Origin of the sequence: Flavobacterium sp., from assembly GCF_017744675.1 — a bacterium.
Classification (GTDB): Bacteria; Bacteroidota; Bacteroidia; order Flavobacteriales; family Flavobacteriaceae; genus Flavobacterium.
In genome coordinates, this window is the sequence record NZ_JAGIAV010000002.1 from 1 (window position 1) to 57671 (window position 57671).

At 33.8% G+C, this 57671-nt stretch carries 48 protein-coding genes (1 of these 48 running past the window's edge); 21 read left to right on the top strand and 27 right to left on the bottom strand.

The features are described 5' to 3' along the window. The 3 genes from J7574_RS05525 to J7574_RS05535 form a co-directional block, all read right to left on the bottom strand. The coding region (locus tag J7574_RS05525) for a non-ribosomal peptide synthetase (protein ID WP_290965435.1) at window positions 1–5002 on the bottom strand (5002 nt) is incomplete at its 3' end. Window positions 5003–5557: 555 nt separating this feature from the next. Next, entirely contained in the window at window positions 5558–7504 is a 1947-nt protein-coding gene (locus J7574_RS05530; RefSeq protein ID WP_290965436.1) for a tetratricopeptide repeat-containing sensor histidine kinase, read from the bottom strand. Window positions 7505–7722: 218 nt separating this feature from the next. Further along, window positions 7723–7977 (bottom strand): hypothetical protein, encoded by a 255-nt coding sequence (locus J7574_RS05535; RefSeq protein WP_290965438.1) that lies wholly within the window; start codon window positions 7975–7977, stop codon window positions 7723–7725. A 264-nt stretch (window positions 7978–8241) separates the two neighbouring features. On the opposite strand from J7574_RS05535, the gene J7574_RS05540 reads away from it, so the two are divergent. After that, window positions 8242–8910 (top strand): response regulator, encoded by a 669-nt coding sequence (locus J7574_RS05540; RefSeq protein ID WP_290965440.1) that lies wholly within the window; start codon window positions 8242–8244, stop codon window positions 8908–8910. A 1377-nt stretch (window positions 8911–10287) separates the two neighbouring features. Here the strand turns inward: J7574_RS05540 and J7574_RS05545 are convergent. The 3 genes from J7574_RS05545 to J7574_RS05555 form a co-directional block, all read right to left on the bottom strand. After that, window positions 10288–13797, bottom strand: a complete 3510-nt coding sequence (locus J7574_RS05545; RefSeq protein WP_290965443.1) for an N-acetylmuramoyl-L-alanine amidase — start codon at window positions 13795–13797, stop codon at window positions 10288–10290. 134 nt (window positions 13798–13931) lie between these two features. Then, complete coding sequence (locus J7574_RS05550; RefSeq protein ID WP_290965446.1) at window positions 13932–17636, bottom strand: family 10 glycosylhydrolase; 3705 nt, start codon at window positions 17634–17636, stop codon at window positions 13932–13934. Between the two features lie 345 nt (window positions 17637–17981). Then, a complete protein-coding gene (locus J7574_RS05555; RefSeq protein WP_290965449.1) occupies window positions 17982–19112 on the bottom strand; it encodes a serine hydrolase in 1131 nt (376 codons plus the stop codon). Window positions 19113–19340: 228 nt separating this feature from the next. On the opposite strand from J7574_RS05555, the gene J7574_RS05560 reads away from it, so the two are divergent. The 4 genes from J7574_RS05560 to J7574_RS05575 all read left to right on the top strand — a co-directional run bounded on the left by J7574_RS05560 (window position 19341) and on the right by J7574_RS05575 (window position 23548). Continuing rightward, window positions 19341–20177, top strand: coding sequence for an SDR family NAD(P)-dependent oxidoreductase (locus J7574_RS05560; RefSeq protein ID WP_290965451.1), 837 nt, complete (start codon window positions 19341–19343; stop codon window positions 20175–20177). 95 nt (window positions 20178–20272) lie between these two features. After that, the gene (locus J7574_RS05565; RefSeq protein WP_290965454.1) at window positions 20273–21223 is read left to right on the top strand and encodes an AraC family transcriptional regulator; all 951 of its coding nucleotides are present in this window, start codon (window positions 20273–20275) and stop codon (window positions 21221–21223) included. A 465-nt stretch (window positions 21224–21688) separates the two neighbouring features. Continuing rightward, entirely contained in the window at window positions 21689–22684 is a 996-nt protein-coding gene (locus J7574_RS05570) for an SDR family NAD(P)-dependent oxidoreductase (RefSeq protein WP_290965457.1), read from the top strand. Window positions 22685–22714: 30 nt separating this feature from the next. After that, window positions 22715–23548: an AraC family transcriptional regulator gene (locus J7574_RS05575; RefSeq protein WP_290965460.1), complete on the top strand. Its 834-nt coding sequence runs from the start codon at window positions 22715–22717 to the stop codon at window positions 23546–23548. A 139-nt stretch (window positions 23549–23687) separates the two neighbouring features. Here the strand turns inward: J7574_RS05575 and J7574_RS05580 are convergent, their stop codons facing one another. The 4 genes from J7574_RS05580 to J7574_RS05595 all read right to left on the bottom strand — a co-directional run bounded on the left by J7574_RS05580 (window position 23688) and on the right by J7574_RS05595 (window position 27537). Continuing rightward, window positions 23688–24182 carry a hypothetical protein gene (locus J7574_RS05580; protein WP_290965461.1) on the bottom strand — a complete coding sequence of 165 codons (495 nt, stop codon included), beginning with the start codon at window positions 24180–24182 and terminating at the stop codon, window positions 23688–23690. A gap of 172 nt (window positions 24183–24354) precedes the next feature. Beyond that, the gene (locus tag J7574_RS05585; RefSeq protein ID WP_290965463.1) at window positions 24355–25203 is read right to left on the bottom strand and encodes an AraC family transcriptional regulator; all 849 of its coding nucleotides are present in this window, start codon (window positions 25201–25203) and stop codon (window positions 24355–24357) included. Between the two features lie 299 nt (window positions 25204–25502). Then, window positions 25503–26570, bottom strand: a complete 1068-nt coding sequence (locus tag J7574_RS05590; RefSeq protein WP_290965465.1) for a proline racemase family protein — start codon at window positions 26568–26570, stop codon at window positions 25503–25505. Then, a complete protein-coding gene (locus tag J7574_RS05595; RefSeq protein ID WP_290965468.1) occupies window positions 26563–27537 on the bottom strand; it encodes an ornithine cyclodeaminase family protein in 975 nt (324 codons plus the stop codon). The genes J7574_RS05590 and J7574_RS05595 overlap by 8 nt, the downstream gene beginning before the upstream one ends. Before the next feature lie 322 nt (window positions 27538–27859). On the opposite strand from J7574_RS05595, the gene J7574_RS05600 reads away from it, so the two are divergent. The 5 genes from J7574_RS05600 to J7574_RS05615 all read left to right on the top strand — a co-directional run bounded on the left by J7574_RS05600 (window position 27860) and on the right by J7574_RS05615 (window position 30377). After that, a complete protein-coding gene (locus J7574_RS05600) occupies window positions 27860–28339 on the top strand; it encodes a hypothetical protein (protein WP_290965471.1) in 480 nt (159 codons plus the stop codon). A 20-nt stretch (window positions 28340–28359) separates the two neighbouring features. Continuing rightward, window positions 28360–28659, top strand: a complete 300-nt coding sequence (locus tag J7574_RS23160; protein ID WP_367272563.1) for a helix-turn-helix domain-containing protein — start codon at window positions 28360–28362, stop codon at window positions 28657–28659. A gap of 90 nt (window positions 28660–28749) precedes the next feature. Next, entirely contained in the window at window positions 28750–29565 is an 816-nt protein-coding gene (locus J7574_RS05605; protein WP_290965474.1) for a hypothetical protein, read from the top strand. Window positions 29566–29746: 181 nt separating this feature from the next. Then, window positions 29747–29992 carry a hypothetical protein gene (locus tag J7574_RS05610; protein WP_290965476.1) on the top strand — a complete coding sequence of 82 codons (246 nt, stop codon included), beginning with the start codon at window positions 29747–29749 and terminating at the stop codon, window positions 29990–29992. Between the two features lie 34 nt (window positions 29993–30026). Continuing rightward, window positions 30027–30377 (top strand): hypothetical protein, encoded by a 351-nt coding sequence (locus J7574_RS05615; protein ID WP_290965478.1) that lies wholly within the window; start codon window positions 30027–30029, stop codon window positions 30375–30377. Window positions 30378–30456: 79 nt separating this feature from the next. Here J7574_RS05615 and J7574_RS05620 read toward each other — a convergent pair whose 3' ends face one another. The 3 genes from J7574_RS05620 to J7574_RS05630 all read right to left on the bottom strand — a co-directional run bounded on the left by J7574_RS05620 (window position 30457) and on the right by J7574_RS05630 (window position 32801). Continuing rightward, window positions 30457–30894, bottom strand: coding sequence for a hypothetical protein (locus J7574_RS05620; protein WP_290965482.1), 438 nt, complete (start codon window positions 30892–30894; stop codon window positions 30457–30459). A 118-nt stretch (window positions 30895–31012) separates the two neighbouring features. Beyond that, window positions 31013–32407: a DHA2 family efflux MFS transporter permease subunit gene (locus J7574_RS05625; protein WP_290965485.1), complete on the bottom strand. Its 1395-nt coding sequence runs from the start codon at window positions 32405–32407 to the stop codon at window positions 31013–31015. A 100-nt stretch (window positions 32408–32507) separates the two neighbouring features. Continuing rightward, the gene (locus J7574_RS05630) at window positions 32508–32801 is read right to left on the bottom strand and encodes a hypothetical protein (protein ID WP_290965487.1); all 294 of its coding nucleotides are present in this window, start codon (window positions 32799–32801) and stop codon (window positions 32508–32510) included. A gap of 234 nt (window positions 32802–33035) precedes the next feature. On the opposite strand from J7574_RS05630, the gene J7574_RS05635 reads away from it, so the two are divergent. From J7574_RS05635 to J7574_RS05650, 4 genes are all read left to right on the top strand, one after another. Continuing rightward, window positions 33036–33614: a flavodoxin family protein gene (locus J7574_RS05635; RefSeq protein ID WP_290965489.1), complete on the top strand. Its 579-nt coding sequence runs from the start codon at window positions 33036–33038 to the stop codon at window positions 33612–33614. A gap of 64 nt (window positions 33615–33678) precedes the next feature. After that, window positions 33679–34350, top strand: a complete 672-nt coding sequence (locus tag J7574_RS05640) for an SRPBCC family protein (protein ID WP_290965491.1) — start codon at window positions 33679–33681, stop codon at window positions 34348–34350. Window positions 34351–34535: 185 nt separating this feature from the next. Further along, on the top strand, window positions 34536–35192 hold the full coding sequence (locus tag J7574_RS05645; protein WP_290965493.1) for a DUF6766 family protein: 657 nt from the start codon (window positions 34536–34538) through the stop codon (window positions 35190–35192). A gap of 52 nt (window positions 35193–35244) precedes the next feature. Next, window positions 35245–37425: a hypothetical protein gene (locus tag J7574_RS05650; protein ID WP_290965494.1), complete on the top strand. Its 2181-nt coding sequence runs from the start codon at window positions 35245–35247 to the stop codon at window positions 37423–37425. Window positions 37426–37492: 67 nt separating this feature from the next. Here J7574_RS05650 and J7574_RS05655 read toward each other — a convergent pair whose 3' ends face one another. Beyond that, a complete protein-coding gene (locus J7574_RS05655) occupies window positions 37493–37750 on the bottom strand; it encodes a hypothetical protein (protein WP_290965496.1) in 258 nt (85 codons plus the stop codon). 151 nt (window positions 37751–37901) lie between these two features. On the opposite strand from J7574_RS05655, the gene J7574_RS05660 reads away from it, so the two are divergent. Together J7574_RS05660 and J7574_RS05665 are read left to right on the top strand one after the other, a co-directional pair. Continuing rightward, the gene (locus J7574_RS05660) at window positions 37902–38621 is read left to right on the top strand and encodes a DUF2071 domain-containing protein (RefSeq protein WP_290965498.1); all 720 of its coding nucleotides are present in this window, start codon (window positions 37902–37904) and stop codon (window positions 38619–38621) included. 113 nt (window positions 38622–38734) lie between these two features. Continuing rightward, a complete protein-coding gene (locus J7574_RS05665; RefSeq protein ID WP_290965500.1) occupies window positions 38735–39070 on the top strand; it encodes a hypothetical protein in 336 nt (111 codons plus the stop codon). 59 nt (window positions 39071–39129) lie between these two features. Here the strand turns inward: J7574_RS05665 and J7574_RS05670 are convergent, their stop codons facing one another. Genes J7574_RS05670 through J7574_RS05700 form a run of 7 tightly spaced genes read right to left on the bottom strand, consistent with a single transcriptional unit; the run spans window position 39130 to window position 45847 of the window. Continuing rightward, window positions 39130–40254 carry an ABC transporter permease gene (locus J7574_RS05670; RefSeq protein ID WP_290965502.1) on the bottom strand — a complete coding sequence of 375 codons (1125 nt, stop codon included), beginning with the start codon at window positions 40252–40254 and terminating at the stop codon, window positions 39130–39132. Next, window positions 40251–41357 (bottom strand): ABC transporter permease, encoded by a 1107-nt coding sequence (locus J7574_RS05675; protein WP_290967146.1) that lies wholly within the window; start codon window positions 41355–41357, stop codon window positions 40251–40253. The genes J7574_RS05670 and J7574_RS05675 overlap by 4 nt, the downstream gene beginning before the upstream one ends. 1 nt (window position 41358) lies before the next feature. Continuing rightward, window positions 41359–42102, bottom strand: a complete 744-nt coding sequence (locus J7574_RS05680; RefSeq protein ID WP_290965505.1) for an ABC transporter ATP-binding protein — start codon at window positions 42100–42102, stop codon at window positions 41359–41361. Beyond that, a complete protein-coding gene (locus J7574_RS05685) occupies window positions 42092–43042 on the bottom strand; it encodes an ABC transporter ATP-binding protein (RefSeq protein ID WP_290965507.1) in 951 nt (316 codons plus the stop codon). Before J7574_RS05685 ends, J7574_RS05680 begins: the two co-directional genes overlap by 11 nt. 8 nt (window positions 43043–43050) lie before the next feature. Next, window positions 43051–43953 (bottom strand): HlyD family efflux transporter periplasmic adaptor subunit, encoded by a 903-nt coding sequence (locus J7574_RS05690; protein ID WP_290965508.1) that lies wholly within the window; start codon window positions 43951–43953, stop codon window positions 43051–43053. Between the two features lie 11 nt (window positions 43954–43964). Continuing rightward, window positions 43965–45206, bottom strand: a complete 1242-nt coding sequence (locus tag J7574_RS05695; protein ID WP_290965511.1) for a TolC family protein — start codon at window positions 45204–45206, stop codon at window positions 43965–43967. Between the two features lie 23 nt (window positions 45207–45229). Further along, on the bottom strand, window positions 45230–45847 hold the full coding sequence (locus tag J7574_RS05700) for a TetR/AcrR family transcriptional regulator (protein ID WP_290965514.1): 618 nt from the start codon (window positions 45845–45847) through the stop codon (window positions 45230–45232). Window positions 45848–46104: 257 nt separating this feature from the next. On the opposite strand from J7574_RS05700, the gene J7574_RS05705 reads away from it, so the two are divergent. Continuing rightward, a complete protein-coding gene (locus J7574_RS05705) occupies window positions 46105–46875 on the top strand; it encodes a DUF2490 domain-containing protein (protein WP_290965517.1) in 771 nt (256 codons plus the stop codon). A gap of 188 nt (window positions 46876–47063) precedes the next feature. Here the strand turns inward: J7574_RS05705 and J7574_RS05710 are convergent, their stop codons facing one another. Continuing rightward, the gene (locus J7574_RS05710; protein ID WP_290965520.1) at window positions 47064–48059 is read right to left on the bottom strand and encodes an alpha/beta fold hydrolase; all 996 of its coding nucleotides are present in this window, start codon (window positions 48057–48059) and stop codon (window positions 47064–47066) included. Between the two features lie 314 nt (window positions 48060–48373). Between J7574_RS05710 and J7574_RS05715 the strand changes: the two genes are divergently transcribed. Continuing rightward, complete coding sequence (locus J7574_RS05715; protein WP_290965523.1) at window positions 48374–49744, top strand: sensor histidine kinase KdpD; 1371 nt, start codon at window positions 48374–48376, stop codon at window positions 49742–49744. Window positions 49745–49981: 237 nt separating this feature from the next. Here the strand turns inward: J7574_RS05715 and J7574_RS05720 are convergent, their stop codons facing one another. The 4 genes from J7574_RS05720 to J7574_RS05735 all read right to left on the bottom strand — a co-directional run bounded on the left by J7574_RS05720 (window position 49982) and on the right by J7574_RS05735 (window position 52565). Further along, window positions 49982–50371: a RidA family protein gene (locus tag J7574_RS05720; protein WP_290965526.1), complete on the bottom strand. Its 390-nt coding sequence runs from the start codon at window positions 50369–50371 to the stop codon at window positions 49982–49984. Between the two features lie 73 nt (window positions 50372–50444). Beyond that, window positions 50445–51014 (bottom strand): Crp/Fnr family transcriptional regulator, encoded by a 570-nt coding sequence (locus tag J7574_RS05725; protein ID WP_290965529.1) that lies wholly within the window; start codon window positions 51012–51014, stop codon window positions 50445–50447. Between the two features lie 168 nt (window positions 51015–51182). Continuing rightward, on the bottom strand, window positions 51183–51875 hold the full coding sequence (locus tag J7574_RS05730; RefSeq protein ID WP_290965532.1) for an SIMPL domain-containing protein: 693 nt from the start codon (window positions 51873–51875) through the stop codon (window positions 51183–51185). A 51-nt stretch (window positions 51876–51926) separates the two neighbouring features. Beyond that, entirely contained in the window at window positions 51927–52565 is a 639-nt protein-coding gene (locus J7574_RS05735; RefSeq protein ID WP_290965534.1) for a rhomboid family intramembrane serine protease, read from the bottom strand. Window positions 52566–52678: 113 nt separating this feature from the next. Between J7574_RS05735 and J7574_RS05740 the strand changes: the two genes are divergently transcribed. Beyond that, window positions 52679–53551 carry a lysophospholipid acyltransferase family protein gene (locus J7574_RS05740; protein ID WP_290965535.1) on the top strand — a complete coding sequence of 291 codons (873 nt, stop codon included), beginning with the start codon at window positions 52679–52681 and terminating at the stop codon, window positions 53549–53551. Window positions 53552–53759: 208 nt separating this feature from the next. Beyond that, the gene (locus J7574_RS05745) at window positions 53760–55244 is read left to right on the top strand and encodes a glycosyl hydrolase (RefSeq protein ID WP_290965537.1); all 1485 of its coding nucleotides are present in this window, start codon (window positions 53760–53762) and stop codon (window positions 55242–55244) included. Window positions 55245–55488: 244 nt separating this feature from the next. Here the strand turns inward: J7574_RS05745 and glmM are convergent, their stop codons facing one another. Further along, window positions 55489–56877, bottom strand: coding sequence for a phosphoglucosamine mutase (glmM, locus tag J7574_RS05750; protein ID WP_290965539.1), 1389 nt, complete (start codon window positions 56875–56877; stop codon window positions 55489–55491). A 627-nt stretch (window positions 56878–57504) separates the two neighbouring features. Between glmM and J7574_RS05755 the strand changes: the two genes are divergently transcribed. Continuing rightward, a protein-coding gene (locus tag J7574_RS05755) for an ACP phosphodiesterase (RefSeq protein WP_290965541.1) crosses the window boundary here: on the top strand, window positions 57505–57671 show its 5' portion. Its footprint extends 418 nt past the window's final position; only the first 167 of its 585 coding nucleotides appear in the window; the start codon lies at window positions 57505–57507; the stop codon falls past the right edge of the window.

Here is a 57671-nt window from a genome sequence, read left to right on the forward strand (position 1 = left end):
TTCTGTATCCTCTAAGTTTTACCTGATGATCTTTTCTGCCCTGAAACTCTATATTCCCATCTGGCAGCCAACAGCCCAAATCTCCAGTATCGTACATTCGGGTTCCCTTGATAAAAGGATTGTCGATGAACTTTTCGGCAGTAAGTTCCGGTTTATTCAAATATCCTCTGGAAACGCCTGCTCCTGATACATAAAGTTTACCGGTTACTCCTATAGATACAGGGTTTAAATAATCATCTAATATGTAAACCTGACTGTTGGAAATGGGCTTACCTATTAGAATTGATCTGTATTCCTGATTTTTAATTAAATAAGCAGTACTATAGGTCGTATCTTCTGATGGACCGTATAGGTTTCTTATTTCTATCGGTAATTTTTGAAGTTTTTTGACAATATCTACCGGCACAATTTCTCCTGCCATGTTAATAAGAGATACATTTTTTAAATCGGTCTTATTTTCCAGTAGCTGTCTGACAACCGAAGGAACTGTATTTAATAAAATTTTGTCTTCTTTGTCTACGTAATTTTTAATCTCCAGAGCATTTCTTAAAATCCTGATTTTCTTTCCTTCAGCTAAGGCGTAGAAAAATTCATAAACTGACAAATCAAAACAATAGGAAGTTACGGCATACATAATTTCGAATTTTGCTGAATCAAATTCGGTTTTTGACCAGTTAATTAATTCGACTGCATTTCTATGCTCTATCATGACCCCTTTTGGATTTCCTGTAGTGCCCGATGTATAAATTATATAGGCTAAATCCTCCGGTAGATTAATTTTTTCTAAATTCTCTTTTGAATATTTCTTTTGAACTTTGCTAAATGTTTGCAGTACCTTCTGGTCTATAACTATTTTCGAATTACTGTCTTTTTCTATATAAGCAATTCTTTCCTTAGGGTAATTTACATCTATAGGTACATAAGCTGCTCCTGATTTTAATATTCCCAGGATAACAACCAGTATATACTCACTTCTTTCTAACTTGATTCCTATTAAATCATCTGGTGCTATTGTGTAATTTTCTACTAAATAATGGGTTAATTGATTGGCGTTTTCGTTAAGTTCTTTATAAGTCAACTCGCTATCTTCAAATACTACAGCAATCTGATGAGGTGTTTTCTTTACTTGTTTTTCAAATAAATCCAGTAATGTTTCGTCTTTTGAATACGCAACATTGGTATCATTAAATTCCAAAATCAATTGTTGCTTTTCTAAAGCTCCCAAATAATCTGCTTCCTGAATTGCTTTTGTTGGTTGCAATAAAAATGTATTAAGCAGATTTTCAAAATGAACAAACATTCTCTCTATCAAAAATTTGTCATAGATATCTGTGTTATATTCAATTGACAACTCTAAACCATTGGTCTCAACAAAAGTAAAAGTGAGATCAAATTGCGACATTTTTCCAGCAAAATTGTAATTGCTGTATTCAAGTCCAACAAGTTCCTCCGTATTTAAATTATTTAATTGACTTTGGTTTTGCAGGATGACCAAAACATCAAACAAGGCAGATCGGCTTGTGTCTCTTTTCAGGTTCAGTTTTCCAATTAAAGCATCAAATGGATAGTTTTGATGATCGTACGCATTTAATAAAGTTTCTTTTTGAAGCGTAACCAAATCTAAAAAGTTGCCTTTTTCTTTGAATTGTGTACGAATTGCGAGCGTATTCAAGTACAATCCTATCTGATTTTCTAGATCAGGATGTTCTCTTCCTGCAATCGGAGTTCCCAGTATTATATCTTCCTGACCCGTATATCGGTGTAATAAGGCATTTATTCCTGCCATTACTATCATGAATAAGGTAACGTCTTGTTTTTGAGAAAAGGCTTTAATTTTTTCTAGAAACGTACCAGAAAAATGATGTTTTACCTTGTCTCCATTATACGTTTGTATTAAAGGACGTTTTTTAAACCCAGGCAATTCCAATACAGGTAAATCTCCTTTAAACTGATCTAACCAATATTGTTCTGAGGTTTGTTGTTCTTTTTGCTGAATTTGTCCGTTTAACCAAACGGCATAATCTTTATACTGTATTTTTAATTCCGGCAAACTAATTTCTTTACCTTGTGATAAACCATTATAAATCTTAACAAACTCTGATATTAATAATTCAATCGACCATCCATCTCCTACAACATGGTGAAGGGATAAGAAAAATACTTGTTCATTTTCTTTTAATTTTATTAAAGATGCCCTAACCAATGGTGCCTGCTCTAAATTGAAAGGTTCTGCATTTTTTTCATGTAAATAGTCAGCAACTGCTTCCTGCTGATTATCGACAAGACGAAAATCTTCTTCGGTTATAGCAAACGTTACTTTTTCTGACGGAAGGATATATTGTCTAATTTCTCCTTCTTCACTGGTTCTGAAGCTGGTGCGCAAAATTTCATGACGATCAATTATGGTTTTAAACGACTGCTGAAACTTATCCAAATCAACAATTCCTTTTAAATTTACTGCTGCCGGCATGTTGTAGGCTAATGAGCCTCCTTCCATCTGGCTTAAAATCCATAGACGGTTTTGTGATGCTGTTAATGGGTAAGATTCCATTGCAGCCGCTACTGGTATTAAAGCATAATCATTAGTATGCAGTTGCTGACTTAGGGCTTTTATGGTTGGATTGGCAAAAAAAACTTTAAACGAAACTGTTTTCTCCAGTTGCTTATGCATACGGTTTATAACCTGAGCCACAACAAGACTGTGTCCGCCAAGTTCAAAGAAATTATCTGTTACCCCTATTTTTTCTACTCCTAAAACTTCCTGCCACACTGCAACGAGTGTTTTCTCAATTTCGTTTTCAGGAGCTACATATTCTTTTCTGATGATATCATCTCCTGAAATATCAGGTAATGCTTTTCGGTCTATTTTTCCGTTAGGCGTTAATGGTAATTTTTCTAATGCAATATAAAATCCCGGAATCATATAGTCCGGTAAGCTGTTTTGCAGAAATTGTCGCAATGCAGATTTATCCACATCGGTAGCAGATACAAAATAAGCTACCAATACTCTTTCTTCATTCTGCCCTTTTACCTCAACAACTACTTGTTTTAACTGGTCTGAATACTGTAATACGGCGTTCTCGATTTCTCCCAGTTCAATTCTGTATCCTCTAAGTTTTACCTGATGATCTTTTCTGCCCTGAAACTCTATATTGCCATCTGGCAGCCAACAACCCAAATCTCCGGTATCGTACATTCGGGTTCCTTTAATAAAAGGATTGTCGATGAACTTTTCGGCGGTAAGTTCCGGTTTATTCAAATATCCTCTGGAAACACCTGCTCCTGATACATAAAGTTTACCAGAAACTCCTATCGATACTGGGTTTAAATAATCGTCTAATAGGTAAATCTGACTATTGGAAATGGCTTTGCCAATAGGTATCATTGCTTTACCAAAATCGTCTTTGGTTACCTGATACATAGAAGCGCAAACGGCACATTCAGTTGGTCCGTATGCATTGTAATACTCTATTCCGGATTTAACAATGGCTTCTGCATGTGTAGGATTTGCAGATTCTCCTGCTGTTATAATACATCGTAATCCTGAAATATCTTCGTTTTGCAGTAGTCCTAAATAACTAGGCGGAAATGTAACTACCGTTGATTTACTTTCAATTAAAAATTTTGCAAATTTATTTTTGTCTTTAATTGTTTCCTCTGTCGGGATACACAGCGTAGCTCCACTGTATAAACTCATCATAATTTCAGATATAGAGGCATCAAAAGCTACAGAAGCAAACCATACAATTTTATCTGCATTTGTAACTTTAAAAAAACGAATCTGATCCAATGACATATTTATATTACTACTATGCTCAACCATTACGCCCTTTGGCTGTCCGGTAGAGCCTGAAGTATAAATTAAATAGGCTAAATCCTGAGGAGAAATCAATGTATTGATATTCTCACTACTGTAATCTCCAAATTGTACATTGTTAATTTTTAACAAGTTGCAATTAGAAGTTTTAAATTCATCATCAGCTTCGATTAGTAACTTTAAGCCACTGTCTTTTATAATGTAATCGATTCTTTCCTCAGGATAATTGATATCGATTGGCAAGTAGGTCGCGCCTAGTTTTAAAATGGCTATTAATGAAATAACTCCAAGATCTGACTTTGGTAAAAAAACACCAATAATATCTCCCTTCTTTACATTTTGTTTAGAAGAAATGTAATGGGCTAACTGATTTGCTTTTTTGTTTAGTTCTGTAAATGTTATTTTCGATTCTTCGAATGCAATAGCAACATGATCTGGAGTCTCTGTTACTTGTTTTTCAAATAAATCTACAATTGTTTTATGGTTTGGATAACTGACAGTATTCGAATTAAAATCAAATAATATTTTGGATCTCTCCTTTTCCGACAGCAAAGAAAAAATTGATAAATCTGCACTCAGGTTATCTTCCAGATTAATCATAAAATTCTTAAAAGACTGATTAACTGAGTTAATTAGTGCTTTATTTGCAAAAGCTTCCAAATAAGAAATTTGTACTTCTATGTCTTCGTTATCGTTAATTTGTACATTGATCAAAATTCCTTTACAAGCTGATTGGATTTTTGAGTTAATGTTAATATTATAATGGGACCAATTATTATTATCCGTCAGTCTGTCTTTATAATCATAAGAGGCATATTGCAATGTCTCTAATACTTCATTTTTTATGTTTTGAAGATATTCTTTAAAAGACATTTCTAAATTTACCGGAAATGAAAAAAGTAATGGTTTTTCGTATTCTTCATAATTTGAAACGATAAAACCATCGAACTCACTTAGTTGTTTTTTTAGCAAAAAAGAAAAAATAGCATTTACAACAGTATACTGAGCTATTGGGTTGCCACTTGTGAGTTTATTAAAGTATTGTATTTCACGCTTTAAAATAATAACCTTTGGAAGACTGCATTCTTCATGATGTAATTCCTGAATTACTTCTCTGTTTAATATTTTTGTTTTCCAATACTTAGAAACTGTATTAATATTATTTGATTCTGAATTCGTACTCATAAAATTTACTTTACTATTTTTAATTGGATATTCTAAGTGACGGCTCTACCGATTTATTTGAAAGAGCTTTTTTAGAATATTTTTTTCTCAACTATATTAAAGTAAACACAAAGCAATTTTGTAAAATCATCAAAATCAGAATTAATGTTCTTTAAAATACAGTAGATTTTTCACGAAAATAGCAGTAAGATGTATTTAAAAATTACGGGCTTTTTATATAAAAATTACGGACTTATCTTTCAAACATAAAAGCGTTTAAAAAGTAACCTATTTATGGGGGAAGATTTTGTTTTACAATTCTTTAAAGCACTTTTTTAAGTAACTTTTTTTTTACTTAAAAAGAAAATCAGTAGCAATAATCCTATGAAGTTTTGGAATCATTTCGTGTGTTATTACACTTAATCAAAAACCTATAATTATGGTGTTAACTTCAAAAGAACTGAGTTAACATTTTGAATCAATTTTATAACGAAGTTTTAAAGACAGATTTTGAAGTTTTATATCTATCTTAAAAAAAATATAAACAATTATTTTATTGCGATGAGGTTTACGAGATTAATCGACAATCTTGTCCAGATTTGGATCTAAAAAATTAATGATTACCTCAATTTTTGTTCCTATACCAATTTTCGATTCCATGTAAAATTGGCCGTTTAGAGATTCAGTTCTTTCATTCATATTAATTAGTCCAATACCGCTTTTTAGTCCATTGATATCAAATCCCTGTCCATCATCAATAATAGACATTCTAAGAGAATCATCTCCTTCCTGTGTAATTTTCACATCACAATTTTTAGCATTTGCGTACTTATTAATATTCAAAATTGCTTCCTGAAGTATTCTGTATAAATTTATTTTATAAATATTCTGAATAGTCGTCCATTCAATTTTAGAATCATAAAGGTATCTAAACTGTGTCTCGCTTATTTCTTTCTGGTTTTCTATTAGACTTAATAATAAGGTATTAAAATCATTGTGGTCCAGAAATGATTTACGGCTTAAGTCGTGTGATATTGTTCTAATTTCATTTTCGATATTCTGCAATTCAAAAATGTATTCTTTTCTTTTTTCAATTATTTCCTTTTCTATTTTAGAATTAAAAAAACCCAAATTCATTCGAACTCCATAAATTTTATTCATTACACCATCGTGTAATTCTCTTGCTATTTTGGCTTTCTCATTATCTTTTGCGGCATTTATTTTTTCATGCTGTTCTGTTAGCAACAAATAAATTTCCTCATTGGCTTTTTGCTGTATTTTTAAGAATTTCAATTCTTTATTTTTGTATTTGAAATAACGAAAAACGACGATTACTACCAATGATAATATCAGTATAAATGAAATAATTAAAATGTAAAAGTTCTTTTTTGTCAAAATTTTATTTTCTTCCTCTATTCTCGAGGTTTCATATTCAATCCTTGCATACTTGTGGTGTGCATTTTTTTGAATAATATTTATACTATCACTAACTTTAATATATTCATTTACATAACTTAAAATGTTTTTTTTATCTATCTTCGAAAGCATCTTTAATGAGGTTAAAACTTCATTACTATTCTTAATCTTAGTCGCTAGTAAATTTGCTTCTTTAAGAATTTTGATTGCTTTTACGGTGTCTTTTTGCGTTAAAAAATATTCGCCAATGTGAATTTTTTTATATAAAATATCAGATTGTTCTCCACTATTTTCTACAATCCTTAGTGACGTAAAGAACATCTGACAAACATTATCATATTGTCCATTTTTCATTCTGGAATAAGCCAAATTACTTAGAACGTTTGCATATAATATTGGCCACTTTTTTAAATCTTCAGAAAGTATCCCTTCCAGTTTTTTTATAGATTTTGAATACTCTCCTTTTAAATCATAAAGATTACAAATGTTAATAGTAGATGTAACACTGTAATTATTTATTTCATCATTATCAATATTTATAAATTTCATTTTTTCTAAACTGTTCAAAGCCAGCTGATGATACCATAATGCTTTATCATAATTCGCCAGTTTCTCTAAACAATTACCCATCAATGTATTACAAGAATAAACTAACCGATGATCCTTAGAATTTCTTAAATACTTCAGAGCCTTTGAAATTTCAACTTCACATTCTATATAATTTCCGTCATAAAATAAAACATAAGCTTTATTGAATAACATTCTTGCTACATTGTCATAATCAGATATTTTATAATACATCTTTTCTGCTTGCAAATAATAAAAATATGCACTGTCTTTTTTATCATTTATATAGCTATCCCCAACATAATAAAATGCTTTGGCAGTTGCCTCTTTATCATCTACTTCATTAGATAATTTTAAAACCTTTAAACTGGTTTTCAGAGACTTTTTGATGTTATTATTATAGTAATATTCTGTAGATATTCTAAAATATAAGTTTCTAATTATAGAATCATTCTTTTGATATTTTAATAAAAAAAGTATTGAATCTAAGTATTTTTCTTTTTGATAAGGCGATAAATTATTTAGTTGACTCTTACTCAATAAAATAACTTTGCTACTTTCTGAATTAACTAAATTATTTCTTGTGCATGAGAAAGCAAAAAGTATAAGAAACAGAAAAAATATTTTATGAGATGTTGTCAAGTGTGCAAAATTATTATGAGTTTCAAATATAGTATTTTGAAATAAAAAGACTATGTATTTTTTAAATAAATAAGCATAGTCTTCCTACATAATAATAATGCCAATACTAATAGCAATTACTTTCTCGGTGGTCTTGGATTACTTGGATCTCCATCTGGATCAATACCCGAATCCAAAGCTGAAATTTCGTAAATTGAATCACTAGCTTTTACAATTACTTCTTCATTTACACGTTCTTTTTCTTTTATATTAGGCACAGTTTTTAAACTACCACCCGAAGTCTCTACTTGGTCATCGATACTATCAGATGTACATGAGGCGAAAAAAAAAGAAAGAAAAATAAATACGATACTATATATTCTAATTTTCATAAAAACAATTTTATTAAAGTTATTTATACAAAAAAAAGACTACAAAACGAATCTATATTACGGACTTACCGTAAAATTTAAGTTACATTTAAAATGACTTTTTACAAAATTAAAAAAATAGTTATTTCGATATTTTTAGATATTTTGTCAATAAAAAAAGAAATTCTGTGTTAAATTTAGGACTTTACTTATAATTTTTTGCAAACTCATGCTTGAAATAGCAAAATATTAATTAATATTGAGTCTAAATTTAAAATGTAATTTATGAGTTTTAATATTTTCATTGTTGATGATCATCCCATGACCGTTGATGGCTACATAAATCTTTTATCTAACATTGATTATCATTATAATGAACCAACTTTTATAAAAAGTTATAATTGTGAAGATGCTTATAATAAAATCAATTTTCATCTTAAACAGAGCATAAATATTGATTTAGCATTATTGGATATTAATCTTCCTCCATATCCGGAATTAAGAATCGAAGATGGTACTGACTTAGCATCACTTCTAAGAAAAAAAAATCCTAGTTGTAAAATAGTCCTTCTTAGTATGCATAGTGAGCCTTTAACGGTTGATAAAATCATTAAAGAAATAAATCCGGAAGGCTTTATTGCAAAGAGCGATATTAATTTTGAACTATTCCCTGTTATTTGTAAAAAGATTATAGATGGAGATATATTTCATAGTCCTACTATAATAGAATCTCAAAGAGAATTATTCAAAAAAAATATTAATTGGGATAATCACGACAATAAAATTCTAACTCTTATATGTCAGGGAGTAAAAACTGTAAATCTTCCTAATTATATTCCACTTTCTATGAGTGCAATAGAAAAAAGGAAAGCTAATATTAAAGAACAGTTATTGATGGGTAAAGGAAGTGACAGAGACCTAATAGGTAAAGTTAAAAAGCTAGGATTGTTATAGTGCATTCAATTTATATGTTTTTGTCGTAGCATCTGAGAATAACTCTTATTTTTAGATTTTTATACCTGTCAAAAAATCAATATCAAAAAGGTTATTGTTACCCAAAATTCATAATCCTTATAGGGCAATCTATTTCAAATTAAGATTTACTTTTAATAATCTGATGCTCAAGAAAATTACTTCAAATACTATTACTAATGTTTTTTTTATTATTTCCCAAATTTATTCAATAAAATCTACCAATTTATTCAAATCTTGGAGAAAATGGTTTGAAAATTGTGTCACAGAGATTTAAGGAGACAACTATATAAAGTTGTTCTTTTTCACAAATATGTAGGTTGCTCAAGCCCTTACAGCCTACCATTTTATGGATCGCTTTTTTTACAAGCAATCAATCTAAAAGTTTTTTTGTTAGGGATCTGATCGAAACTAGACGATGATTCGAAGTCTCGTTAAGGATATAGTTTTTTCTATTTTGGTCTATCGTGTTTTTTTTACATTAAATATAATAATTTCAAAGTACTTTTAGATTCCTACTCATCTACCTGAATGCCGTTTTTGAAAAGAATAGTAACGGCGTTTTCTACTGAAACATTCTTTTCAATAGAATTCATTTTTTTCAATTGGTTTTCGGTTGCTTTTTTTTAAATAAAAAACAGTCTGACTTTCAAGTTAAAAATAGTGCTTTAAGCAAATAAGAGCTTTAAAAATGTTAGTTTCAAATATAGATTAACATAACAAATGTCATGAATATTATTGCTCTGAGTTTTGTGGTAGAATCGTGGCACATTGCATTTTTGAAAAACAGAATTCAGAAAAATCAATTGCTGACGACTTTAGGTTCGAAACTTATACACCCCACAAAGATCCTAATCAAAGATTAGAACTTTTTTTTTACTCTAAATTTAGGGATCAAAAAAAACCTGCGAATCTTGAGATACGCAGATTTTTTGTTTTTACTCCATTTTTTCAAGTCTTTTAAAAATGCTCAAAATTTCTACGGCAAAATTGTGGCAAAATAGTGAAACTCATTAAAAAGGAAAAAAAACATTCTATTGTGACATATGGCAACATAAAATGTAAACGTAGAGCCTTTTCCTTCCCTGCTAGTAACTGCAATAGTTGCTTATGCTTGTAAATGATCTGTGCCGTGTATAAACACCTAATCCCTTACCAGGAAAGGTTTTCATATTGTTAGACGTCACCATGAAGAATTGTTGACTATGTTATCCAAATCACCTTCAGGAATCTCATAACTTTATCCTGAACGCTCACTGTCACACCTTTTTCATTATTACTGCTTCTAACACTAATTGTCATTCCTTTCGGGCAGTATTTGATTGCATTAGACAAAAGATTCGTAATAACCTAACCAAATCACTTGCTTAAAATGATTTTCTTCGTTGTCACTTTATCATCACTAATGACCTGAAGGAGATAAATTCCTCTTCCAAAATTGTTTAGATCAAGTTGCTGCGTTGATCCCTCAAAAGTTGTATTTAACAATTGCTGTCCTAAAGCATTATACAGACGAACATCAGATTTTGTGTTATTTTCTAAACTCAAATTCAAAATCCCGTTTGTTGGATTTGGATAAACAACCAATCCGCCATCAATTTTTACGTCTTCAACATCAGCAGCCGTATCCAGCATTTTTCTAGTTCCAGAACAACCTGAAATATAATTGTGCTGAATATCATCAATCCAAACCGTCATTGTATTTGCTGTGTTGCTTTGTTTGATTACAATAGCATCCAAAGTTACAGATGCTCCACCAACGATGCCATTTCCAGTTGTTATTGTTGTTCCTACTGCAGTTGGCAAAAACCACTCATAATAATTCCATACTCCATTGTTTATAATGGTTTGCGGAGGCAATTCTTCCAGTCCGTCAACATCATCGATCCAAGCCGTTACAGTCGCTCCAGCATTTGCCGTACTTGTTTTCAGCCAAAAACCGAAAGACCCCTGATTGCCAACAAACGCCTGATTGTTTGCAGGAGTTCCCCCACCAGAAAGCAAACGCACTAGCCAATCTGTAGTTACTGATGTATTGTCATACAAAACTGCTTTTAAGCTCGCTGTTCCATTTTTAAAACTATCTGTTGCTCTTGCCAAGGTAGAAGTGGTTGCTATTCCGACTGTAGAACCCGAAGTCGTTGGAACTTGAGTAAATCTGCCTGCAGAAGCTTCAAAGGTTTCTAAAGTAGTAGTGGTATTTGAGCCTACGCAAAATGTCATTGTGTAGGTATTGCTTCCGCAAGCATTTGAGGCTACTAAAGTAACAGTCTTTGAACCTACTGTTGTAAAACTTACTGATGGATTTACAGCTGTACTTGTTGCCGGAGATCCATTAGGGAAAGTCCAGCTATAAGCAGTTGCTCCTGTAGAAGTGTTAGTTAAAGTCACACTTTCGCCAATTGCCAATTCTGTTAAAGGAGCGGTAAAACCAGCTGTAACTGCCACTGCTGGGTTAACGGTTACCAATCCTGTTACCGTTTTGGTATCAGAACCTATACTGTTTATAGCAGTTAAGCTAGCATCGTAAGTTCCTGTAGTGTTATAAGTAACTACAGGATTTGCAAGCGGACTGGTACTTGGCGTTCCTCCCGGAAATGACCAGCTATAAGAAGTTGCATTGGTAGAAGTACTTGTATAGGCTACGGTTTGTCCTGCACATACTGTCGAAACTGCTGGCGTAAAATTAGCTACTGGCGCTGTATTTTCTGGCAGACAATCAACAAAGGTAAATTTAAAAGCATCTGCAATAACAACTCCTGTTGTACCTGTTGTACGAATCACAGCTTTGCCTGCAGAACCTGAACTAAAATTGTATGTTCCAAGTGAAACCCAGGTTCCATTATTGATTTGCTGGTTTACTGTCACAGTAGTTGTCCCACTTTCATGGATAATATCTACAGGAACATTTGTCGGTCGGTTTGTGCCAGCCGTAAAATTGATAAAAACTTCATATCTGCCTCTTTGAGCAATTGACGGAGTAAAGGTTGCCGATTTAGCTCCTTTTCCAGTATCGCCATCATGAATATAATCAGTACCGATGTAACCTGCTGTTGCAGAAGTAGAAGTCCAAGCACCAACCAAAGTTGCCGCTAAATTGTCTACCGTAATTGAGGTTATACCTGGCACAGTACAATTGGTACTTTTTGGAGTAAAACTCACTGGAGCAGAATATTTTGAAGTTCCTGTTGCAGCACTATAGCTTCTGATTGTGTAATAGTAAACTGTTCCCCCTATTGGAGATTCGGCAACTGCCGCGCTTGTAGTATTCCAAGAATAACTCTTTACAGTATTTACAACATCATTCACCACCACGGTGCTATTTGGTGTGGTTGTAGATGTAAATCCGTCTGTATCATTCCATCCTGTATTCGATTTTGAAACCTGAATACGGTAATCGGCATTTGTAACTGAAGAGTCCCAAGTAAAGTTTACAGGAGTGCTAACATATACCTGCCCTGCCGTAGGTGCTGTTGGAACTGGAACATTTGTTGAACTGCCAGCCGCAATTTTTGCCAATAAAACATTCCAGCGCGCTGTTGTAAGATTAGGGCAATCTGTTCCTGAGTTTACGTCGTTATGGCCGTAAATTCCACGGTTTCCATTAGTCACACGTCTTGTTTTTGGAACACCGCTTCTATCGCAAACATCAATTGCTAAAGCTGCCGCCGCATCCAACATTGGCTGACTGTCCCACATGGATAAATTCGTTGCTAAAACTTCGTGTTCTGTACTCACTCCTGCTCCATTCCACTGTGGATATCCTGAAACTCCTTGCGAATAAGCACGATCGGCTTCGCGAACAACCTGCGAAATCTGGCCATCAGAATTACGTATACAATAGTGTGCAGAAGTTGGAGTAGTTCGACTGCAATCATTAAAATACGAAATAGCGCCTTCATAAGTACCGGTTGCCATATAATGTACAAAATAGTAATCTATACCATAACCATTACGCCCTACTCCATAATTACAAGCCGTAATTCTTGATAAAGCTCCCGGATAATCAACTGCCATAACTGCTTCAGTTGCGCTTGCTTTTGCAGTTGAACTTTTTGAAGTTTTAGATAACGGAATTGTAACAGTACTTCCTTTAATATCAATAATTTCTTTCCAAAGCGTAACTGTTTTGGAACCCTCTTTAATTACTTTAAAGAAACGTTCTGCCAATGAAGTTTTCATTTCTTCATCCTTCAAACCAGTTAATTCTCGTGTTGCATCAAACCAATCTTCCAATCCTTTTGGATTTGTTTTTTTTTGATAACTTTTTAATAAGGCTGTTGCTGCCCTAATATTAGTTTTAGCATCCGTTTTAATTGCTTCCGGAGTAGATTTGATTAATTTAGCGGCAACGGCAATCTGGTTATTATAATCGCTTTCAATCAATCCCATTACACCCCAAGATCCATAGAAAGAAGAAGACACTTGCGCCCAATTGCTTTGCACTTGTCCTACTGCCATTAAAATTTCTACGGGAACATCAAATTCTTTACTGGCTTCAGTAAAATATTTCACCATTGTTTTAACCGAAGGATGCGGCCTGTTTAGATACTCTTTCAAAAGTTCTCCATTATGCTCGCATTCTAATTCATCATGTTTTTCTGCTAAATCTGGCTTGCTGGTTACTTCATTTTTTTTATTTGCTAATGCCAGATAATCTCCCATATCTCTTTGCAGAAAGACCTCACCATTAGGTTTGGTTTCTTTTTTAATAGAAGATTTCAAGTATTTGTCTGCCAAAGAATAGAGTTGCTCGTCACTTGGCTTTTTGTAGTCTGGCGTCGTTTGAGCCAAACCAGTTGCAACACTAAACAAAACCATAATTGAAGCAATTTGGTTTCGCAAATCGATAAGTTTGTTTTTCCTCATGTTTTTTTGCTTTTTGTTAATAAATAGTTTACGTAGTTATGATTATTTATAAGAAAATACCCTTAAAAACATTTTTTTTAGCACAAAAAGAACCGCCAATTCAATTGGCGGTCTTTCTTAACCAAAAACAAAAATTACTTATTTAAAATGATCTTTTTAGTAGTTCTCTTGCCATCGGTTGAAACCTGAAGAAGGTAAATTCCTTTTGCAAAATTGTTCAAATCAAGCTGTTGCTCTGTACCTTCAAAAGTGGTATTTATTAATTGCTGTCCTGTAATGGTAAATAATCGAACATCCGATTTTACGTTGCTGTCCAGTTTCAAATTCAAAATTCCATTGGTAGGGTTTGGATATACCATTAGTTCATTTGAAACTTTACTATCTTCAAGTTCTTTTATTTCTTCTGTATTTAGTGTTTTTCTAGTTCCAGAACAAGCCGAAATATAATTGTGCTGAATATCATCAATCCAAACCGTCATAGTATTGGCAGTATTGCTTTGTTTGATCACAATAGCATCTAAAGTCACAGAAGCTCCGCCAACCATTCCATTTCCGGTTGTAATTGTTGTTCCTACTGCTGTTGGCAAAAACCATTCGTAGTAATTCCAAGTTCCGTTATTGATGATAGCTATTGGAGGTAATTCTTCTAAGCCGTCAACATCGTCAATCCAGGCTGTTACAGTTGCACCAGCATTTGCCGTACTTGTTTTCAGCCAAAAACCAAAAGATCCTTGGTTTCCAACAAAAGCTTGATTATTTGCAGGAGTTCCTCCGCCAGAAAGCAGACGCACCAACCAATCTGTACTTACCGAAGTATTGTCATTCAAAACTGCTTTTAAACTCGCTGTCCCATTTTTATAACTATCTGTAGCTCTTGCCAATGTTGATGTTGTGGCAATTCCCACAGTTGAACCCGATGTTGTTGGGACACTTGTAAATCTTCCTGCTGAAGTTTCGAAAGTTTCCAACGTTGTTTTGGTATTTGTGCCAACACAAATCGTCATTGTATACGTATTGCTTCCGCAAGCATTTGAAGCTACTAAAGTAATCGTTTTAGTACCTGTTGTGGTAAAATTCACTGTCGGATTTGCCGCAGTACTTGTTGCTGGAGAACCATTAGGAAAAGTCCATGCATAAGTTGTAGCGCCAGTAGAAGTATTGGTTAAAGTCATATTTTCGCCTGTAGCCAATTCTGTATAAGGAGCTGTAAATCCAGCTGCGATTGTCGCTGAGGGATTTACTGTAATTACGTTCGTCAATGTTTTCGTATTTGAGCCTGCTCCATTTGTAGCCGTTAAAGCAACATTGTAAGTTCCAGCGGTATTATAAGTTACAACCGGATTTGCAGCAGTGCTCGTACTCGGAGTTCCTCCCGGAAATGACCAGCTATAAGAAGTTGCATTAGTTGATGCGTTTGTATAAATAACCGTTTGTCCAGCACATACTGTAGCCGAAGCTGGTGAAAAATCAGCTACAGGTGGCGTGGCGTCTGGCAGACAGTCTATGAAATAAAAACGAACAGCATCTGCAATTACAACCCCTGAAGTGCCTGTGGTACGAATTACCACTTTATTATTGGTTCCAGCACTTAAATTGTAGGTTCCCAACGAAACCCAAGTTCCATTATTAATTTGCTGATTTACAGAAACAGTTGCTGTTCCACTTTCGTGAATAATATCCACAGGAACATTATTAGCGCGATTCGTTCCAGCGGTATGATTGATAAAAACTTCATACCTGCCTCTCTGAGTAATTGTTGGCGTAAAAGTTGCCGATTTTGTTCCTTTTGCAGTATCACCGTCATGAATATAATTTGCCCCAACATAGCCTGCAGTAGCGGATGTTGCGGTCCATGATCCTACTAAAGCTGCATCAACATTATCTACAGTAATAACAGTTGTTCCGGGCACAGTGCAATTGGCGCTTTTTGGAGTAAAACTTACAGGAGCAGAATATTTTGAAGTTCCCGTTGCAGCACTATAACTTCTTATGGTGTAATAATAAGTCGTTCCTCCTATTGGAGCTTCATAAACGGCAGCGTTGGCCTGATTCCAAACATAACTCATAGTTGTATTAACAACAGCATTTACAACCACTGTAGAATTTGGCGTTGTAGTACTCGTAAATCCGTTTGTTTCTGTCCATCCTGCTGCAGATTTCGAAACCTGAATACGGTAATCTCCATTACTAACGGTAGAATTCCAAGAAAAATTTACTGGAGAACTCACATACAGCTCTCCTTCTGTAGGACTTAAAGCTACTGGAGCCGCTGGCAAAGCACTATAAGGAACACCTGTAGTATTGGCACTTTCGTTATTATTTTTATCCAAAGCCGTTACCAAAAAATAATTATTTGGAGCAGTCAATTGAGCTGTAGTCAATACAATTTGCGTTGCATTTACAATATCCAAAACTTTTGTGCCGTCTTGTTTTAGATTAGGAATATTAGCTTGTGTGGCAAATGCATACACCACATATTTTATTGCCAAATCCCCATCAGCCGCCGCGGCTGGAGCATCCCATTTTAGAGTATTTCCTTCAAATCTAATATTTGTTGGTTCCAACGGACAAACATTATCTTTCCATGGCATTGAAGGCGGAAAAGACTTATATTTATACTGATTATTTTGTAAAGCTGTTGCAATTCCCTTTTCGTCGCTCATAATATAGCGCGTCGAATAGGAAGTCTGTCCAAAAGTATTGGTCATTCCCGCAATTCGGTTCTGATCTATTTGATTTTGAATCTCTGAAGCAGGCCAATTCTGAGATGAAGTGCTTGGCAAACGATCATACCCTTGACTAACATATAAATGTCTGCCATAAGTCGCGGTCTGATCATTCCACCATTGCGAAAGTTTGATGTAATCCTGAGAACCGCCAATTTTCCAATATAATTGAGGCGAAATAAAATCTACTTTGCCATTTTGCAACCAATTTATTGGATCACAATACAATGCGCTATAAGAAGAATTTCCAACAATTCCTGACGGAACTCCGCTTTTCCAGATGCCAAACGGAGCAACTCCAAAAACAATATTTTTATTATAATTAGCATTAATAACCTGCAAAGCATCATAGACACCTGCAATCATTCGATTAACGTTATCACGGCGCCAATCATCAATATTACTTATTCCTGTCGGATTATTATTGGCATAAGTCGCGGCATCTTGGTTATTAGCCATACCTTGATCTGGATAAAAATAATCGTCAAAAACAATTCCGTCAATATCATATCTAGAAGCAATATCTTGAACAATACTAATTATATAATTTTGTACCGCTGGCAAACCAGGATTCAAAATTTTAAGATTGGCATTATTTGAAGCTGTAAATACCCAGGATGGATTTAGTTTAGAAACGTGATTATTCGCCAATGTATAACCGCCAACACTTGCACGATAAGGATTCAGCCACGCATGCAAATCTAATCCACGTTTTCTACATTCTGTAATAGCAAAGCTTAAAGGATCCCATATAGGATTTGGCGGAACACCTTGCGTTCCTGTCAGCCAATATGACCAAGGTTCTATAGATGAATTATAAAGAGCGTCACATTCTGGTCGAACCTGAAAATAAACCGTATTGATTCCCGTAAGAACCAATTTATCTAAGATTGTAATAAGCTCGGCTTGCTGAACTGCAGGAGTTGCAGTTCTATTGCTTGGCCAGTCCAAATTATAGACTGATGTTAAATAGGTTCCTCTTAAATCTGCTTTGGGGTTTGCACTTATTTCTGGTCCGCTATTAGAACAACCTGGAGTTATATTAGTTCCTTGACCTGAAATAAAACCATTTATAACTATTAAAAAGAACAAATTGAGTAGTTTTTGATTCATAAATTTGGCAGTTTTTAGGTTAATAATCGTAAATATAGAATAAATAAAAACGCAAAAAAACGCAACTATACTCAATTTTTTAACTTAAAAATGCAAAATAATTCATTTATAATTATAAAATAATGCACAAACTACAGCAAATACAAAGCTTTTTCTTTTCAAAAAAACTTTAACAATTGTTAATAAAATATTTACATATTTAAGTAAAAAAAATATATTTTAAAGAAAATTACTACTTTTATTCTCTAAAATGAGGAGCGAAAAAGAAATTTATGATAAAAATTAGAACACATAATTCTAAATCTCAAAAAACAAAACATGCAGAATAACGCAAAAAAAAGACTTTTAAGGTTTCTTTAAATTTAGCTCATAAAAAGCTCGTCCTAATTCTGCTAGAAAAGGCAATCCGATTTCATCATAATCATAATGATCGTCATTGAAAATTTGATCTTCGTTGACCAGTAGAGTTGCGCTAATGATGAACTCAACTTTATTAATTTCATCTACTATATAAGCACAATCTACTAGTGTGCCATAAGCATCTCCAACTTTATTATATATTTTTATATTATTCGGAATAGTATCCTTTTTATCGCCAAACATAAAAAACTTGCAGTAGCTATCGTAATACTCTTTGGGATCAAAACCTGCATTTCTGGGTAAATTCTGCATATTAAACAAAAGAAGTTCTCTATTCTCTGCTGATAACTCAAAACGTTCTTTGCGAGAAAAATTATCAGGAAAAACAATTCTTTTCATAATTCCGTGTAATGTTTCTAAGGGAAGGTAATTCTTTTTGCTAAAATCCATAGGAGAATTAATCAATTTACCATTTTCGTAATACCCTTTCCCTTTGTATATTTTATTCATTTTTAAAGTCAAAATTTTACTGTCGCTGACGCTTGGAATGATGATTTTTTCGCCATCTTTCTTGTGAAACGTTATCTCTTTAGTTTCTGCTGCACCTGAATTGGGAGTAGATAAGCGGTGATTGATCTGAACTTTTTTAAATCCTTTTTCTCTCAGCTTGCTGTTAATATAATCCCGTCCCATAAATTCATAAAAATCATTACTCGCTTCGTTTGAACTTACAGCAAAAATTTTACGCAAATTATCTGAGAAGGATAGCTTTGTCGAGTCGTTATTTACATTGAAAACAGTATTTACGTCAATCCCTTTAATAGCATTGAGTTTTTCCAAAGCCAAAACTGCAATAGGAAGTTTAACTGTACTAGCTGGATAATAATAATTTGAAGCATCAACATTGTATTTATAATCCTTTAAAACAACTTTGCCGTTATTTTTTCTCTTTATCGAAGTATAAATAATTTGAAGCTCATACAATTCAGACTGGTCAGCAACTTTTTTTATAGCTCTGGAATCACTCTTTAAGACTTGATTGATTGGATTATTATTTACTGATTTACAGCCTGAAAAAAAACATAAAATGGTTAATAATAAAAAGAATCTTTTCATAAGGTTTGCTTTTTAGGAAGAATCACCAAAATTGTTTAGATAAAGATGAATCTCAAATAATTAATTCAGTTTTTCGCGCTGATTTTCCATGTGGTAAAGATAGATGTTCTGCCGTTTTCTAATACCAATAGTACGTTTTTCTCATTTTGGTTAGGATAATCCTCATTCTGGCAACGCAAGCATATTCATTTAGAAGCAATTTTGCATTTATATTAATACAACTTAAAAATGGAAAATAAACAAAAAGAAAAAGTTTGGTTCATTACAGGATCTTCACGAGGTTTTGGAAAAATATGGACTGAAGCCGCTTTGAAACGCGGAGACAAAGTCGCGGCTACAGCCCGTAATATCAATAGTATTGCCACATTAAAAGAAAAGTATGGCGATCAGGTCTTGATACTTGAAGTGGATGTAACCAATGCCTCACAAGTGCAAAACGCTATTAGCAAGGCCAATGAATATTTTGGAAGATTAGATATTGTATTTAATAATGCCGGATATTCTTTGGTAGGAACTATCGAAGAGTGTGGCACCGATGAGGTAAAGGCCATGTACGAAACCAATATTATGGGATCAATTCATGTGATTCAGGCAGCATTGCCTATATTGCGAGCCCAAGGTCATGGCCATATTTTGGGGACGTCCAGTGCCGTTGGCATTTATAGTAATCCTCTTATTGGTTATTATTGTTCTTCAAAATTTGCGTTTGAAGCTATCTATGATAGTTTATCTAAAGAAGTTGCCACATTTGGCATCAAAGTAACGCTGATTGAACCAGGGGCATATAATACTGAATTTGGCAGTGCTGAATCGCTAAAAATGGCCAGCAAAAAAATCGCGGATTATGATGATTTGAAAAACAGCTTGATGGAAAATTTACGAAAGCTGGAACGAGGAAATCCTATCGCCACTCCCGAGGCTATATTTGCTGTTGTAGATGCCGAAAACCCACCACTGAGATTACTGCTGGGTAAAAACGATTTGCCATATATCCAACAAATCTATGCTGCACGCATTCAGGAATGGGAAACTTGGAAAACTATTTCAGAAGCAGCCCAAGGTTAATTATCTATGATATTTTTGACAGACTTTTATTCGCTTTTCTTTTGTCGGGAAAAGCGAATATTGCTTAACTTGTAATCTAGAAATTTTATAACATCATGGTTTCAAAAAAATCAAATCATTCCGTAAAAAGGTTCAATACGCTGGCTGACGTAATGGAGGCATCTGGTTTTCCGCCTCCGAAGCACCCTTTAATCGTTTTGTTAAACGGTGTAGACAAACCTCTTAAAGGTCGTGCACCTAATAAATCGCACGTATTGAATTACTATAAAATAGCTTTTAAACCAGATGCTGGAGGAGAGTTAATGTATGGTCAGACTAAATTTGATTTTAAAGAGGGCGGTTTGTTTTTTGTAGCTCCCCAACAAATTCTCTCATCAATTGAAGAGAATGATAAAGAGGAAACAACTGAACAAAAAATACTTAGTCCGCAGATCACCCTGCTTATAGATCCTGATTTTTTGCTGCAATATCCATTAGCACAAAAGATCCATCAGTATCACTTTTTCTCTTATGCTGCCAATGAAGCGCTGCACCTTTCGACCAAAGAAAAAGAAACCATTCTGGCACTATTCAGAGATATTGAAGAAGAGCTTGAAAACCGTATAGACGACATGAGCCATAATGTGATCATATCTCAAATTGAACTATTGCTAAACTATTCGCAACGTTTTTACAATAGGCAATTTCTAACCAGAAAGCAAAACTATCCTAGTCTTACCGACCGTATAGACCAATTGTTGGAGGATTATTTTAATAGTGGTAAGGTCTTGAATGCCGGAGTTCCAACCGTAAATTATTTAGCCGATCAGCTGCATATGTCAGCAAGCTATTTAAGTGATCTATTACGAAATCTTACAGGGCAAAACACTCAACAAATTATCCATGATAAAATGATTTATCGTGCTAAAAATAAGTTATCTGCTACAGCTCTCAGTATCTCAGAAATTGCGTTTGAATTAGGTTTTGAACAGCCTCAATCCTTTAGCAGATTATTTAAATTAAAAACAAATCTTAGTCCGCAACAATATAGAGCTCAATTCAATTAATTTTTATAGTTGCTTAAACTTTCAGCACTATTGTCCGCTACGAATTTGTATCAGAATTTTTGAGAAGCCACTTTAGCAAATCAATTACAAAATTTGGAACGTTAACACTTAAACTTCGAAAAACCAAACAAGGACGAGCCTCTTCCGAAAAGAATCATTTCAGAAAAATACTATTTAGCTTAATGAATATCATACATTTAATAATATGGTTTTCGTAAATTAATTTTAAAAACTTCTATACTGAGATGGTGTTAATTTTAATTGCTTTTTTGAAAAATTTACTGAAGTGTGCAGGCTCGTCAAATCTTAATGAATAAGGAATTTCAGAAATCATTTTTGTTATTTCACATGCTACATCGCTCTTTTTAAAATTGGACGTTTAAACAAAGTAACTTCGGACGTTTAAACAAAATAAATCTGTTTTTTGCTATCTAATTTTGTACCAACACATTAACACAAATAAAAATGGAACAGAATAATTATCAAGGAGCATTACAAAAAGCCTTAAATTCAGGATTTAATGCTAAATCGACAACAAGTGAAGTTATAAAAGGAATTGATCTTTCGGGAAAAATTGCCATTGTAACAGGCGGAAACACAGGAATTGGTTTAGAAACGGTTAAAACGCTTTCTCAAGCAGGCGCAACGATTATTGTGCCAGCAAGAGATATAGAAAAAGCAAAGAGAAATTTAGCGGAAATTTCTAATGTACAAATTGAAGAAATGGATTTAATGGATCCTAATTCTATTGATGCGTTTGCAGAGCAATTTCTAAATTCAGGCAAGTCACTACATTTACTTATCAACAATGCTGGAATTATGTGGGTGCCTTTGCGCCGAGACAGCCGAGGTTACGAATCACAACTGGCCACAAATTATCTTGCATTGTTTCAACTGACAGCAAAGTTATGGCCTGCCTTAAAAAAAGCAAACGGCGCAAGAGTGGTAAATGTATCTTCAGGCGGACATCAGTTTTCTGATTTTAACTTTGAGGATCCTAATTTCTTAAACAGAGAATATGAAACTTTGCAAGGGTACGGACAGTCAAAAACAGCGGTCAATCTGTTCTCTCTCGAACTTGACAATCGTGCCAAAGCATATAATGTCCGCAGCTACTCCTTATGTCCTGGCCCTGTTGGAGAAACCGAATTATCTAGAGAGGCACCTATTGATTTACTTCAAAAATTAGGCTTTACTGACGCTCAGGGAAACATACTTCCAGAAGTGGCAACCTCGTTAAAAACAATTCCACAAGGAGCTGCCACAACAGTTTGGGCTGCCACAACTCCACTCCTAAATAATATCGGCGGAGTTTACTGCGAAAACGTTGACATAGCTTCTCTAAATGCAAATGCGGCCGTAATTGGTGGTATCATGCCTTATTCTTTAGATGAAGTAAATGCCAAAAAATTGTGGGAGCTCAGTGAGGACATGACTGAAATCAAATTCGATTTCTATTAAAATTTGTATCTTTATACCACACAAGAAATTATGGATTATCAGGTAAATTATATCACCCCAGATATTAAACTCTCCCAATATACAGGTAAATTGTTTAAAACTGAAGCTGCATTTAGCGACCATCTTCTTGTGTGGTTAATTTCGGGAGAAACAAAAATTATTCAGGCAGATCAAAGTTTTGTTTTTGGTCCAGGGAGCACTTTTTTAATTCCCAGAAATCAATTGGCTACAATCATAAACATTCCAAAAGATGGGCTTCCGCACAAAGCGGTTGCCATGCATTTATCTGCTGAAAGGCTTAGGGAATTTTACAATCACGAAAGTACCGCACAAAAAAGAATACAATCTAAAGTTTTCAGTTTTGAAGAACATCCTTTGCTTGAAAGCTGTCTGTCGTCGCTTATTCCCTATTTCGATATGCAGGAAAATTTTCCGAAAAACATTGCATCATTAAAAATTACCGAAGCAATCTCAATCTTAAAGACTATCAACACTGATATCGACGCTATTTTATCAGATTTTGATGATCCTGGTAAAATTGATTTAATCTCTTTTATGGAGAAGAATTTTATGTTTAACATGCCCCTAGAGAAATTTGGATATTTAACTGGAAGAAGCCTTACAACTTTTAAGCGCGATTTTTATAAATCTTTTAGTATGACGCCTCAACGCTGGCTGACAAAAAAAAGACTGGAATTAGCCTATCATCACCTTTCTGAAAAAAACAGAAAACCTGTTGAAGTTTATTACGAAACAGGCTTCGAGAATTTATCACATTTTTCTTCTGCTTTCAAAAAACAATTTGGTTACGCGCCCACTGAACTGCAAAAAGAAAAGAAAGCTCGTGTGGTCGATAAACCATAACCGAAATTAAAGTTCAATTTGCGCAAACGACTGGCACTTTATCTAATTTTTGTCTTCCAAAATTTGATATAGCTTTCAGGATGGAAAACTCACTTCTTTTATATTCATAGCTTGTTATTCAAACAGTTTTATTTCCCTCTTACAGTGTTGCCTTTTTATTGATAAACTTCTGCTTTCTAAACTGAAATACCGAACCAGCAATAAAGAGCAACAATAAAACAAGAAGCGTATTACTGATTATGGGATCTTTTATATCTTTTGCTAGCGGATGGCCTAGCGGAACTCTGGTAAAAGTTTCATTAACCGTTGGAACCAGAGACAGAAAAAAACTAAAAGAAAGACAGAAGTTTTCAAAATAACGGGCTCTTCCACTATTTTTTCTTTTTGAATTCAAAAAATAAGCTGCCAGCACCAAGATACTGATAAAAATAGAAAATACATGTCCCGCATTAAATCCTCCATGCTTGGAGATTCCTAATGAGGTTAACGATGTTACCAGTGTTCCGTAAAAATATATTTTGCCAGATACTGTGTTTAAATTGATTTTACCCTGTTTTATAAAATCTGCTACAGCCGCTACAATTGCTGCAACACCTATAATTGTGTGAAAAATTCCTAAAATTGATAGTCCCATTTTTTATGATTTAAATTGTTTGATAATACATGGCAAACTTCCGACACATTAAGGAAAATATTTTTGTCAATTAGTTCAACTATTTGGCAATTTGGTTCACAAAAAAAAGCATCCTTCAGATAAATCTTAAGGATGCATCTTATTTAAAAAATGTGTTTGTTTTTACTTTTTGCTATTGAGATTTTTGACGAAAGCTTGTTGGGCTTACATTGTATTTGATCGTAAAACTTTTGGTAAAATTAGCCAAGTCATTAAAACCGCAGTCAAATGCTATTTGAGTAATACGTTGGTCCGACACCTGAAGCAGTTCGGCCGCTTTTTCTAGCTTTTTAGCTTTAATATAATTGGCCGGCGTATCGTGATATATTTTTGCAAATTCCCGTTTGAATGATGATACGCTCAAATTATTCTGTTGTGCTAATTCTTTAATTGTGAGCTGCGAAAACAAATTTGCTTCTATAATTTGCGTGAAGGAATAAGTTGTGGGAGAAAAAAGTTGCGATAAGATCAATTGTATTGAATCTGAATTTTGTGTTTGAGAAAGTAAAAGTATAATCTCTTTTACTTTCAGTATCAAAATATCTTCATTGATCAATGAGGGATTCTCAAAATAAAACAATAATCCTTCAATGTATTTCTGAATTAAAAAGTCGTTGTTTATTTTCTCGCTTGACCTATTTGATGGTAGATTCTTTGGTTTTTGAAGGAGTAACGGCAGTTCTCGATTGTATATTTTTTTCAAGATCTCTGGATAGAAGGTAACAATCACAATTTCGCACTTAGTATTTGGCTTTGAATTGTGTATTTGTTGTCCAGGATTTATACAATTCAATAATAGCGAATAATTTGTTGCAACACTTATGTGTTTATCATCACTTTGAAAATCAACTTCTCCTCCTTTTACATACAAAAAACAAGCCTGTTCGGCTACCAGAAAATCAAATCTAAACGGCGGTGTTAATTCAATTTTTTGAATTAGTGTTTTGCCATATAGATCATGTTTTTTATAGTCGTTTATCATAACTTTTTATTTTGCTCTGTATTACTTCCATAAACAAATGGTATCAAAGGTAAAATATAAATGGCAAATATAGAGTCTGATATATTTTTATCCCAAAAGTTCAGGATTTGTAAGCAACTATTTTATCCGTCCAGATTTTGTCGCAGAATCGAAGAACATAATTAGTGCCATTCATAATAGATGAACAATTGAAACTATTTTGTTTCCTTCTCTCCATCAAAAATCTAAATTTATTACATCAAAAAAACCGCAAATCAAAATAGACTTGCAGTTTTTTATTCTTGTTTAGAAATTACTATTTATCTCAATATAAAACCATACTTCATAGGATCATTCGTATCTATTAAAAACGTGTTTAGTCCTGTTACAAAAGCCGTTCCTTCTACTTGCGGAATTACAGCTTTAAAGGCTCCAAATTTATCTTCCCTTATAAGAGAACCTTTAAATGTGCTTCCTGTTATACTTTCTATTGTAATAGATTCTTTTGGATTTATATTATTTCGGGCTTCTTCAATTGCAATTCTTCCAGAAACACCAGAACCTGTAGGAGAACGATCGACTTCTCCGTCGGCAAAAACACAAACATTTCGGCTGTGATTGCAAATATTCATTGGTTCATCAATAAAAATAGTTCCGTATAAAAAACTCAGATCTTCTTCAAACGGATGCAGGATTTTCTTATCCTGATTCATTACGGCATGTTTTATATCTACACCTGTTTGAATGATGGCACGATAATTTTCTTCGGTTAAACCAAAATTCAAATGTGTATTTTTTCTCAAATCAACATAAGCATAAAATGCACCTCCGTAAGCCAAATCATAAACAACATCTCCAATACCGTCAACATTTGCAATACGGTCTAATCCTACCGCAAAACTTGGCACACAATGGAACTTCACTCCTATTACTTCGCCATTTACTACATTAACAAACGAAAGGATTCTGCCGCATGGCGCATCAATTTTCAATTCGTTGTCGCCTTCTTTTACCGTTATCCAATTCATTTTTGCAGCTAAAGTACTTATTGCAATAATGGCATGACCGCACATGCTGCTGTATCCTTCATTGTGCATAAAAAGAATACCGAAATCTGCCTCATCATCGTTTGGCGGAAGCAGAATACACCCATACATATCGGCATGGCCACGAGGTTCAAACATCAATGCTGTTCTTAAATAATCGTGGTTTTCCTTTATATCTCTTCTATATTCTAAAACCGTTTTGCCTTTCAGTTTTGGAAAACCAGAAACAATTACGCGCAGAGGTTCTCCGCCCGTATGCATATCAATGGTTTTTATTTGAAGTACAGACTCGTCTGCTTTATAATCGATATTATTACAAATATTTTGGTAGGTATTAGCCATTTTTTTGTGTTTTTAAATTATACTCTTCATAAAAATATCCAGCTGCAACAAGATCTTCTAGAGCATGTCCAACGGATTTAAAATAGGTGATTTCGGTATCAGATGTTCGTCCCAACTTTGTATTGTTGCACAGTTCAAACAAATCTGCTTTGATGGTTTCTTTTGTGATAATTCCATTTGTAAGCGGAATTAGAATATCACCGCTTTCCTTTAGTCCGCCTTGATATGTATCTAGAAATAGACTTGATTTGAGAACTGCTTCATCGTCTGCTTCACGCATGTCTTTGTTATATGCTCCAACAAGATCTAAATGCTGTCCTGGTTGCAGCCATTTTCCAAAAACAAGCGGAACGGGCGATAAAGTGGCTGTTGAAATAATATCAACTTGAGAAATAACTTCTTCTATAGTAGAAACTGGTCTGCAGATAAGTGGAGAATTTTTGAATGCATCGCAAACCAATTGCGCTTTTTCTATTGTTCGTCCCCAAACGTAAACTTCTTGTATTGGCCTAACGCTTGCATGCGCCTGAATTAAATTAACGGCTAATGCTCCTGTGCCAATCATTAGCATAGATGAGGCATCTGTTCGCGAAAGGTAACTGCTAGCTAAAGCAGATGTTGCCGCGGTACGTTTGCCTGTTAGTGATTTTGCATCGAGAATTGCTTTTATATTTCCTTTGTGCCCATCGAGATAAATATAAGTTCCCTGAATGGAAGGCAAATCATATTTTCCATTATTTGGACTTACGGTAACTATTTTTACTCCCAAATCTTTACCTGCTTGAAAGGCTGGCATGAGCAGTAATGTCGAATCTTTATTTTCTCTTGGATTAGGATAATCATGATGATGGCGCATAGGCACTTCAATAGCTGAAGTTGAAAATGCAGATCGGAGTCTTTCTATAAGTTGTTTAAAATTGCATTTTTCTTCAATGAAATGATCTGAAATAAGCTGTATTGGTTCCATGTATTTAGTTGAAATTTCATTAAAAATAGAAGATTATTTTATCTCAATACTATTTCAACTGCAATCAGATAAGATATGATAATTTAAGGTTAATATAGTACTAGATGACAACTTCATCATCTAATTTCAAGCACATCAATTTCAAATTATTTAAATAAAAGAAATCTATTTATGGATCATTACAACAAAAAAATAATCCTTAAAGCACTTCATGCAAAATCTTTCTTGATTAGTAAGTGATCTAAATTTTTATTTGCTATTTTAGTTTTGTCAATACCTTTCAAAAAACCAAACTTTAAAAATTATCTCAAAAGAGAATCGAATGAATCTGGATTTTTATCAGCCTAAAAATGAAACTTTAAAAAAATATATTGAAGGATATTACTTTATTTCAAAAGATAAAAATTCAGGATCTGTACAATATCTTACTTTCCCAAATAATTTCTGCATTTTAACCACCAATGAAGATTTAGACGTTGAAGTACAAAATAACGAAGTTATTATAAAGTCATCGCCAATAAAAAACATAATGACATGTGTAGTTTCTCGTTATACCAAACCGATGAAAATTCATTACAAAGAGCTTATAAATGAAGTTACAATTTACTTTAAGCCATTAGGAATAAGTCAGTTTTTATCCGATTCAAAAAGTATTTTTTCAGAAGGCACTATTTTAGATTTTACTTTTATGCCTGACTTTAATGACAAAATGATTGAAATTTTCAGTTTAGCCAAAGACAAACAAAGTCAGGAGCTTGAAGATTATCTACTTTCTAAATTGCAAATCAAAAAATTTCTTTAATTGAAAAAATACTTGAGGCTATTGAAACTGATGAAAAGATTGAAGAAATTGCGCAAAAACATCAAATAAGCAGACAATATTTGAATAAATTATTCACAAAACACATTGGCAAATCGCCTTCAGAATATCGAAAAATACACCGCTTTAGAAATTCAATTCTTAAACAGAAAGAAAGCAAGAACTTTTCTGAATTATCTCAGTATGATTTTTACGATCAATCTCATTTTATTCGCAATTTTAAAGAGTTAATTAATAGGAATCCCCAAATATTTTTCAAAAACATAGATACAGAAAAAGAAAATATTTGGCTGTTTGTCTAAACAGTTTCCATTTGTACAATTCTACAATTTTGGGTTAATCTACTTTTACTAAGTTCAAAATCTATGTAAAACAAAAAAATCCCAAAAAACATGAACTGGCAAAAAATCCATCTTTACTTACACACATTTTGTCGATATTTTCTAGCTACAATTATAATTTTGTATGCTTATGGCAAAATATTAAAAACCCAATTTGTCTCACAGCCAAGCGTATACGATATGCCAATTGGCTCGCTAGATGGTTTCCGTCTTACTTGGTATTATTATGGCTACTGTTATTGGTATCCCATTGTTATTGCCGTTACACAGATTATAAGCTCGTTCCTACTCTTTTTTAGAAAAACTACCAGAATTGGAATCATTCTTTTTCTAAGTTTTATGATCAATATTCTTCTAACAGATTATGCTTATGATATTAATGCAAAAGAAATTGCCATAACATTAACTCTAATGGCATTGTTTGTATTTTTTTCTGATTACAAAGTTTTTCTTAAATATTTTTTAGAAGAACCGCCATTGTTCCAGAATAGTGACAGACCTAAATGGGTCAACAAGATTAGTATAATTAAATTCATTTATATCCCAGCTGTATTCATTGGTTTCTTTATCATGTTTAGTATTATGAAAAAAGAATACATGTCACAGGATGATTTTTACGGAACTTGGGAAAATCCTAAAACGAAAGAAAGATTACATTTTGAAGATCTGAATAGTTTTCAAATTAACAAAAATGACCAGTCAAAAAGTATTGTAAATGGAGAATATTCGTTTACAAAAGACTCTTTAATTTTAAAATCAGGCGACAATAATAAGAAAAACTATTTAAAAGGAAAATACACCTTAAAGAAAGCCGATTTAACTATTGCCACTAAAACTGATAATCTGAAATTCATACGAATTAGATAAAATCAAATATCAGAAAAAATTAAAAATCTTCTATTCTTTCCATAAAAGGCATTTGGTAGCAAACTCAAAAATTGAAATTTCATTTTCTATAACTATTATATAAAACCTCATCGTAATAATATAAAACTCACATAATCAGGTTTATTAATTTTAAAAATGAAAAATAATAAAGAAAGAAATCATGGAAAATAAGAAAGATAAATTAGAAATAAACGACAATGAATGCGTGAATGAAAATGCAAATAGCGCTTATAGCGGATCTGGGAGTATGCAGCCAGGAGGTAGCACGGGAGAAGCGGGTCGTTTAAACGATTATGATGAAGAAAATACAGAAGAAGATACAGCTTCTGACGAAAAGAAAAATCAGAATCCAGAAGGAAAAAGCATTGAAGAAGCAACCGACCCTTCTAAACTTACTAAGATTTAAAAATCAAATTGTAATAACACTAAAACTCAATATTATGTCAAGAGAAAATTATGATAACTACGATCAGGAAGATCTTACTTATCACGCGGCAGATCATTCGGCAAGCGATTCTATTAATTCTGAAACTATGGAGAAAAAAGATCCTGCCATCAATCAGCATGAGAACGAATCACAGCGTCACAAACATACGCCTGAATTTCAGGAAAGAGAAGAAAATGAAAACGACACTTCCGATCCTTTCTTTCAAAAAAATGCTCCTATCGCACAAGATTTAGATGAGGATCTTAAAAGTGAGGACGATGAAGATGATGATTTTGATAATGATGCAAACAGAAGAACTTTAGACGAAACAAAACCTGATGAAGACAAAGAAGATGATTATTAATTACTTACGACATCAGAAAGTTCAAAAAAAAATAAATCCTGAAAAGACTTTATAAAATTCTTTTCAGGATTTATTTTTATTAATCGGCTGCATACTTATTATTCCAATACAGCATCAATAAGAGTGTTACTATAATACAGGAAGCTGTTCCTTCAAAAAATAAAGAAAGGCAATATGAGGTTACAGAAGGTTCGCCACCAAACATAAAAGCCTCCGATAATGATTTTACATACTGATTTCCTCCTTTGGCATAACTATAAATTAGAAGCGCAATAATACTTATTACTACAGCTGTAAACGAAGTAACCATTGCCGAGATGGCATTTGGAACAAATTCGTTTTTTCCTTCGGCAAGATTCATTTTCAAGGTTCTGTTTACGCCCCAGAGAATAAATAAAACATTCAGAAGTCGTAAATAAAATAAGTTGGAAAGATTTAAAAGTTCCATCAAAAGAAAGAACAAGGCAATTCCAGCAAATATCAAAAATCCGTTTATAATTTCTTTTGGCAATTTCATAATCACATTTTTTAGTTCGACAATAAACACCTAATAAATAATGAATTACAAAATACTCAAGAAACCTTTAATACAATTTTACGATTACTCTTTAAACTTATAAAATCCCCATCAAGCACTACATGTACCCTTCTCCATCTGTTTTACTCAATTTAGAAAAAGTGAAACTTGAAAAAATAGTAAAAACAGCCAATGCAATAAAAGTATATTGAAATGCTTTTGAAGCATCTAGATTAAAAATCCCGTCTTGAAATAAAGAAAGGACTAAACTGGCAACCGAAACTCCAAAACTTACCGAAAGCTGTTGCATAATAACTAGCATGGTATTTCCACCGCTAGCTGTGTCTTGATCCAGATCTGAAAGCGTAATGGTATTCATGGCAGACATTTGTACAGAAGTAAAAATTCCGTAGAATATCATCAGTAAAATATAATAGCCAATTGGAGTTTCTTTCGTTACAAATCCGAGAATAATCAAAACAATTCCTAGTAAAATGGTATTACTTATCAATACAGTTCTGTAGCCAAAAAACTTTATAATGTTTACCATAAAAGGTTTCACAGCAACATTGGACAAAGCAGAAGGCAACAGCAATAATCCCGATACGGAAGCCGAATAACCAAAACTAGTTTGCAACATAAGTGGTAACAGCAGCGGCAAGCCACCAATTCCTAGTCTGGTAATTAAACTTCCCATTAGTCCTATTTTTAAAGTTCTAATGTTTAAAAGATGCAAGTCAATTATTGGCTTTTCTGTTCTTTTGTAGTGAATGTAATAAAAGAGAGAAAGAAGCCCTGATAGAAACAATAAACTTAAAATTACAATCATGTGAATTCTCCCGCTTCCAACAAGTTCTAAAACCAAAGTAATAGAAATCAGTGCCAAACTGAAATACACCAATCCTCTAAAATCAAACCTTCCTACTGCGTGTTTAAAATTAGGCATAATGCGATACGCCATCGAAATTCCGATGAGACCAATAGGAATATTGATTAGAAAAATCCAATGCCAGCTGAAATTATCAGAAAGAAAACCTCCTAAACTTGGTCCCACTACCATTCCTAACAATCCGAATAAGGTTATAAAATTCATGGTTTTCAGGAGTTCGTTTTTGGGATATTGATACAAAATGGCCAATCGGGCAACAGGAACCATCATCGACGCGCCTACTGCTTGTAAAACACGAGCCAAATTAAGCGTGTTTAAATCAACCGAAATCGCGCAAAACAAAGATCCTATGATAAACAAAAATACGGCAATCATAAACATCGTTCTGGTACCAAACTTATCTGCCAGCCAGCCAGAAAGCGGAATAAACATTGCCAATGTGAGCGTGTAGGTAACAATAACCGAATCCATTTCGGTGGCTGAATATCCCATATTTTTGGCTATTGAAGGCAGCGAAGTATTCAAAATCGTACCGTCTAATGATTGCATAAACATAGCAATTGCCGTAACCCAAGGAAGCATAAATACTGCTTTCTGTTCTTTTTTTTCTTCTTTATTCAGCATTCTTTAATTTTAGATAAAAAGCTTGATTATAACGTTATGTAAATTAATAAAAAAAAGCTCTTAAAAGTGTTAAGAGCTTTTCTTTTAGCAAGGATAGCATTTACTTTTTAATAGAATCGGTTTTAACATTCTGATTCCCTTTCTGAGTTGAACCCGCTGTTCCCGAACCTGTAGATCCTTCTCCTGTTGCTCCTGTTGTACCGTTTTGGCCATTTTGATCGGAATTTAAAGTTGCCGATGAATCTACCGCAGGACCAACTGTGTCGACTGACATGCTCATGGTATCGGTTTGATTGTCATTTGGATAGACATTGTTATTTTCATTCTTTTTACATGAAAAAATAAAAACTGCCACTAGGAGCAACATAACAGTTGTTTTCAAAAATGTTTTCATAATTGTATCTGTTTTGATTTATAAGTTAAAAATCAAAAATAGAATCGCAATTTATAGTCTACTTACATAATTCTTTAAAGTATTTACAGAACTCTTATAAGCTTATTTTTCTGAAAATGAGAAATCTATAAATCGTGACTTTAATCCTGTAAATGAAAATCGCACAAGTGTTGGAAATTTGTCTAAAGCTGAAATCTAGCATCTCAGAAAACTTGTCAATTTTAAATCAATACTATGAAAGCTGTTATTTTATTAGGCACATTAAAAGGGAAAGGGCTTTCCAACACTGAAATATTGGTTGAGTTTTTTGGAGAATTTCTTTCTAAAAAAAATATCCAATTTGAGGTAATCAAACTCGTTGACCATCGTATTTTACCCGGAAGCTATACGCATCTTGAAACTGAAGATGATTGGCCTGAAATTTATCAAAAGATTTTGGATGCCAATATTCTTCTATTTGCCACTCCTATCTGGTGGAACAATCATTCGTCTGAAATACAGCGCTGTATAGAACGCCTAGATGAAGTCTATGATATTATTAATTCTGGAAAAGATTCTCCGCTTGACGGAAAATTAGGAGGTGTAATTGTTACTGGAGATTCTGATGGTGTAGAACATATTATGGGAAATATTGCCAATTTCTTCTCTTGTGTAGGCGTTACTGTTCCGCCCTATACTTCGCTCGGAGTTATTTGGGAAGGACACAGCAAAGATTCTAAAAAGACAAAATCTCAGTTGAAACAATATTATGCTAAAAATTATAGCGAAGATGCTGCTGCAATGGCAGATTCTCTTGTTAAGCATCTGAAGTAAAATTTGAAAAAAATCGAGAAAATAGAAATACTTTTTTTACAATAATATTTAAAATCAAATAGCTATGAATACATCGACAATAAGTAAAAGTTCAAAACCATTATTAAAAAATAATGTGTCAAAACTAGAGCGAGTTTTAATGCTTACAAGTGGCGCTTATCTTTTGTACAACGCCTTATCTAAAGAAAACAAAAGCCTCACTCAGGCTGGAGCTGGAGGCGCAATGCTTTTGCGTGGAATCTCAGGATATTGTCCTGTTTATGATGCCGCAGACCATTTAATGCACGACAAAGCATCAAACATAAATATTCGTGTAAACAGCGTAATTAATAAACCTGTAAGCGAAGTGTATGCCTTTTGGAGAAATCTAGAAAATCTGCCAAAATTCATGAATCACCTAGATTCTGTAAAATCTATAAGTTCTAACACCTCTGAATGGACGGTAAAAGGTCCGGGCGGAATTGGAAAAATCTCTTGGAATGCCGAAATCATCAAAGACGAAAAAGACAAACTTTTAAGCTGGAATTCTATCGAAGGATCTTCTATTAAAAATGCTGGAAAAATTGTTTTTAAACCAAAAGGAAAAGCAACAGAATTGGATGTTACCATTTCGTATCACGCTCCATTGGGAATTGCAGGCGAAAGTGCTGCCAAACTTCTAAATCCATATTTTGAAAAATTGGTTAAAGATGATATTTCTAATCTAAAAGTCTATCTTGAAACCAATCAGGAATAAAAAAACGCTACTGTTTCTTGTATTTATTTTTTTGAAGAAAAACGTCTTCTTTTATGGAGACGTTTTTTGTTTTAACCAACTACAATAAATCATACAGTGCAATGCAAAAACTATAAAAAGGAAAATAAATCTTATAAATTTTTATCTGGCTTTTTTTTGAACTTTGATTCTAAATGATATGCAAAATGAAGACATTCTTTAAAAATAACGGGTTGTGTTTCTGCTTTTTAGTCCTTTTTGTAGGATCTTTAATAGGTCAGACGATATTAGGATTTCAAGAACACAATAAAGAACTCATTGACGAAGGCGCTAAAGCCATAACTTTTGCCGCCTACCTTACCTCTGGGCATTTTTTTCAAGCAACTTTCGAAAACTGGGAAAGTGAATTTTTACAAATGGCTCTATTTGTGGTTTTCACGATTTTCTTAAAACAAAAAGGCTCTTCTGAATCTAAAAAAATAGACGAACCAGAAGAAGTAGACCGCGAACCAGATCCTACAAAAAAAGATGCGCCGTGGCCCGTTAAAAAAGGAGGTTTTATTTTGAAGCTTTACAAACATTCGCTTACCATTGCGCTGTTGCTGCTATTTGCAATATCATTTGTTATTCATTTTTACGGAAGTCTTAAAGATGAAAACGAACAGCTCCTCAGAAAAGGAGAAACTTTAGAAACCGTATCTTCTTATTTAACAAATTCAAGGTTTTGGTTTGAATCGTTTCAGAATTGGCAGAGCGAATTTCTTTCGGTATTTGCCATTATTATGCTGTCGATATACCTACGCCAGATAGGTTCTTCGCAATCCAAACCCGTTGATGCACCTCACATGGAAACAGGCGGATGATTTTTAAGCTTGAATTAAAAAAAACTAAGACTGAGACTAAAAAAAATGCTATATGAATGCTATTTCACCTTGGACCATAAACGCACAAACTGATATTGACAGCAGTACAGCTTTAATCACCGTAAAAAAATCGGGTTATACATTTGAGCTTTACAGCTGCAGAGATTCTTTTTGGATTGTTGCCATTGGCACAAAAAAAGAAAGAATTGCTTTTCGCGCTGCGTATGCCTTAAATAGTTTTTTCGAAATTAATAGCATTGCCGAATCCGAAAGAGAAATTAACGTAAAACTAAAAACAGAATTAGGCCGTTACGAAATAGTTGTTGATTTTCCTGAAAAAGATTCGCATTTATTGCATTATAAAACTAGTTTCAAGGCCAATTCTCCGATAATGATTCCGTTTTGGCCTAAAGATATATTGCCATTAACGCAAAATGGAAAAATTGAAAATACATCGGGAAAAATTCATGTTGCACAAGTTGGCACGCGATCAGGATTATTATTTGCGAGTATCAAAAAACCTAAAAAAAACACTTTATTCTATTTTCAAAATCTTACCGCATTATCTCCTTATTGCGAAGCTACAAAAACTTCTGCAAGCGATACGGTAAATGGCACTTGGCCCGAAATTGGTTTTCATCTTCCCACCACTATCGAAGAACCATTACCCGCAGGAAAAACGTTTATCATCTCTGATGCTTATGTTTTATTGGGTGATAATACCAAAGATGATCCTTCCAAATTATGCATGGATTATTTAGAAAGTCTTGCTACAATTTACAAACTTATTCCGCGTCCCGAAACGGAATATCACGACTGGCTAGAAATTGCTCAGAAAACAATCTCAGATCTCGAATACAATAAAGGCTGTTGGACGCAAACTAACGGAATTCCATATCTTAATGCCTATTTATGCGATTATGAAACACCCGCAGAAAGTATGGTGCAGCTTGCCGTTTTGGCTCCGCTTAAAGAATATGAAAGGTGGAATTCTGAAACGAATCGTTTATCTGAAGATTTAAGAACAGGCCTATCCAATTTTTATGATCCCAAAATAAAAAGCATTACACGCTGGCTACCTGAATTGCAAGACAAGCTAGACCAATCTGAAGAACAAAAAAAAGATACCACAATGGATTCTTGGTATCTGCATCATCCATTAATTAATCTGGCACGACTTGCTATTTCTGGAGATAAAAATGCCGAAAAATTAGTTTTAGATTCTATCGATTTTGTAATAAAGGCGGCGCATCAGTTTCAGTATAAATGGCCTGTTTTTTATAATATTGAAACCTTTGAAATTATTAAGGCAGAAACCGAACCTGGCAAAGGTGGCGAAAAAGATGTTCCGGGTGCTTATGCGCACTTAATGCTTTTAATGTATGATCTTACAGAAGAAAAACGTTTTTTGATTGAAGCCGAAAAAGCCGCAAAACAGCTCACACAATGCGGATTTGATATTTTTTATCAGGCCAATAATACAGGCTTTTCAGCAAATGCTTTACTAGCGCTTTATAAAATTACCCACAAGAAAATTTATTTAGAAACAAGCTATATGTGCCTTTCTGAACTATTCAAAAACGTTCAGCTTTGGGATTGTCAATATGGTTTTGGAAAAAACTACAATAACTTTTTTTCCATTTTTCCTCTAAATGATGCGCCATATACAGCAGCATACGAAGAAATGGAAGTTTATACAGTATTAACAGAATATATGATTCAGTCCAAAGATGTCGATATCTTGCCTGGGCTTCGAATTCTGCTTCCGGAGTTTGTCAAATATGCAATCAACAGAATTCCGTATTACTATCCTAGTTTCCTTCCTAAAGAAATGATTTCAGAAGAGGTAAAAACAGGAGAAATACAGCCAAATCTATACGCACCTCTTGAAGATCTGTATGTAGGATGGGAAAAAAGCGGACAAGTAGGTCAGGAAATTTACGGCGTGGGCGGTGCTTTTGCCATAACTCCAAGACAATATCTCAAAATTGACAACGCTTTTACAGTTTTCATTGATTATCCTGTTGCCAGTTTTACAAAAAGAGAAAACAATATTTTTATAAAACTAAACGGAAATAAAGAAATGCATTGCCGTTTATGTATTATTTCTAATGAAAATAAAAAACCGGTACAGCTTATTGAAAGTAACATCGTTTTAAAACCAATTAACAATAATGCTGGTATGCAGGAATATAAAATTGCTGGCGAAAGCAATATCAAAATAAGCTGGTAAAACAATAAAACAAAACAGGCCTATTCTTAAGAACAAGCCTGTTGTGTACCAATAGAGATATTGTATTTTATGGTTTTGTGCCCATAATGGTATCTCTGCTAGATGGAGCTGTAGTCTTAGTGGTAGACTTTGTTGTTCCTTTCTTTTTGTCTGTACGTTGTCTGCTGACGGTATCAGTCTTCCGTGTCGAAGGATATTGTTTATCCTTTTTATGATGAACGGTATCCGTTTTAGGAGAAGATTTTTTCTTTCCTGGAATCGTATCCTGAGCTGATGCAAAATTGAAACACAAAAGCATACACCCAATTAAAAATAAATTTTTCATAATAACCAATTTAAATTAACAATTTGTTTGTGAAACACTTAGATCATGTTTCAATGCAAATTTTAGAAAGAAAGCCGATAGTTACTTACACTATAAACCTCTCACTATTATATGATTACCACAAGTCTCAATCACCTTAATTATCATCCAGATGGCTTCAATAAAACACATTTTAAATTCTACAGAAAACAGACAGTATCCTTTGCCTGAGCGAAATTGGAAATATTATCAAGAGTGGCATTATACCGTATTTTTTCACTGGGAAATTCCTGTTTCTTTCTTAGAAAAATACATTCCAAAAGAGCTGCAATTAGATACATACTCTTCTATGGCGTGGATTTCTCTAGTTTCTTTTGAAATAAAAAAAATGAGATTACATTATCTTCCCGCTTTGCCTTATATTTCTAATTTTGAAGAAATTAACATCAGAACTTATGTTATTAAAAACGGAATTCCAGGCATTTATTTGTTTTCTATTGATACTAATAAATTAATCGAAGTGCTATTCTCTCGCCTATTTATCGGGCTTCCTTACGAAAAGGCAGAAATTAAACGTTTAGGAAATCACGTTGTTTCTCAGAATATCAAACAAAATCATCTTCTGGATATTAAAATTGGGAAAACATTTCCCTTCCAAAAATCCAATTTGGATTTGTGGCTCACCGAAAGACATGCTCTATATGAAATTTGCAACAGTGAAATCTGCCGTTTTGATATTCATCACAAAGAATGGGAACTTCTAGATTTAGACATTAATATACAAGACATTTGGTATGAGGCCGGAGAATTTATAATGAACACTTATCCCGATAAAATTCATTACGCAGAAAAAACACAGGTGCTATTATGGAGGAAAATTAAAGTTTCATAAAAACCAAACTGAAAATTATATAATGGTAAAGACTTCTCAGTATAAATTTCAAGTATCTGACAACGCTATTTTTACAAAATAACTATTACGAACAACTTTAAAAAAATAGCATTATGAATTTAGACAACAAAGAAAATTACAGTCCAGAAGACCCGTATTTTCAAGATGACGAAACCCGATACGAAGAGGAACATCAATATGATGACATAGATATTGATGCGCCGCCAGCAGATCATTCTATAAGCGAAAATGCAGAACCGGATTACGGCAACGAATTTGACGAAGATCAAATCAACCGAAAACTAGACGATAATGCTCCCGGAGGCGACGAATTTGACGAAGAGTTTGAGGATGAGGAAAATGATGAGGAAAACACCGACGATGACGAACTTACCCAAGAAGATTTTGAGGAAGATGAAGCCGGGACAGATCCAGATCGGAATTTATAAAACAAAACCCCTTTTGAGAAACTCTTAAAAGGGGTTTTGTTTTTTCTTATTAAAATATGTTAGCTCGTTTTCTTATAATTATAAATCGCCAACGCATTCAATACAATAGCAAAAATAAATAAGTACAAAAGCTCGATTCCTACTTCTTGTAAACCGCTTCCTTTTAAAACTATCAGACGAACCACTTTTATAAAATGCGTTACAGGAGTAAATTCTGAAATCATTCTAGCCCAATTTGGCATACTGTCGGTACTGGTAAAAAAGCCGCTCATGAGCATAAAAATCATCATAAAGAAAAAGGCAATAAACATGGCTTGCAATTGTGTATCGGCAAAAGTCGAAATCAGGAGTCCTAAACCTAATAATGCGGTTAAATAAACTCCTGCAAAGAGATATAAAACCAAAAGGCTTCCAAGAGGAAATATACCGTAAATCAAATACATTACCACAAGACCGATTGTAAATACCGTCATTCCAACAATCCAAAAAGGAATTAGTTTTCCTAAAATAAATTGCCATTTCTGAATTGGCGTTACATTAATCTGTTCAATCGTGCCTATTTCTTTTTCTTTTACAATATTCAGTGCCGTAATAAATCCGCCGATCAAAGTAAGGAGCAAAACCAAAATACCAGGAACCATATAATATTTGTATTCCGCTCTTGGATTGTACCAATTGGTGCTGTTCAAAGTAATTATGGATGGCGAAACTGCACTTAATTGCTGCGGTAATTTAACCCGAATATCAAGATCATTGCTAAAATCGGCCAGCACAACATTTAAATACGCATTTCCAATATTTGATTTTGTCCCGTTAATGGCATCTGCGGCTATATTGACTTTCTGACTTCCTTCTCTTACCAAGTTTCGCTCAAATCCAGAAGGAATTTCCAAGATTAAATCGGCATCTCCTTTTTCAATATATTTTAAACCTTCCAAATACGAAGCTGGAGTACCTACAACGTGAAAATATCCCGAAGAACCTATTTTATTAATTAACTTTTGAGAATACGAACTGTGGTCGTGGTCGACATAAACAATATTGACACTTTTGACTTCAAAATTAGCCGCTAAAGGCAAAATAATCAGCTGAAAGATCGGAACAAAAAACATCATAGCCAATATAGTTTTGTCTCGAAATATCTGGCGAAATTCTTTCTGCAATATAAAACGAAGCACTTTCATGACAGTCTAATTTTAAATTTTTTCAAAGAAATCGTCAGCAGCAGAATCGTCATTGCAACAAGTATAAGCGTTTCTTTCCAGATATAGGAAAAACCTAAACCTTTAAGCATAACCGCTTTTACAATGATATAATAATAATGCGACGGAATTAAATGAGAAATAGCTTGAAAAATCCAAGGCATATTTTCTAACGGAAACATAAATCCTGTTAGAATTAAAGTGGGCAACATCATTCCCATCATAGATATCAGCATTGCCGTTTGTTGCGAATCTGTTACATTAGAAATCAGTAAACCAAGCGAAAGGCAGGTAATGATAAACAAAATGCTTTCGGCAAAAAGCAGTAAAAAACTTCCTTTAATCTCGACATCTAAGAGATAAACCGAAAGAAAAATAATGATAACGAAATTGATGATCGAAAGCACCAAATACGGAATTGCTTTTGCGATCAAAACCATTATGGGTTTAAAAGGCGAAACGAGCAGAATTTCCATAGTTCCGAGCTCCTTTTCGCGCACAACCGAAACCGAAGTCAAAGCGGTACTCACAATCATAAAAATTAAGGCAATTACACCCGGAATAAAATTAAGCGAACCGTTTTGCTGCTCGTTATAAAGCTGTCTTAGCTCTGGCAGAATTTGGTAATTGAATCTTGCCGTTGGATTTAATTCTTGCTGGCAATCTCTAATAATGGCATTTAAATAATTGGTGACAATAGTTGCCGTATTTGGATCGGATGCATCAGCAATGACTTGAATTTTTGCCCCGCCAAGACGCTGCAGATCTGAACCAAAATTGGACGGAAAAATAACCGCGCATTTGATGCTTCCGTCTTTAAATCTATTTTCAATATCGCTATAATTCAAAATCGGATTTTCGACATGAAAATAAGAACTTGATTCTATCTTTCTTATAATTTTCTCGGTATGAATATCGTGCGAATTGTCCTGAATGGCTATTCCGATATTTTTGACCTCGCTGCTCAAAGCAAAACCAAAAAGAACAATCTGTACCACAGGAAGTCCGAAGAGAATCAAAAGTGTTCTCTGATCTCTAAAAACATGATAAAATTCTTTTCGAATAAAAGCCAAAAATCTTTTCATACTAATCTGATGTTCTTTGGGCATTTCGTGCCAATTCATAAAAAACCTCATCCATAGAAGTGGCATTAAATCGCTTTTTTAAAGCCGAAGGAGAATCAATTGCCGCCACGCGTCCGTCGACCATAATGCTAATTCGATCGCAATATTCGGCTTCATCCATATAATGAGTCGTTACAAATACCGTGATTCCGTTGGCTGCGGCTTCGTAAATCATTTCCCAAAACTGTCTTCGCGTTATTGGGTCTACACCGCCAGTTGGTTCATCGAGAAAAACAATTTTCGGACGATGAAATACCGCAACCGAAAAAGCCAATTTCTGTTTCCATCCCAAAGGCAATCCGCCAACTAGCTTTTTTGCTTCTTTTTCCAACCCTAAAGCCGTAATCAAATTATGGCTTCTTTCTTTAATTTCTGGCCGAGAAACGCCATAAACACCAGCAAAAAACTCAATATTTTCAAGAATAGTCAGATTATCATACAAAGAAAACTTCTGACTCATATAGCCAATATTCTTTTTGATTTTTTCCTGCTGTCTATAAACGTCAAATCCTGCTACACTTGCTTCTCCAGAAGACGGATACGAAAGTCCGCAGAGAATGCGCATTGCAGTTGTCTTTCCCGCTCCATTAGCACCGAGAAAACCAAAAATCTCCCCTTCGCTCACCTCAAAACTAATTTTATCAACCGCTTTGAAATCGCCAAACTCTTTGGTTAAATCTTTACAAATTATCGCTTTATTTTCCATTCAGCATTTCTTTTGTTTCGGTCGAATTATTTTGTTCTCGCATCAGACGAATAAAACTGTCTTCGATTGTGGGTTCTATTTTTTTTACCTCCAAATTTTCAGGATGGTACTTTTCTGCGATTGTTTTAACCGTTTCAACATCTGCTTGTTCTGACTTTAAAGTAAGATGAAGAAACTCTCCAAAAGCATCGCAATTCTCAATTTCTTTTTCTGTTCTAAGATTTTGTAAAAGCTTATAAATATTGTTTGCTTTTACGGCAAAAAGCGGTTTTGGAAAGCTCTTAATTATTTGCGCTGGCGTATCAACCGTCATAATTTTTCCGTTCTGGATAAGTGCAATTCGATCGCACAATTTTGCTTCATCCATGTACGGAGTTGAAACCACTATTGTAATGTTCTGCTTTTTAAGTTTTGCTAGCATTTCCCAAAATTCGCTTCGAGAAACTACGTCGACTCCTGTTGTGGGTTCGTCTAGAAACAAAATTTCAGGTTTATGGATTAAGGCACAGCATAAAGCCAATTTTTGTTTCATTCCGCCCGAAAGTTTTCCAGCGCGTCTATCGTTAAAGGGTTTTATCTGATCGTAAATATCCTTTATCAATTCGTAATTTTCCTCAATGGTAGTACCAAAAACCGTCGCAAAGAACTCGAGATTTTCTTTTATCGTTAAATCCTGATACAAAGAGAATTTTCCGGGCATATACCCTACTTTGTTTCTAATATCTTGAAATCCTTTTACCACATCATGACCTTCAACAGAAGCGCTTCCACCGTCTGGCAGCAATAATGTGGTTAAGATTCTAAAAATTGAAGTTTTTCCTGCGCCATCTGGACCAATCAATCCAAAAAGTTCTCCTTTCTGCACTTCAAAAGAAACCTCATCTACAGCGACAAAATCACCATACTTTTTAGTAATATTTTCTAGTATAACCGAAGCCATAGTATATTTTATTTGGACCAAAGAACTTCTCCGTACATGCCAATTTTCAAGTAGCCGTCGTTTTTCACTCGCACTTTAATGCCATAAACCAAATTGGCTCTTTCATCTTTGGTCGGAATTGTTTTTGGAGAAAATTCAGATTTGTTCGAAATCCATCCAATAGTTCCCTGATACTCTTTGTATTTCTTTTCGCCTTGATCAATACGCACTTTTACCTGTTGCCCAATTTTAATTTGCGGTAATTGTGTTCCTGTTATGTAAGCTCTTAAATCTAACGTTTCGAGATTCGCAATTTTGTACAATGGTTTTCCAATCACGGCCATTTCATATTGTTCTGCATATTTTGCCAGCACCGTTCCTTTTATCGGATTTACAATCACACTTTTACTCAATTGATCTTGAATTCCTTTTAACTGAACACCAACGGTATTTCCTTGCTGTGTCAAGTTTTCGGTTGTGGTTTCCAACGAACTTTTTTGTGCCGTTATCTGAGCTTGCAACGCCGCTACTTTAGAATTTACATCATCCAATTGTTTTTGCGAAGCCACTCCGCCTTTTACCAATTTTTCAGTTCGATTGCGATCTAAAATGGCATTGTCAAGCTGTCTTTTTAAACTCTCCGTCTGAATCTGTATTTGAGGCTTGCCACTCAAAATCGCTTTTTCATTCTGGCGCAACTGCATTTTACTAATGGCCAATTGTGTGCTGTCTATAAAACCCACTTTTTGCCCAGCTTCCAATTGCTGTCCTTCTTCGATATTCAGTTGTAAAATCTGACCGTTTGCTTCTGCTGAAAGAATGGTTTCAACCGCTTCAAAAGATCCAGAAGCATCAAAATCATTTTCTTTATTGTGGCACGAAAACATAAAAATTATTGGAGTAAGAAAATGTAAAAGCTTTATCTTTTTCATAATATATAGAGTTAATTTCCTTTGATTGTTTGATACTCGTATTCTGACATAAGCAATTGAATTTCGTGCATAGCCTTTTCAGCACGTGCATTTCCTTCTTTTTCAACCGAATTCAGCAAATCGATTAATGGTCCTGCGCCAGTGTCGTATTTTAGCTGATAGCCTTCTCGAATGGTCTGACGGAGTTTTACAATATCATCATCGTCTTTCAAAATGGCTTTTCGTCTTTCGATATCAGCTGTTTTTTGATTCATTTGAAATCGGGTATTAAAGAGAAAGGTTTCTTCTTGAACTTCTATTTTTTTCAATTCCTGCTGTGTCAGCTGTTTTTCGTTCGAATTTTTATACAACCCTTTTATATCCCAACCCACACTTAGTCCGGCAACTCCAACTGTCGAAATTTTATTGGTTCCCAAATTAATTCCGGGCGCCAAAACCACGCCTGCGCCCAATAATCCAACTTTTGGCATAAGACTTACTTTCTGCATGTCTGATTGTGCCTTTATTAAATTTCGCTGACTTGCAAAAAGCAGCTGTTCTGGGCGTTTAATCACAGTATCAATAGCTGTAGAATTAAAAGGTTTTTCTAGTTTTTCTTGGCTGATATTTTTTCCTATCAAATACGAGAGCATGGTTTGATAACCTGATTTAGTATATTCAAAATCTTTTTTCTGTCGGCTCAAATTGAGCTGTTCGGCTTTCATTTCATCAACATCTGTTTTGTAGGCCAAACCATTTTCGTGAAGTTTTTTTACCTTATCAATATTATTAGAAAGGATTTTATTTTGTATTTCCAGTTGTTTAAGCTGTTCGTCGATAAGTAGTATGCCAAAATAAAGCTGATTTACTCTTGACCGCAGGTCATAAAGCGAAACTTCTACTGAGGCTTTGTCTGCACTTGAAGAAGCTTCAATAATCTTCTTTTGGGTTTTCGTAGCTCCTCCATCCCAAATAGTCTGATTGACCTGACCAAGTCCAATAAATTTAAATTTGCTATCATTTCCTGAACTTCCCATAGTGGGAAAATCACCAAAAATATATCCTTCTATAGCCGTAAGGCTTATTTGAGGCAAATAGGCTTTATTGGCATTACTCAAAGTATATTCTTTACTTTTTTCAATGAGTTCATATTGTTTAATTAAAGGATAATTTTCGACAGCCAGATTATAACTTTGATCAATCGTCAAAGTCTGTGCTTGTGTCGTCAAAAAGAATAAGACTCCGATATATTTAAAGTATAATTTCTTCATCATAAATAAATTAACTCTAGTTAGTATTATACAGTAGCAAACATCATTGCAATCCAAATTGGGATTTTTTTCTTGCGTTCTTGCATCAAATCATAAAACTGAGTCGGTTCTAAATTTTTACTTCCCATAATAATAGGCTTTGCTACAAACGGAAAAACAACCAATCCCATAAGATTCATTATAAAATGCAACGGATTAGGTTCTGTAATTTTTTTATTTTGAACTGCTTCTTGGAATTGTTTTATAAAAACCGACTCGTTTACAATTTCTTTAATGGGCAGTTTTTTCAAAAGTCCGTCTGGATTATTTCGCACTTCAGTCAGAATAAAAGTTGGAATTTCTGGTTCCGTACTAATAAAATCAATGTATCGTTCGGCAATAATCTTTACTTTTTCTTCGAGAGAAGTCTTTTCATCATTCAAAATTATTTTCATACTGCTTATAAAACCTGATAAAGTTTCTGCCATTATAATTTCAAAAAGTTTAGCCTTACTCCTAAAATAGTAATTGAGCAAAGCAAGATTCAAACCCGCTTCTTCGGCAATGTCTCTTGTTCTGGTAGCGCTAAATCCCTTTTTATAAAAAACAGTTTTTGCCGCTGTTTTAATTTTTTCTTCTGTCGTAGCATCTTTTCTTTCAGACATTTGAATTTTTATTTTAATAATTTACTTACAAATATAACTCATTTAAGAATAGGTTAAACATTTTTTTTAATCAAATGATTAAATATTTTGATTAAACTTAAAAAAAAAGCACAAGCCACTGACAACAAACAAATTAATTCTAAAATCATATCGTAAATTCTCACAAAAAAGAATATCTTTATTCGATAATTGTTTACATGATTGCCTTTTATTCGATTCTAAAAGAAATTTACTTTAACTAATTTCTATCGTTTTATATGAAAAACAATTTTATCGGAATCCTGTTTTTCCTGATTCCTTTAGCGGTAATGGGACAAACTGACCAAAAAAAAGAAATTAACCAGCAGCTTCAAACCTGGCTTTCTATCAATACGGTAACCCGATTTGCAGATAAATGGGCTGTAATTGGCGATTTTCACATTAGGCGAAATGATTTTGCAGCCGATCCTAGTTTTTATTTTCTAAGAGGCGGTTTTACTTATTTTGTCAATTCAAATCTTTCTTTAACAGCAGGATATGCTCATATGTGGTTAGCGCCTACAAATCCCGACTGGCACAATTTTTCAGATGAAAATAGAATCTACCAACAGGCACAGTTTAACACTAAAGTTGGAAAAGTGAGTGTTTTGCAACGTTTACGAAACGAACAGCGCTGGCAGGAAAAAATGGCCAATGACCAGCCCACTGGAGATTGGCGTTTTACCAATAGAATTCGTTATTTGATTAGTTTCACATTTCCTATTTCTGATAATAAATCTTGGCCAGAGATGGTTCTTTCAGACGAAATTCTTTTGCAATTTGGCGAAGAAGTAGTTTACAATACCTTAGATCAAAACCGTTTTTTTATCGGAATCAAAAAAGCAATCAATCCAAAATGGAGTTTTGATTTTGGTTATATGAATGTGTTTCAGCAGAAATATTCAGGCTATCAATATGATATGAATCATACTATACGACTGTTCTTTTATCTGAATACCAGCATTAGAAAAGAGCCAATTCCAACTATAGAAAACTCTGGCGACGAATAGATTATACTTTTTCCGTTGGGTAAAATTATTTTTAACACATAGAAATATAGCTTTTAGGGGCTCAATAAAGGTGTTTCACTTAGAATTTTCACATTAGCACTATGTGTTAAAGCTTGCTTTTTCTATAATCTTAAACAGAAGCAATAAAATCTATGCTTCTATGTGTTTAAATTAAATGTTATTCCATTTCACCCAACGAGTTTTCCTATATTCAAAGTATCGTTAGCCTTAAAAGATTCGAAAAATTCAAAAGCTCTTTTTTCTGCATAAGAATACATAGAATCACGAAGCGGAAAAGCACAATGTCCGCCATATTTTGGAGTTTCCAAATAAACAAATGCGCTGTCTTTGGCAATTGTTCTTGGGTAACATCTTTCGCCCAAAAATGGATCGTCGAGCGAATTTATAATTAAAACTGGCGTTGTAATATCTTTAAGCGAAAACTCTGGAGAAACGCGATGGTAATAATCGTCTTTACTTGCAAAACCATGCAAAGGCGCGGTAAAATACTGATCGACTTCATCAAAAGAAGTAATTTTATCGATCTGGTCCCGATTGATGAAATCTGGAAATTGTGCCGCTTTGTATTTCAGTTTTTTCTTGATGTCAATAGTAAAATTCTTTAGATAAACTCTATTAAAGCCTTGCTTAAGTACTTCTGCACTAGTTGCAATATGCGTGGGAACGGAAATAGAAACGGCCGCTTTTATGCGTTTGTCAATTTTTGTCCAACCTAAATAATTCAATAGCTGAACACCTCCCATCGAATATCCGATCAGATAAATATCTTCAAATCCTTTTTTCAAAACAAACTGAACCACTTCGTCCAGATCGTCTACTGCACCATGATGGTATAGTCTTGGAAGTCGATTCATCTCTCCGCCACAAGTGCGGTTGTTCCAGGCAAAAACAGAAAACCCTTTTTCCTGAAAATACGCGGCACAGCTGTTATTGTAAGTTCTTCGAGAATCACCTTCTAAACCATGACATAAAATAACGGCTTTTTTAGGATCGTTGATCAAATAATCGATATTGATAAAATCTCCGTCGTTTAATTCCTGCTTCTCTCTCGTATAGTTAGGCACTTCAAACTTCTTGATCAAAGCGGCGTAAATGGTCGAAATATGCCTGTTACGATGAATAATAGAAGGAGAATTATATTCTGATTGTTCAATTAGTGGCATAACTAGAAATTTTATGGTACTTATTACAAATCTAAGAAATCATTCAATATGTAATTTAATTCTTTCTTTCTATTTTGTTTTTTTATAATTTCAAAAAGAATTGCAGTGTAAAAAAAAGTATTCAAAATATATCGGGTTAATTTATACATAAACTGCAGTTAATTTTAAAAAACAGATTAATGTTGGAATACATTTGAAGGAAAACAAATTGTTAAATGTGCCTGAACATCACTCCAGTCCCGCCATCTCTGACTTGAATGTTTACTTTATTTGTATATTTGTAAAATCGATTTCTAAAAAGCAAAATCCCTCTAATGTTTGAACTCTTACCAGTAGATCCAAAAACTATATTTCTACTTTACTTTTGGGGCAATCTATTTACCTGCGTGCTTATTTTTAGTTTTTCTTTTTCGTATGCTACTAGCGATAACCGAAAAACTTTAAAATGGTATGGTTTAGGCAAGCTGATACTGACTTTAGCTTGGATATTGGCGCTTTTGCGAAATATTATCCCTGATTTTGCTTCTATTAACATTGCCAATTCTATGATTTTTGGCGCGTGCTGTTTTGAAACGATCGCCATGCTATCTTTAATTAAAACGCATGCAAAGAGATATTATCGGTTTCAGATTGCCATTACTATAGCGGCCATATTACTTTTTAATGTTTCGACACTTTTTGATGCCACTATGAATACTCGCGTCATCATTGGTGGTGTTGGCATTTTTTTCATTTACCTGTGCCCTACGATTACTTATTTTACAGAAAAGGAAAAAAGCTTTTTCAAGACTTTTTATGTTCTCTGTTATATGGGATTTGAAATTTTAATTGCAATACGTTCTGTTCACCGATATTTGTATCCTCAAAATCTTATTATTTCTAAAGATACTTTTGATAGCTTGTACAGCATTTGTCTGTTTCTGCTAAGTTTAATTGGAATTGTAGGCTTTTTGCTTTTGGTAAAAGAAAAACAGGATCATAAAATTAAAAAACTGCTGAACGATAAAAACCAGTTTTTTTCTATTATTTCTCACGATTTGAGAGGACCATTAGGTTCTTCTGTTTCTCTTTCTGAAATTTTACTTGACAATATAGAACAATATAGCCGAGAGGAAATTAAGGAAATATCAGAAATGCTGCATGATTCGAATAAGAACATTTATAAACTGCTTGAAAACTTGTTGGATTGGTCTCGCGTACAGACCGGCATGATTGCATTTAATCCGAAGAACATACTTTTGAATGCTTTAATTGAGGAGAACATCGAGCTGAGCAAAAATGTCGCTTTAAACAAAAACATAAACATCACTTTTGAATCGGCTTATCTTGTGGAAGCAGAAGTAGATAAAAACATGATTAGCACTATCTTACGAAATTTGCTCAGCAATGCCATTAAGTTTACAGACAAAAACGGCGAGATAAAAGTTAAATTGATTAAGACAAGCCAAAAAGCAGAAATCTCGATTACAGATAACGGAATTGGTGTTCCTGATAGCATCAAAGAAAAACTATTTAAAATTAACGGAAAGGTGCTGCAAAAAGGTACAGAAAACGAACTCGGCAGCGGACTCGGTTTATTACTTTGCAAAGAGTTTGTCAACATTCACCAAGGAGAAATTTGGGTTGAAAGCGAGCAAGGAAAAGGAAGCACTTTTAGGTTTACACTTCCTATTTTAAATTTTTAAAATTCCAATATTTTAAATTCCAAATTCCAATTCTCATTTTATGTCATTGCGAGGAACGAATCAACCACACTAGTAAAATTCCAAACTTTGGGTTAAATTCCAATATTGAAATTCCAAATTCCAACTTGAGTATTAAAAATCCAAATTTCAATCTAAAATCTAAAGTCTGAAATCTGAAATAAAAGAAATCCAAATCCCTTTTTTAATTGAAATTTGGATTTTAAAAATTTTAATTTTTTACCTCACTACAGTTGCCTCCAACTCTACTTTTAAAGTTTCAAAAAGGCTTTTTACCTCCAAAACCGTACTGGTTTGCTTAATCTCATTTTCTTGAATCCAGTTTTGAAAAACATCGAAATTCTCAAATAACGAAACCGAATCTGTAGTGTAGACATTTAGTCTTACTATATTCTTCAATTCATAATCGGCATCGTGAATTACTTTTTCCAGATTTTCTAATGTTTTCAATAATTGAGTTCGCATGTCAGCGTTACTGGAAATACCATTCTCATCAATAGCAGTTTGTCCTGAAACATATAAGGTTCCTTTTGCATTACTAACATCAACTGCTTGAACATAATTTCTAGCATCTTGCCATTTCCACGGATTTATTTCTCGTTTTTCCATCTTTTTTAATTAAAATTCTATGATGCAAAAATCGGCAGACTCTTCATTTCAGAGGCGTGATAAATATCACTATTTAAAAAAGACGGCTTAATGTTTCTCGCGAAACACCCAAATAAGAAGCTAAAGAACTTTTAGGAACACGCTGCAATAAAGATGAATTTTTAAGGATTAACTGCTCATATCTTTCGCGTGCATTGGAAGTTAAAAACGATAAAATTCGCGTTTGAGATCCGATGTGGCCAGCAATTGATTTTCGAAGAAAAAAACGCTCCATTTTACGCGAATCCGAACAAAGTTTTTCAAAGTTTTCCAATGAAAGACTATAAAGGAGAGTATCTTCAATGCATTCTAAAGTTAACTGTGCTTTACTTTGCGTGTAAAAAGCTTGAAAATCTGTTTCCCACCAATCTTCCATTGCAAAGGAAACAATGTGTTTTTTAGCATCCTGATCTTCATAAACCAATTTAACAAGTCCGGAAAGCACGAAGTAAACCTCATTTACCTCATTTCCTTCTTCAATGATAAATTCACCTTTACGAAACGATTTTAAGTCAAAATGAGAAATAATAAATCCTGCTTCTTCATCTGTTAAAGAGACTATTTTATCAATATGGGCTCTTAAAAATTGTTCAGGATTATTCATAAAATGCTTTTAAAAGTAAATTTAATTATTAATTAGGCTAATGAAAAATCTATGCAAATAAAAAATCCAAATCCCTTTTTTAATTGGAATTTGGATTTTAAAATATTGGATTTTTAAAATTTCAAACTTGGAATTTGGAATTTAAAATATTTGGAATTTCACAAACATTTAGTCTAACACAAAGCTAACGCTAACATTTGCTGTAATTTCGATTTCGCCAATTGCTAAAGTTTCGTTTGAAGCTCCGCCCATTGCATCCGCTTCTTTCATTCTCATTGCAGCATACATTGGCTGTGGGTGATAAACTTGAGAATTATCAGAGATTGTAAAAGCTTTACCTACTTTTTGTCCTAAAACAGACACGTATTCTTCAGCTTTTACTTTTGCATCTTTCATTGCTAATTTTCTAGCTTCAGATTGGTATTGCGCTAATTTTGATGATTCGAAAGAAACTCTGTCAATTCGGTTAATTCCTTGCTGAACCAAACCTTCCATTAATTCATCATATTTAGTTAAATCTTTCACCACGATTTCTACAGTTTGCGTAGCGTTATAAGAAGTTTTCTTTTTCTCATAATCGTACTGTGGATTAAGGGCTACTTGTTTTGTTTTGAAATCTGCTGTTGGAATATTCATTTTTTTGATGAATTTTAAAACAGCGTCCATCTTTTCGTCGTTTTGCTTTTTAACGTCCTTAGCATTATTCCCTTTTGTTTCAACCGAAGCTGAAATACAAACCTGATCAGGTGCTACTTTTACTTTTCCTTCTCCATTAACATTAATTAGAGGTACTTGTTTGATTTCTTGGCCGTAAGACATAGTCATAAACATGATTGTTAAAAATAATACTAGTTTTTTCATTTTTGTTAAATTTTAATATTTAAAAAAGACATTCCAAAAGTTATGCCATCATTACAATTTTCCCAATTTTGCCATTCCAAAAAGGATCAAAATCGGAATAGCAAGAAGGACTACCATCAATGTGTGGTCTGTAAGCAGGGATGGCATTTTGATCAAAGTAATCAAATATCCTCCTATAGCACCGCCAAAGTGTGCTGTGTGGCCAATATTGTCATTTTTGGCTTTCATTCCGTAAATTGAGTACAATAAATATAAAATTCCGAAAATATAAGCCGGCATCGGAATGACAAAAAATATTCCGAGCATCATGTCAGGCTGAAGCAATATTGCCGAATATAAAACACCTGTTACAGCGCCAGAAGCTCCGACAGCTCGATAACTGTAATCGTTTTTATGAAATAACATGGTCAAAAGGCTTCCGAAAATTAAACTTCCAAAATAGACCAAGACAAAAGAAAAATTGCCCAACCAGTTTAAAACAACTGGAGCAAAAAAATACAAAGTCAGCATATTAAAAATTAAATGCATTATGTCTACATGCAAAAATCCCGAAGACAGCATTCTGATTTGCTCTCCAGAACGGATGCTTCCTACATGAAATTCGTATTTTCTAAAAAAATAAAGATCGTTAAATCCTTTGTAACTAATAACAACGTTCGCAACGATAATCGCTATTAAAATAATATTCATAAGTATTAATTATTTTGAATTGTAAATATAATCATTCTTAAAGATAAGTTAGCAAGAAAGCAAAACATCGATCGCTAATCATTTTTAATTTATCTTTGTCAAAAAAAATTTAGATGCAGTTTCTTGTTTATATTTTAGCCTATCCATTGCTTTGGCTTATCTCTATACTTCCTTTTCCTATATTTTACCTGTTTTCCGATTTCGTGTGTTTCTTGGTATACAGAGTAATCGGATATCGTAAAAAAGTAGTTCGCGAGAATCTTGCGCTTACATTGCCTCATTTAAGCGATGCTGAAAGAAAAGTGATCGAAAAGAAATTCTATAAACACATGTGTGATATGTTTTTGGAAATGGTAAAAACCATGAGCATGTCACCAGAAGAAATGGAAAGAAGATTTCATGTAACCAATATTGACCTTGTACTTGATTATGCTAAAAAAGGAAAAAGCGTTATTCTTGTGGCTTCACATTATGCAAGTTACGAATGGCTCTTAACCATTAATCCTAAACTTGGATTTCAAGGTGTTGCTGTTTATAAAAGATTGGCCAATCCTTATTTTGACAAATTGGTTCGAAAAATCCGTTCGAAATACAATACCGAAATGATCGAAACCAGAAAAGCAATTCCAACAATGGCAAAGAACCAGCGAGAAGGAGTTTTAAGTATGTATGGTTTGGCAAGTGACCAATCGCCAAAAATGGAAAGGATTTTTCATTCGATGAAATTTATGGGAGTTGAAGTTCCTGTACATACTGGCGCAGAAACATTAGCAAAAAAATATGATTTGGCTGTGATATTTGTACAAGTAAGAAAATTAAAAAGAGGCTATTACGAAGCTACTTTTGTTTCGCTTGCTGATAATCCAAAAGATTTTGAAAACTTTAAAATCACCGAAATGTATCTGAAAGAAGTAGAAAAGCAGATTCTAGAAGCTCCAGAATTTTATTTGTGGACGCATAAAAGATGGAAACACCGTATTGAATAATATTTTGAAAATAATTCGTAAAAAGTCCGAAAAGCAACATTTGTTTTTTCGGGCTTTTTGTTTTGGAACGAATTAAAAAAACCTCAGTACGCACTCTACATTAAATTTGATGTGTTTTTGTAATGATTTTTTTGAATGGATAAAAAAGGGAAACAATTTAAATTTGACTCTCCTCTAATCATCTAAAAAAACAAAAAAATCATTAACCATGATCCAAAAACTTTTTTTTACATTTTTATTGTCATCACTCTTCTTTTCAGTTTCTGCACAGAGTCCGAAAAGAGGAATTGCATACGGATACCATTCTCAAGCCGATATGGCTGCCTTAAAACCGGGAATCACTTGGTGGTACAACTGGTCGCCAGAACCAGACACTGATTTAAGAGCAAATTATGAATCGCTTGGAGTTGAATTTGTCCCAATGGCATGGGGAAAAATCAACGATGCAAACGTGCAGGACTTTATAAATAAAATTAAACCTGGAGCAAAATATCTGTTGGCTTTTAACGAACCCAACTTTACTGACGGTGCTAGATTAACGCCTCAAGAAGCCGTTGCTGCATGGCCAAATCTCGAAAAGATTGCTGCGGCCAAAAATCTAGAGATCGTAAGTGCATCGCCCGCATACAACGGTCCAAACAATTACGGCGGAATTACAGATCCTGTGGTTTGGCACAATCAGTTCTTCCAGTTGTGTCCAAAATGCAAAGTCGATTTTATTGCTTTTCATACTTATGATGCGACTGCACCATCTGTGATAGGAGTTACTGGAAATTTAAAGCAATTCAACCGTCCGCTTTGGATTACGGAATTTGCCAATAGAGTGATTCAGACTGCCGATGAAAAAACAGCCTTCATGAAACAAATTTTAACCAGTTATGAAAATGATCCTGATATCTTTCGCTATTCTTGGTTTTCTGGAAGAGTAAATCCAAGCTGGACCGATATGTTAGAAGGACAGTTATTGAGTTCTACAAGTGGTGTTCTGCGGCCAATTGGAACCGAATATATTAATGTTCCTTATACAACAAAAAAAATGAACGTTCCGGGTCGTGTAACTGCCAACAAACATTATCGAAGAAAAGGAACAGGTTTGCAAGCCACTACAGACTCAAATACGGGACAAAATGTTTGTTTTATTAATGATGGAGATTGGAACGAATTTATGCTGAATGTTGCCAATGCAGGCACATACAATTTGGCTTTTAGAGTCGCTTCTCCTGTTCTTGCTGGCAAATTTGACATTCTGGTAAACGATGTCGTTGTAAAAGCAGACGAAACTTTTCCTCCAACAGGAGATTGGCAGACTTTTACCAATAAAGTTGTAAATGACGTTTATTTGCCAAAAGGCGAAGTTTACTTAAAAATCAAATTCAAATCGAATGATTTCAATTTTAATTTTATTGATGTTGCCGTTGCTAATCTTGGTGTAAAAGACAATGAATTGGAAAAAGAAAATTTTACGATTTATCCTAATCCTGTAAAAACGCAAGCAACTTTGCACATTAAATCGAGCGCAACTGAACCTTTAACAATCAAAATAATTGATATGAAGGGAAATGTTTGTTTCTCTTATGCCGATTATTTTACGAATGAAGATATTAAAATTGGAGACAAACTTTCAAAAGGAGTTTATATCGTAAATGCTTCATACGGAAATATCAAGAAGTCAATTAAAATCATTAAAAACTAAACATTTTTTATACTCCGCAGGAATATTTCGTCGGGTAGCAGATTTAAATTAGGTTATAAGTTCCGGAGTACGGCTGATTAATCGGAAATGAATGCCTTTTGTAAATCAGGTGTCCCTACAGGACACAAATGCAAAACACCACCCTTTTTTTCTACCTACGAGACATTCCTAACGGAATGTTTTTTTTATACAAAAGCCTCTTTTGAAATTTCAAAAGAGGCTTTGTTATTTCAAAACTGAAATATTAGATTCCAGCAATTACTTTAATTTCATCAATAATTCTTAATGCCAATTTATCTGCTGCATCTTGAGAAGGCGCTTCAGTATAAATACGAATAATTGGTTCTGTGTTCGATTTTCTTAAATGAACCCATTCTGTAGCAAAATCAATTTTTACACCGTCAATAGTAGAGATATCTTCGTTTTTATATTTCTCTGTCATTTGAGTTAAAATAGCATCAACATCAATTTGTGGTGTCAATTCAATTTTATTTTTGCTCATATAATATTCTGGGTAAGAAGCTCTCAAAGCAGAAACTGACATTTTTTTGTTTGCCAAATGCGTTAAGAATAAAGCAACTCCTACCAAACTGTCTCTTCCGTAGTGCAATTCTGGATAGATAATTCCACCGTTTCCTTCACCACCAATAATTGCATTGTTTTTCTTCATTAATTCAACTACGTTCACCTCTCCTACTGCACTTGCTTCGTAGTTTCCGCCATGTGCTTTAGTAACATCTCTTAAAGCACGAGACGATGACATATTAGAAACTGTATTTCCTGGAGTTTTGCTCAAAACATAATCTGCACAAGCGACCAATGTATATTCTTCACCAAACATTTCTCCGTCTTCGCTAATGAAAGCCAAACGGTCAACATCTGGATCAACCACGATACCAAAATCAGCTTTTTCTTTTACAACAAGCTCAGAAATATCCGTTAAATGCTCTTTTAAAGGTTCTGGATTATGAGGAAAATGTCCGTTTGGTTCGCAGTACAATTCTACCACTTCAACTCCCATTAATTTTAAAAGCTTCGGAATAATAATTCCTCCCGATGAATTTACACCATCAACAACCACTTTAAATTTAGCCTCTTTCACCGCTTCGATATCAACCAATGGCAAGTTTAAAACTTCATCGATATGAATATCCATGTAAGCGTCATTCGAAATCACTTCACCTAAACTGTCTACATCAGAAAAGTCGAAAGCTTCTGCTTCTGCAATTTCAAGGATTTTTGCACCGTCAGCACCGCTTAAGAATTCACCTTTTGCATTTAATAATTTCAACGCATTCCATTGTTTCGGATTGTGAGAAGCCGTTAAGATAATTCCGCCATCCGCTTTTTCTAAAGGAACAGCCACTTCAACAGTTGGCGTTGTAGAAAGTCCAAGATCGATAACGTCTATTCCTAAACCAATTAAAGTATTCACTACTAAATTATGAATCATTGGTCCAGAAATTCTCGCATCACGGCCAATTACAACAGTCAATTTATCTTTAGCAATATTATTTTTCAAGAAAGTTCCGTACGCCGACGCAAATTTCACTGCATCAACAGGAGTTAGATTATCTCCCACTTTTCCTCCGATTGTACCGCGGATTCCAGAAATAGATTTTATTAGAGTCATTTTTGTGAGTTAGGGTTATTTTTTTACAAATATAAAAAAGTTGCTGAGATACTAAGTTGCTAAGGTTCTAAGTTTCTCCAATCATTGCGAAAAAGCCACAAAAAAAAATACTAAAATGAACCAATATTAAGCATATATCACTAAAGTACCTATATAAAGTAATAACTAAATCGTGCAAGTCCTACAAATAGCATTCATACAAAAAACTTAGTAACTTAGAGCCTTGGCAACTTTAAATAAAAAAGTTGCTGAGATACTAAGTGGCTAAGGTTCTAAGTTCTTCCATATTTGTGAAAAAGTGGTTACAAAAAAATAGTGATATAATGATATACTAAGTTGCTATGGCTACCAAAGTTTTATTTAAGAACATTAAACAAATCGCATAAACACCAGGAAATTTCACTTCTACAAAATACTTAGTATTTTAGCATCTTAGAAGCTTAGCAACTTTATATAAAAAAGTTGCTAAGCTTCTAAGTTACTAAGATTCTGAGATTTTATATTTGCCTCATAGGAAACTACTTGCATCTCGTTATTTTTATAACAAAATGATTTGAAAAAGTTTTTATACATTTACTAAAATAACTTAGAATTTTAGAAATCTAAATTCTTAGAAAATTACAAAAAATGAATTTCTTAGCCCATATATATCTTTCTGGAGACAATGATTTAATTAAAATCGGGAATTTTATGGCAGACGGAATTCGCGGAAAGCAGTTTGAGCATTTTCCTGAGGATGTCCAAAAAGGAATTTTACTGCATCGATTCATAGACACTTATACCGATTCTCACGA

What these genes read in the sequence shown, in the direction of transcription:
- J7574_RS05535 (WP_290965438.1), bottom strand. Translation starts at nt 7,977, where the DNA reads ATGAAAATTAGAATATATAGTATCGTATTTATTTTTCTTTCTTTTTTT.
- J7574_RS05540 (WP_290965440.1), top strand. Translation starts at nt 8,242, where the DNA reads ATGAGTTTTAATATTTTCATTGTTGATGATCATCCCATGACCGTTGAT.
- J7574_RS05545 (WP_290965443.1), bottom strand. Translation starts at nt 13,797, where the DNA reads ATGAGGAAAAACAAACTTATCGATTTGCGAAACCAAATTGCTTCAATT.
- J7574_RS05550 (WP_290965446.1), bottom strand. Translation starts at nt 17,636, where the DNA reads ATGAATCAAAAACTACTCAATTTGTTCTTTTTAATAGTTATAAATGGT.
- J7574_RS05555 (WP_290965449.1), bottom strand. Translation starts at nt 19,112, where the DNA reads ATGAAAAGATTCTTTTTATTATTAACCATTTTATGTTTTTTTTCAGGC.
- J7574_RS05560 (WP_290965451.1), top strand. Translation starts at nt 19,341, where the DNA reads ATGGAAAATAAACAAAAAGAAAAAGTTTGGTTCATTACAGGATCTTCA.
- J7574_RS05565 (WP_290965454.1), top strand. Translation starts at nt 20,273, where the DNA reads ATGGTTTCAAAAAAATCAAATCATTCCGTAAAAAGGTTCAATACGCTG.
- J7574_RS05570 (WP_290965457.1), top strand. Translation starts at nt 21,689, where the DNA reads ATGGAACAGAATAATTATCAAGGAGCATTACAAAAAGCCTTAAATTCA.
- J7574_RS05575 (WP_290965460.1), top strand. Translation starts at nt 22,715, where the DNA reads ATGGATTATCAGGTAAATTATATCACCCCAGATATTAAACTCTCCCAA.
- J7574_RS05580 (WP_290965461.1), bottom strand. Translation starts at nt 24,182, where the DNA reads ATGGGACTATCAATTTTAGGAATTTTTCACACAATTATAGGTGTTGCA.
- J7574_RS05585 (WP_290965463.1), bottom strand. Translation starts at nt 25,203, where the DNA reads ATGATAAACGACTATAAAAAACATGATCTATATGGCAAAACACTAATT.
- J7574_RS05590 (WP_290965465.1), bottom strand. Translation starts at nt 26,570, where the DNA reads ATGGCTAATACCTACCAAAATATTTGTAATAATATCGATTATAAAGCA.
- J7574_RS05595 (WP_290965468.1), bottom strand. Translation starts at nt 27,537, where the DNA reads ATGGAACCAATACAGCTTATTTCAGATCATTTCATTGAAGAAAAATGC.
- J7574_RS05600 (WP_290965471.1), top strand. Translation starts at nt 27,860, where the DNA reads ATGAATCTGGATTTTTATCAGCCTAAAAATGAAACTTTAAAAAAATAT.
- J7574_RS05605 (WP_290965474.1), top strand. Translation starts at nt 28,750, where the DNA reads ATGAACTGGCAAAAAATCCATCTTTACTTACACACATTTTGTCGATAT.
- J7574_RS05610 (WP_290965476.1), top strand. Translation starts at nt 29,747, where the DNA reads ATGGAAAATAAGAAAGATAAATTAGAAATAAACGACAATGAATGCGTG.
- J7574_RS05615 (WP_290965478.1), top strand. Translation starts at nt 30,027, where the DNA reads ATGTCAAGAGAAAATTATGATAACTACGATCAGGAAGATCTTACTTAT.
- J7574_RS05620 (WP_290965482.1), bottom strand. Translation starts at nt 30,894, where the DNA reads ATGAAATTGCCAAAAGAAATTATAAACGGATTTTTGATATTTGCTGGA.
- J7574_RS05625 (WP_290965485.1), bottom strand. Translation starts at nt 32,407, where the DNA reads ATGCTGAATAAAGAAGAAAAAAAAGAACAGAAAGCAGTATTTATGCTT.
- J7574_RS05630 (WP_290965487.1), bottom strand. Translation starts at nt 32,801, where the DNA reads ATGAAAACATTTTTGAAAACAACTGTTATGTTGCTCCTAGTGGCAGTT.
- J7574_RS05635 (WP_290965489.1), top strand. Translation starts at nt 33,036, where the DNA reads ATGAAAGCTGTTATTTTATTAGGCACATTAAAAGGGAAAGGGCTTTCC.
- J7574_RS05640 (WP_290965491.1), top strand. Translation starts at nt 33,679, where the DNA reads ATGAATACATCGACAATAAGTAAAAGTTCAAAACCATTATTAAAAAAT.
- J7574_RS05645 (WP_290965493.1), top strand. Translation starts at nt 34,536, where the DNA reads ATGAAGACATTCTTTAAAAATAACGGGTTGTGTTTCTGCTTTTTAGTC.
- J7574_RS05650 (WP_290965494.1), top strand. Translation starts at nt 35,245, where the DNA reads ATGAATGCTATTTCACCTTGGACCATAAACGCACAAACTGATATTGAC.
- J7574_RS05655 (WP_290965496.1), bottom strand. Translation starts at nt 37,750, where the DNA reads ATGAAAAATTTATTTTTAATTGGGTGTATGCTTTTGTGTTTCAATTTT.
- J7574_RS05660 (WP_290965498.1), top strand. Translation starts at nt 37,902, where the DNA reads ATGGCTTCAATAAAACACATTTTAAATTCTACAGAAAACAGACAGTAT.
- J7574_RS05665 (WP_290965500.1), top strand. Translation starts at nt 38,735, where the DNA reads ATGAATTTAGACAACAAAGAAAATTACAGTCCAGAAGACCCGTATTTT.
- J7574_RS05670 (WP_290965502.1), bottom strand. Translation starts at nt 40,254, where the DNA reads ATGAAAGTGCTTCGTTTTATATTGCAGAAAGAATTTCGCCAGATATTT.
- J7574_RS05675 (WP_290967146.1), bottom strand. Translation starts at nt 41,357, where the DNA reads ATGAAAAGATTTTTGGCTTTTATTCGAAAAGAATTTTATCATGTTTTT.
- J7574_RS05680 (WP_290965505.1), bottom strand. Translation starts at nt 42,102, where the DNA reads ATGGAAAATAAAGCGATAATTTGTAAAGATTTAACCAAAGAGTTTGGC.
- J7574_RS05685 (WP_290965507.1), bottom strand. Translation starts at nt 43,042, where the DNA reads ATGGCTTCGGTTATACTAGAAAATATTACTAAAAAGTATGGTGATTTT.
- J7574_RS05690 (WP_290965508.1), bottom strand. Translation starts at nt 43,953, where the DNA reads ATGAAAAAGATAAAGCTTTTACATTTTCTTACTCCAATAATTTTTATG.
- J7574_RS05695 (WP_290965511.1), bottom strand. Translation starts at nt 45,206, where the DNA reads ATGATGAAGAAATTATACTTTAAATATATCGGAGTCTTATTCTTTTTG.
- J7574_RS05700 (WP_290965514.1), bottom strand. Translation starts at nt 45,847, where the DNA reads ATGTCTGAAAGAAAAGATGCTACGACAGAAGAAAAAATTAAAACAGCG.
- J7574_RS05705 (WP_290965517.1), top strand. Translation starts at nt 46,105, where the DNA reads ATGAAAAACAATTTTATCGGAATCCTGTTTTTCCTGATTCCTTTAGCG.
- J7574_RS05710 (WP_290965520.1), bottom strand. Translation starts at nt 48,059, where the DNA reads ATGCCACTAATTGAACAATCAGAATATAATTCTCCTTCTATTATTCAT.
- J7574_RS05715 (WP_290965523.1), top strand. Translation starts at nt 48,374, where the DNA reads ATGTTTGAACTCTTACCAGTAGATCCAAAAACTATATTTCTACTTTAC.
- J7574_RS05720 (WP_290965526.1), bottom strand. Translation starts at nt 50,371, where the DNA reads ATGGAAAAACGAGAAATAAATCCGTGGAAATGGCAAGATGCTAGAAAT.
- J7574_RS05725 (WP_290965529.1), bottom strand. Translation starts at nt 51,014, where the DNA reads ATGAATAATCCTGAACAATTTTTAAGAGCCCATATTGATAAAATAGTC.
- J7574_RS05730 (WP_290965532.1), bottom strand. Translation starts at nt 51,875, where the DNA reads ATGAAAAAACTAGTATTATTTTTAACAATCATGTTTATGACTATGTCT.
- J7574_RS05735 (WP_290965534.1), bottom strand. Translation starts at nt 52,565, where the DNA reads ATGAATATTATTTTAATAGCGATTATCGTTGCGAACGTTGTTATTAGT.
- J7574_RS05740 (WP_290965535.1), top strand. Translation starts at nt 52,679, where the DNA reads ATGCAGTTTCTTGTTTATATTTTAGCCTATCCATTGCTTTGGCTTATC.
- J7574_RS05745 (WP_290965537.1), top strand. Translation starts at nt 53,760, where the DNA reads ATGATCCAAAAACTTTTTTTTACATTTTTATTGTCATCACTCTTCTTT.
- glmM (WP_290965539.1), bottom strand. Translation starts at nt 56,877, where the DNA reads ATGACTCTAATAAAATCTATTTCTGGAATCCGCGGTACAATCGGAGGA.